Here is a 48346-nt window from a genome sequence, read left to right as displayed (position 1 = left end):
GCCACCGAGCCGACCGGTGGCGCCGCCTTCCGACGACGTACGGCGCCGCGGCCGTCGTGGCAGTCGCTTCAGGAACCCAGGTCCCGGCGCGGCAGGGGGCGTTCGCGCCTGCTGTCAGCGGACCTCGGCCACCAGGGGTCCGTACCTCGCCCTGATCTCCGCCTCCGCGGACTGCCACTGCGGGGTGTCGACCACGACGCCGGCGCCGTCGATGGCGAGTGTCAGCGCCTCGATCACCACGCCCTTGGCCCGCCACTCCTCGGTGTCCGCGCGGATCCGGTTCAGGAGCGCCATGAGCTGGCCGCGGGAGCCCGCCGCGTCGGCGAACTGCACCTTCACCGTGGGCCAGTCGGCCGCCGTGCGGGCAACGGCGGCGTCCAGGGCGCTGCCGGGGACCCGCATCACGTAGAGCGTGTTCGTGCTCCGGTCGCGGCAGGTGCCGAAGTAGTGGTCGGGGTAGTCGGTCATCCCCATGTTCTCGATGGTCTGTCCCGCCCGCGCCACACCGATCTCCACCGGATCGGCCGACGGCGAGCCGGAGGCCGTCGCCCAGTCCGTGGGGGAGCCCGAGGAGGTCGGCCAGGCCGTCTGCGAGCCGGACGGCGAGGGGGCGTCCGACGACGGCCGGCCCGACGATGACGACGTCCCGGACGAGGCGGCGTCCGACGACGGCCGGCCCGACGATGACGACGTCCCGGACGGCCGGCCCGACGACGGATCCCACGGCAACTGGCTCGGGTGCTGGTGCCAGCCCGGTGTCCGCATCGAGGTGGGCCCGTTCGTGCAGTTGAGCATCACGGCCACCTGCCCCCGGGCCGTCGCCCCCGGTGTCGGACTCGGCACGCTCACGCCGAGCCCCGCCGCCCCTGTACGACCGCTCCCGAGGCCGCCGAGCTGCGTCAGCGCCCCCGCTCCGACGGCCAGCACCGCCGCCGCCGTCACCCCCCGCACGGCCGCCTGCCGCCTGGCCCGCCGCCGTCCGGCCTCGCGCAGCTCGGCCAGCGGCGGGCTGCCCGCGACCCCCGCCGCATGCGCTCCGAGCCGGGTGACCAGCTCCTCCTCGAACCTGTCCTCAGCGTTCACGGCCCCACCAACTCCCTCTCCCTCACGTTTTCCATGTCCTGTCGAAGCGCCTTGATCCCGCGCGCCAGGTGCGTCTTCGCCGTGGGCACCGAACACCCCAGCTCCTCCGCCACCTGCGCGACCGGCAGGTCCAGGTAGTAGCGCAGCACCACGGCCGCCCGCTGCCGCCGCGGCAGCCCGGCCAGCGCCGTCGCCAACTGGTCGTCCCGCTCGCCCTCCTGGGCCGCCGGTCCGTCGGGCAGCACGGAGGTGAGCACCTCGCGTCTGGTCCGCCGCCACCGCGAGACGTGGGTGCGGACCATCGTTCTGCGGACGTACCCCTCGGTCGCCGCTGCGTCCCGGATCGCCGACCGCTTCGGGTAGACCTGCGCCAAGGCGTCGTGCAGCAGGTCCCGGGCGTCGTGGACGTCTCCCGTGATCAAGTACGCACCCCGCAGCAGGGCCTGGTACCGCGTTGCGACGAACTCGTCGAACGGGTCGGATCCGGAGCCCCCCGGGCGGATCGATTCGCGCTTCATACCCCTAGGACGCACCAGCCACCGAAAACGGATGACAACGGGCCGCTGGGCCGACGGGGCGAATCCACGCGGGCGGTTGCCGGGAGCGAAGCGGCTGGTCGCATAGCCTTTCGCCCTGCCGCCGCCTCGGTGGCGCCGGCTCGGGGACGTGGACAGGGGGCGCAGGTGAGTTCGTCGGGTGCGGCTGCGTCGACGCGGCGGACGAGGTTTCGGGCACGGCTGCTGGAGGGTGGCGCAGGAGAGCCCGCACGGCGCGGGCGCCCGCGCGTCCACGCCGGGTAGGGCGGAGCATGGAACCGGAGGCGGAGAGAGGCGGTGGGACGGCGGTGGCCGGGAAGCTGCGGGTGTTCCTGGGAGCGGCGCCGGGGGTGGGGAAGACGTACGCCATGCTCCGGGAGGGGCGGCGGTTGTACGGCGAGGGCCTGGACGTGGTGGTCGGCCTGGTCGAGACGTACGGCCGGCGCGGGACGGAGGAGCAGCTGGGGGACCTGCCGGTGTTGCCCCGGCGGACGGTGTCGTACCGGGGAACGGAACTGACGGAGCTGGACCTGGGCGCGCTGCTGGCGCGCCGTCCGGCGCTCGCGCTGGTGGACGAGCTCGCGCACACCGACGTGCCCGGCGGGCGGAACGAGAAGCGCTGGCAGGACGTGCGGGAGCTGCTGGACGCGGGGATCGACGTGGCGACGACGCTCAACATCCAGCACCTGGAGAGTCTCAACGACGTCGTCGAGCAGATCACCGGCGTCGCCCAGCGGGAGACGATCCCGGACGAGGTGGTCCGTGCCGCCGACCGGATCGAGCTGGTCGACCTGAGCCCGCAGGCGTTGCGGGCGCGGATGGCGCAGGGGGAGATCTACGCGCCGGACCGGATCGACGTGGCCCTCGGCCACTACTTCCGGGCCGGCAACCTCGGCGCCCTGCGGGAGCTGGCACTGCTCTGGCTCGCGGACCGGGTGGAGGAGGAACTGGCCGACTACCGCGCCCGGCACGGCATCCGGGCGCCCTGGGAGACCAAGGAGCGGATCCTCGTCGCGCTGAACGGCGCCCCGCAGGGCGAGCACCTGATCCGCCGGGGAGCCCGCACCGCGACCCGGATGCACGGGGACCTGCTCGGCGTGCACGTCCGGCTGGACGACGGCACGGCCGAGCGTGAGCCGCCGGGCCTGGCCGCGCAGCGGGCGCTGCTGCGGGAGTTGCACGGCGGTTACGTCGAGGTGAGCGGCGGCGACGTGGCACGTGCGCTGGTGGACTTCGCCCGGACGGAGAGCGCCACGCAGATCCTGCTGGGGCCGACCAGCCGCAGCAGGCTGCGCGAGCTGGTGTCCGGCTCGGTGATCAACCGGGTGATCCGGCTGGCCGGCCCGATCGACGTGCGGGTGCTGCCGCCGCCGGAGCCGGGGTTGCTGACCGTGCCGCCCGCGCCCCGGCGCCGCCGCCCCGCGTTGGTCCCGGTCCGGCGGCGCCGGCTGGCATGGTTGCTCGGACCGGCCGGGGCGGTCGCGCTGACCTGGGCGCTGTCGCCGACGCGCGACTCGCTCGGCCTGTCCGGCGTGCTGCTGTGCCTGCTGCTGGTGGTGGCGGGGACCGCGCGGCTGGGAGGGCTGCTGCCGGCGGCGGGCAGCACCGCGGCCGGGGCGCCGGCAGCGGACTACTTCTTCACCACGCCGTGGCGCAGCCTGACGGTGGAACGGGGCGCGGACCTCGCGGCACTGTTGGTGTTCCTCGCGGTGGCCGGGGTGATCTCCCATCTGATCGACGGTCTGACGCGCCGTTCGCAGCAGGCGGACAGGTCACGGGCGGAGGCGGCGGTCCTCACCCGGTTGGCGGGGGAGACGGTGGAGTCGGGGCCGCGGGTGCTGTCCGATCTGGTGGCGGAGCTGCGGCAGGTGTTCGGCCTGGACGGCGCCGCCGTGCTGGTGCGTGCGGGTGAGGCACTCTGGCAACCGGCGGCCTCGGCCGGGGTGGAGGTGCCGTCGAGGCCCGACGAGGCGTCGTTCTCCGTCGACCTGGGCGACGGCGCGGTGCTGGTGCTGCGCGGCGCACCGCTCACCGAGGAGGACACTCGGCTGCTCGGGCCGTACGTCACGCAACTGAAGCTGGCCCGGGAGCGGGAACGGCTGGCCGCGCAGGCCTCGGCGGCGGAGGTGCTCGCGCACACCGACGCGATGCACACCGCGCTGCTGGAGGCCGTGGGGAAGGACCTGCGGGCGCCGCTGGCGGCGGTGCGTCGGGAGGCCGAGCGCCTGCCGGACCCGGCCGAGGAGCGGATCGACGCCGAGGTGGAACGGATGGAGCGGTTGGTCGCCAACCTGCTGGACCTGAGCCGGCTGCGGGCCGGCGTGATGCCGGTGGTGCTGAGGCCGACGGCGGTGGCCGAGGTGGTACGGGCCGCCGCCGACGGGCTGGTCGGCGTCCGCATCGACCTCGGGGCGGGTCTGCCGCGGGTGCTCGCGGATGCCGGGTTGCTGGAGCGGGCACTCGCGGACGTCCTGGTCTCCGGGGGGACGGCGGCGGTGGCGGTCGACGCCGGCGTGGTGGCCGGGCGAGTGGACGTCCGGGTGACCGTCCACGGCGGCGAGGCTGTTGCCGTGGAGCCCACGGGTCTGGCGGTGGTACGGGGATTCGTGGAGGCGATGAACGGCGAACTGGCCGTCGAAGAGGCACCCGGCGGCGGCACCGCGTACGTGATCAGCCTGGCCCGTGCGGTGGCCTGAGGGCGTGGCGCCGGGTCGGCCGACGGTCCGGGGCACCAGGACCGCGTTGTCGGTCGAGGCGGGTGTTCGGCGGGACCGACTCGTCGATCTGGCAGCCGACTTCAGCCACCTCGCGGAGGGTGCGGCCGACCCGACGATCATGCGGCACGATGTCCGAGCGCGCCCGCAAGAAGAGGGCTCGGCACAAGAAGGGGGCGAACCGCGGCCGCAGGGCCGGGCAGAGCTGACCTCGTGGACCCACCCGGTGCCGCGTGCCACCGGCACCGGGTGCACCCTTCGGGCCCTGAGGCCCGTCGTCCGTCCGCCGGTACGGCGGGCGTGCTGGGCGGCCATTGCGACCGCGGTCGGGACGCCGAGCGAGGTCGGGGTGGGGCCGGCGAGATGGGCGAGTGGTTCCTCGGCCGGGCCGGACGGCGCCCGCGGCCGGTTGCCTCGGTCGAGCAGTCCTCCTGCGGATGTCGAGTCCGCCTCACCACGAACCGCCGATCAAGAGCCGCTCGCCGGACCTGGCCGACCGGCCCGAGGCCGACCTCCGTCTCCGTGCGTCATGGTGGCGCCCCGTCCAGGCGGCCGTGGTTCAGGAGCCGTGGCCCGTGCCGACGCAGCGCTCGGGCGGGGCGACCTTCAGGTACTCGTGCTTGAGGAGGTTGGCGACGTTGTAGCGCTCGGCGTCCGTGAAGTCGGACGGCTTGAACTGGGGGTCGAGCCACTGCTGGTAGCCGAACCCGGGCTGGTTGAAGCCGGCCGCGATCCGGCCCGCCTGCACGCGGAAGGAGCGGCTCACCTCGTAGCAGTGGTAGCTGTTCCCGGGGCCGTTGAGCGAGTCCGGCGGCAGGGCGCGCTTGGCGTAGGGAGTCCCGCCGGTCGCCAGGAATCCGCCGGTCTCGGCCCCGAACCGGTCCAGGGCCTGACCCACGTCCATCGCCTGCTCGTGCATGTCGAGGGTGCCGTTGGTCTCCGCGAAGCCTCGGTTGTCGGGGTACTTCCACTGGGTGCCGTCGCGGTACCAGGCGAGGAACTGGGTCGGCTGCAGGCCCCCGAAGCGCTGGTAGTGGTTCAGCAGCGCCGCCACCGGTCCGGTTGTCGGCAGTTCGGCCGGGCCCAGCTCGGACCGGCCGCAGTAGTAGACGGTCGGGTCGTCCGGAGGGAGGAGGTCCGGACAGTCGGACGGCTGAGGGGCGCGGTGGGACGCCGACCGGTCCGGCGCGGCGACGGCGGTGCCGGCCGAGGCCATCACGGTGAGCGGAAGGGCAGCGGCCAGCGGCAGGACGACGAGCCTGAGCGAACGCATGGGTGGGCTCCAGGAGTGCACGGACGGAGGGGGTGCGCGACGTACGACGCAGCGACAGCGGGCGTACGTGGCACGGTCATTGCACACTCGTACTGATGGGTAGGCGGGCAACCCGGGGAGTGGCTGCGCGCACGGCATCCGGACGGAGCAGTCGACGGGGCCGCGAGGCCTCGGGTGCCCCGCTCTCTGCAGCGGTGGCTTCGGCGCCGTCCGCCCGGGCGACGTGGACCTCATCCACGCCCCCGGCCTCGACGGCCTCGGCCTCGACTTCTACAGCCCCACCCGCGTCGCCGCCCCCACCGAACCCGGCCTCCCTTTCGACCTGGTCGACATCCCCGACGTCCCCCACGCCGCCTTCGGCTGGCTCGTCGTCCCCGGCGCCCTGCGCCAACTCCCCGTCAATCTCAAGGACTTGTACGGTACGGCCCTCCCGCCCGTCACCATCACCGAGAACGACTGCTCCGTCGAGGAGTCCACCGACCCCGCCCAGCCCCACAGCGCGTGGATCGCGCACCGGCCGTTCCGTCGAAGGTCCGGAGCGTCGACCTCGGCCGGAGGGTCTCAGCCGCGCCAGGGCGTTGCCCGGATCTCGAAGCCCGTCAGGCCCTCGGGCTGTTCCTCCCAGACGAGGACCCGGTCCACGATGGCCAGTGGCGGCCCCTGCCTGGTCCACTCGACCAGCCGCTGGACGGTGGCCGAGCTCCCCTCGAACACGGCCTCGACGGTGCCGTCCGGCAAGTTCCGCACCCAGCCCCGCACGCCCTGCGCGGTTGCTTCGTGACGGCAGGTGTCGCGGTAGAAGACCCCCTGCACCTCGCCGGAGACGATCACTCGGCTGCGGATCATCGCCCACTCCCTACGGTGTCCGGGTCACGGTACGGCCCGCTCGCGCGGCAGCGGCCGCGAACGCGCTCGCGTCAAGCACCGCCGCACCGCCCAGGTCGTTGTTGAAGTACACGTAGACCTCGGCCGAGTCCGCCCAGCTGTCGGCGATTCGGCCCACCCAGCCGGCCAGCGCCTGCCGCCCGTACCGGGGCCAGGGCCGGGCCCGCCCGGCGTGGCAGCGCAGATAGCCCCATTCACAGGTCCGCCACAGCGGGGTGACCGGGCGTGACTCCCGGTCCGCCCAGCACAGTGCGGCGTTCCGGCCGGTCAGCACCGCACGGATCTCCGGCGTCCACCACGACGGGTGCCGCGGCTCGACGGCGACCCGCACGCCCGCGGGGAAGGCGGCCAGACAGCCGTCCAGCAGCTCGGCATCCGCGTGCAGCGTGGGCGGCAGCTGGAGCAGCACCGGGCCGAACCGCTCCCCGAGCCCCTGTGCCGCCGCGAGCAACCGCTGGACCGGCTCGGCCGGCTCGTGCAGGCGCTTGATGTGGGTGAGGTAGCGGCTGGCCTTCACCGCGAACACGAAACCCTCTGGGGTACGGGCGTGCCAGTCGGCGAAGGTGTCCGGCGAGGGCAAACGGTAGAAGGCGGCATTGCTCTCCACCGTGGCGAACCGCTCGGCGTACTCCTCCAGCCAGCGTCGCTTGGGTGTCCCTTCCGGATAGAGCACCCCGCGCCAGTCGTCGTACTGCCAACCAGAGGTACCGACGATCACCGACATATCTCCAGCAAACACCCATCTGCCGGACCCGGCCCTCGATGGAGATCACAAGCGGCCGTTGTCGGGAACGCGCAGCTGCCCGGGATGGCAGTGGCGTCGGTCGGGAGCGGGTGGCAACAACGGAGCCACCCGCTCCCACAGGTCGTCCGGAACAGGATCGGCACGCACCCGGACACCCTGCCGACCAAGATCGCCGAGCGCAAGGCCCGCAGCTCAACCCGTCTGGAACGATCGGTAGGTCCTGCGTCGTCCACTCGGCCTCGGTCTCAGCCCGGACGGCGCAGGCAGTCCGCGAGCGCGTCCGCCAGGCCGAGCACCGTGTGCGAGGCCCGGCTCGCGACCACCTCGTCGGGGAGGAGGGTGTCGTACCTCTCCTCCAGCACGGTCATCACTTCGAGCCAGGTCAGCGAATCGATTCCGAGTTCCGCGGACGAGGTCTCCAGCGCGTCGCTGCGGGCACCGAGCCGGGCCCGGAGCGACTCCAGAGAGGCCTCATCCGCCCCAGCGTTCCCAGCCGCTGTCAGGACCGCGCCGATCACCACGCCTACCCAGTCCTCGGCCGCCACCGGGAGCGGCCGATCGTCCTCCTGCCCGTGGGTACCGGCCGGCCGCATCGCCATGTCATCCATCGTTCTTGATCCGTTCCGTGAGTGCCGTCCGATCGAGCTTCCCCAGGCCGGTCCGCGGCAGCTTGTCGAAGATCCGAAGACGTGGCGCGAAGCCGTCCGTGGTGGCGGAGCGCAGCGCCCGCTCGACCGAATCCCGGTCGATCCGGGACCCGGCCACCACGGCGAAGACGTCCTCGAACTCGGCACGGCCGGCCCGCGGGAGCACCACGAAGGCCACCTCGTCCACGCCCTCGACCGCGTTCAGCGCAGCCTGGACGGGGCCGGTGTCGAGGAACGTCCCATTGGCCCGCAGGGCCCCGGGCTTGCGTTCGACGAACCGGACCTGGCCGGAGGCGTCACGCTCGACGATGTCACCGGTCTCCCACCGCAGTGATGTTCGGACGGGCTCGTGGGCGTGGCCGAGCACGGGAGTCCGGGTGCGAATCACCAGCTCGCCCCGCCCACCGACCTCGGGCCGGACGATGTCGACGGAGGGGATCGGCCGGCCGAGGCCGCGCGGACCGATGAGGATCCCCCCGGTCTCGCTCGATCCGTAACCCCGGGTGACCGGGACTCCGAACCGGGTCACGCACTCCGTGTCCAGACTGTCCGGGACCAGCCCCGCGCCGGCCAGAATCGCCTGGGGACGGTTGTCGCCGCGTCGTGCGGTCCGGGTGAGCAGGCTCAGCAGGGCGGGGGTCACGGCCAGCTTGGTGGCCGGCCCGCGGTCCAGGTCCGCAGCGACGCCGGCAGGTGTGGAGAACGGACGGACATCGAGCCGGCAACCCGACAGCAGCGCGCTGAAGGCGACCCCGGAGCCGAACGAGTGCGCCACCGGTACCGGAATGCGTACCGTGTCTGCGGCGTCCAGTCGAAGCCCCTCGCGGTAGCCGGCGTGCTCCGCCAGGAGGCTGTCGACGCTGCGGCGGGCGAGCTTCGGTTCACCGGTGGAGCCGGAGGTCTCGTGCACCAGCGCGAGGGCCTCGGGCACCGGTCCGGCCGGTTCGCGCTGTCGGGTCGCCGTGGGCTCCACGGCCCGTTCCGCGGTCGCGACGAATGTCGCGCCGTCGGCCCGTACCGCCTCCCGTGCGCGGGGGGTGACCCGGACGGCTGCCCCGATGCTCCAACAGGCGACCACGACGGCCAGCATGCTGTCCTGCGCGAGGCCGGTGAGCAGAACCAGGTCGCCGTCGCCCACCCCGGCGCGCTGGTACCACCGCGCACACCGGTCGATGCGGGCCACGGTGGCCTCTGCCCCGGACCCGTCGAGCCTTCCCCCACTGGCCAGGACCGTTTCGGCCAGCTGTCGGCGAGCCTCAGACATTCTGCAGGGGAGCCGGCGTCGACGAGGTCGTCTCCTGGATCAACCGGTCCACACCGATGACGGGAAGGGCCGTCGGGAACGATCCCACCATGCCGATCCACATGCACGCCACGACCCCCGGGTGGGAGCCGAGCCGGCCGGCGACGACAGGCGCATCGGACACGGGCGCGGTCACCGGGTGTCTCCCTCGTTCATCGCCTTCTGTTCGATGAACACAGAGCCCCGTAGTTCGAGTCCGGAGGACTCCACCAGACTCCGCACATGGTCGAGTGTCACGACGAACCGGTCCTTGCCGTAGATCAAATAGCGTTTCCGGTCGCCGGCACCGGAGAAGTTGACAGTCATGACGTTCGCGCCCGCGTCGAGCCCGCGCGACTGCCCACCGCCACCCACCCGCTCCAGCGCGCTGACCGAGGGGATCAGCAGGTGCGGGTAGTTCAGACGGAGCAGGGCGATGACGTTGAGCGCCAACTCGTTGTCGCCGATGGGCTCAAGGCTCATCGGTGTGTTCGGAGCCGGAATGAACGGGCTCACGCTGCACATGTCCGCGCCGATCTCACCCGCCAGCTCGATGTCGTCGATGATGCTGTCCAGGCTCTGTCCCGGCAGACTGGAGATGAGGCCGGTGCCGATCTTGAAGCCGACGTCCTGGAGGTCCCGCAGATGCCGCAGGCGACTGTCCAGGGTTTCGTGACGGATTCTCAGGTGCAGGTCTCGATCGCTGGTCTCGTGCTTGAGGATGTAGCTGGTCGCGCCGAGCGCGTGCAGCCGTTCGTACTGGCCGCGCTTGAGATTGCCGACGTTCAGGAGCACTTCGACCCGGTCGTCGTACAGCCGGCGGATCCGAGGGATCGCGCTCTCCAGGACCGGCAGCACCGCTGGCGTTTCGCCGCCTTGCAGCAGGACGACGTCGATCCCGTTGTCCCGGATGAGCTCCGCGGTCGAGACGATCTGGTCGGCCGTCAGGAAGAACGTGTCGTTCTCACGGACGTTGTCACGGCGCATCGGGCAGTAGTCGCAGTTCACGCGGCACACATTGGTCAGCTCGATGACACCGCGTAGAACGACCGTCGCCCCGAAACGCTCGTTCCGGACACGGCGGCTCTCCGCGAACAGCTCATCCTGTTCTCGGCCGCGTGCCACCAGTAGTCCGTGCATCTCTTCACGGGTCAGCAAAACGTGCCTCCTCACTCGTCGATTTCGGGTGTTTCCATGTCGACAACCAGTGCGCCGGACGGCCGGTGTCCGCACCCGACTCGGCATGGGTAGTGACGGCGCCCGTCAGGGACGGTCAGAAGTCGACTGTCTCCTCGCTTCCACCGACCGTCGCCACCACGCGGCCGGGATCCAGCCGACCCGGGTGCCGGCCGGGTCGGCCTGCTCGATGCCGAGCAGCTCCCCGACGGCGGGTGTCCCCCCACCGGGGAGCGGCACGGTGAGGGTGCCGGGTCCCTGTGCTCACAGCTGTCGCCCGGTGGGCAGCTGGGCCAGCAGTTCGGGATTCCGTCCTACGACGACTGGGTGCCCGACCGCGCTCAGCATCGGCAGATCGGAGATGTGGTCCCCGTACCCGTAGCAGTCCGCAGGATCGAGGTGTGGATAGCCGGCTATCGTCGAGCGCACGGCCTCCGCCTTGCCGGAGCCGACCAAGGGGTCGCCCAGGAGCCCCCCGGTCAGCTCGCCGTCGAACTCCTCGGGCCGGGTGCACAGCACGTGGTCGGCCCGGACATCCCGCGCGATCGGGTCCAGCAGCGCCGGAAACGACCCGGAGACCAGCACGATGGCAGCTCCGCCCGCCTGATGCCGTACCAGGGCCTTGCGGGTGGATGCCAGATAGAAGGAGCCGTCCGCCGAGCGCTCTGCGAACCAGCGCTCACCCCATCGCGCCACGTCCTCGGCCCGCTCGCCGGCCCAGGCCCGGAAGTACGCCCGGTTGGTCTCCTCCCGAGGTATCCCCTGAGACGCCTGTACCAGCAGGGACTCGCGCAGCTGCCGGGCTCTGGAGGTGCCGGCCGCGCCGTGGCGTCCGGTCATGTAGTAGTCGAGGAAGTCGAACATGCTTCTGCAGTTGATCAGGGTCTCGTCCACGTCGGTGAAGACCAGACGGGTCGGCAGGCCGGCTGTGTCCATGGGCACTCCAGGGGTGGGCGACGCTCGGCGAACTCCGGGAGTCGGGCGGGCGGGACGGCTGGGCGGCGGCGCATGGACGTGGCGTCCGCCCGGGTCACGCTGCCGGCCTCTCCCTCCGGCGATGCCCGCGGCGCTGGTGTCGAGGGGGAGTGCCACCGGAAGGTCACGGTTGCGGAAGCGGGTGATGCTCCTCGCAGCCGCCGCGACCGTGTTCGCCGGCCGGGCCCGAGTGGTAGGGCGCAGCGATCCGCCGGCGTACTCGCAGATCGCCGGTCCGCCCGGACGTCGTGAAGCGTGGAGGCGTGTGTACCGATGCATGAGGGCAGTTCTCCTGGTTCTTCTCGATCGGGTGTGACGGGTGGCGCGACAACGCGGCAGCGGGGGTCGGCAGGAGACTCAGAGCGTCGGACGGGCCCCGGGGGGCAGCCCGCCGTCCACGTGGATCGTCTGGCCGGTGATGAACGAGGCGTCGTCGTGCGCGAGGAACGCGAGGGTCGCGGCCACGTCCTCCGGAACTCCCACGCGCCGCACGGGCGTCGCTGCGGCGACCGCCGTGTGGAGGGCGGCGAGGTCATGGCCGCTGGAGCCGGCAGCGGTCAGCGGGGTGGCGATGAAGCCGGGGGCGACGGCGTTCACGGTGATGCCGAACGGGCCCAGCTCGATGGCATGGGCACGTGTCATGCCCTCCAGGCCCGCCTTGGACGCGGCGTAGTTCCCCTGCCCGTGGTTGCCCTGCGCGGAGATGCTGGACACGTGGAGGATGCGTCCCCAGCAGGCCTTCGCCATGTACTTGTGCACGGCGCGCGAGCACAGGAAGGCACCGCGCAGGTTCACTGCCAGCACGCTGTCCCAGTCGTCGGTTGACATGGCGAAGAGCGGTCGGTCCCGAGTGATGCCGGCGGCGTTGACGAGGATGTGGACACCTCCGAACTCCCCTGCCGCGGTACGGACCGTGGCCGAGACCTGGGTCGGGTCCGTCACGTCACAGCCGGCGGCAAGCGCCTGCCCGCCTTCGTCGGCGATGATCCGGGCGAGTTGCCGGATGCCCTTCTCGTCCCGGTCGACGAGGGCGACCGCGGCCCCGTCGCGTGCCAGGCGGAGCGCGGTCACGGTCCCGATCGCACCGGCAGCCCCGGTCACCATGGCCACTCTGTTGCGCAAGGTCGTACCACCGATCTTCAGACGGAGTCATCGCATGAGCGGACCTGGTGAAAGCGGAGAGACTGGGGCGCGCCACAGCGGCCCGGTGGTTCCCGTGCAGGTGACGGCCACGTGACGCGGAGCGCTTCTCCGGGTACGGCGGCCGCGTCTCGAACCCGGTGCCCTGCCGATCCTATTACTAAACTCGTTTAGTAACCCCGATCTTTTGAATTTGGCCTGCCGATGCCCACAATTCGGGGAGGTTCTGCCCGGTATCAGCCGAGGTCAGGGGCCGAATACCGTCACGACCGGGCTCCGTCGGGGTGGCAAGGCGATGACTTCCGGGCCTTGCGTGTACGCGAATCGCATGCTAGCACTAAACCAGTTTAGTAGATCCGGGGCTCTTGACTCATTCGGACGCCGGGTCGGATGATCGCTCGGTGTCCATACGGGCGGTGGCGCAAAGTCCTTCGCGGAGGAGTGAGTTGACGTCATTTCAGGACCTGGCCGATTTCTGGCCGACGCAATGCGATTCGGTCGGTGATTACCTTCGTAGATGCGGTATCGGTGAATCCCGGGCCCGACTCTACGAGCGATACTTCGGATTCTCCGAGATCCGGGTCGCCGACGGCATTTCTCCAGCTGATCAGCTGGTCTCCGCGGCGCGCAATCTGTCGCATCTGGACGATCGAAGGCGGCATATCCGGTACATCCTGCAGGCCCGTACCCTCCCGGTCGGAGCGCCCTATCCCTCCAGTACGGTCCATCAGGTCCGAGCGGCGCTCGGACTGGAGCACGCACAGGCGTTCTGCGTGACACAGCACGCGTGTGCCTCCGGCCTGCTCGCCGTCGAACTCGCCGGGCGCCTGTTGGCAGGGGCCGGCGACCCCGAGGCCCTGGCTCTCGTCGTCACCGGTGAGAAGGCGATCGGCGTGGAGACCAGGGTGATCCCCGAGACGGGGGTCATGGGGGAATGCACTGCGGCGATCCTGGTCGGCCTCGGTGGCCGACACGATCGCGTCTTGAGCTATGCCACGGCGACACAGGGCAATTTCGAGGACGGCGCGGCCATGACCGACGAACAGAGGGCCAGGTTCCAGGACGTGTATCCACAGGTCCTCGCGGACGTCATCGCCTCGGCCGTGCAGCGGGCGGGGTCCCAGATCGACGACATCGACCTCATCCTCCCCCACAACGTCAACCGGATGTCGTGGTTACCGGTCCTGCGCAGGCTGGGGCTACGCGGCTCGGAACGGCTGTTCCTGCGGAACCTGCCGCTGATCGGTCACTGCTTCGGGGCCGACCCCTTCATCAACTACCTGACCGCGCGCAATGAGGGGCGGCTCCGACGCGGTCGGCGGTACGTGCTGACCTCCGTCGGGCTCGGCGCCACGTTCTCGGCGATGGTCGTGGAACATTGAGGACGGATCCGACGATGGCGGAAGACGGTTCCCCCACCTGGGCCGGCAGGATCCGCACCGTACTGGCCGGGTCCCCGCGCGCGCCGCTCGTGCTGCTGGGGAACTTCGAAGTGGAGAACGCGTGGGCGAAGGGCGAGCCCGGCCTCCCGCGGATCGCGGTCGGCGCCACGACGGAGATCGTCAACCGCATGGACCAGTTCGCCCTGCTGCTGGGCTGCGGCGCTGATCACGTCGTCCTCAAGTCCCAGCCGGACCCGGACCATCTGAGCCACCTGGCGGAGCTCGGGTTCGACCTGCCCAGGGTGCTGTGCCCCAGCGCCCAGGATCCCCACCACACCGTCACCGAGGACGTCCTGGCAGACCCCGGACTTCTCCGGGTGCTGAGCGGACTGGCCGGTACGGCAGCGCTGTGGCCCCACGGGATCTCCGAGCGGGAGGAGGCGGTGGCCGAACGGACCGGACTTCGGCTGGCGGGGCCGAGCGCCCGGATCTGCAAAGCCGTGAACGGGAAGGCCTACAGCCGCCGGCTCACCGAGGACCTCGGTCTGCGTCGGCCACGGGGCCGGGTCTGCTCGACCGTTGACGAACTGCTGCGAGCGACCGTCCGGGCCCAGGAGGGGGAATGGCGGCCCCTCGTGCTCAAGGACTCCTACGGGGTGTCGGGCAAGGGCCTGTTGATCGCCCACGACCCCGCGACGCTCACCCGGGCATGCCGCATGATCGCACGTAGGGCCGAGCGTTCCGGGGACGACCGGCTCGACGTGGTCCTGGAGGAATGGGTGGCCAAGAAGGCGGACCTGAACTACCAGTTCACCCTGGGGCGTGACGGCGCCGTGCGGTTCGACTTCGTCCGGGAGGCCGTCACGGAGGACGGAGTCCACCAGGGCCACCGCGTTCCAGCCCGCCTCGACGAGGCCAGGACCGGTGAACTCCGTGAGGTCTCGCAGCGGATCGGCGAACGCCTCCACGATGACGGCTACTTCGGGGTCGTCGGAGTCGACGCGATGGTGGCCCCGGACGACGGGATCTACCCGGTGGTCGAGATCAACGCCCGCAACAACATGTCCACCTACCAGCAGGGAGTCATCGAGCGCTTCGTCCCCGCAGGCGGGGTCGCGCAGGCGGGCCACTACCCGGTGACGCTCCGCGAGTTCCTTCCCTACTCCACGTGCCGGGAGCTCCTCAAGGGCCTGGTCCTGGAACCGGGTGGCAGCGAAGGGCTCATTGTCACCAACTACGCGACGGTCAACGCGGCGCAGCACCGCCTGCGGGATTCGGACAGGGGAGACCGGACAGGGCGAACGAGCTTCGACGGCCGGCTCTACGGAATCACCGTCGCGAACGGAGCCGATCGACTCAGGGAACTCACCGCGGAGCTCGCCGCCCGGATCACCGCGTTTTCGAAGGGGAATCGAGATGAACGCTGAGTTCCGCATCCAGGACGTACCTGTGACCGAGCTGGCCGAGGAGTTCGGCACTCCGCTCTACGTGTACGACTCCGAGGTGATCTCCCGCCAGTACCGCGGTCTACGGGACATCCTCGACCCGGACGTGGAGATCTTCTACTCGCTCAAGGCCAATCCGAACATCGCGGTGTGCGCACTGCTGCGTTCCCTCGGCGCACGGGCCGAGGTCTCCTCGCTGGCCGAACTGATCACCGCCCGACGCGCGGGTGTCGCCCCGCACGACATCGTCTTCCCCGGCCCCGGAAAGAGCGCCGAGGAACTGGCGGCCTGTCTGGACGAGGGCATCGAGGCGATCGTCTGTGAGTCCCTCTCCGAACTGGACCTGATCGACCGGCTCGCGACCGAGCGCAACGTGGTGGCGCGGGTCGCGCTGCGCGTCAATCCCAGCTTCGCGGTCAAGGGCTCCAAGCTGGTCATGGGCGGCACCAGCCGGCAGTTCGGAATCGACGAGGAGATCCTTCTCGCGACCCCTCGCCTCGCCGCCTCGCATCCCTCGGTACGGATCATCGGGGTCCACGTCTACATGGGGACGCGGGTGCTGGAGGAGCGGGTGGTGGCCGAGCACACCGAACGCATCCTCGACCTCGCCGAGCGGGTCTCCGCAGCGCTCGACTTCCCGCTCGAACTCGTCGACATCGGGGGCGGCTTGGGTGTCGCGTACTTCGACGGCGAGCGGGACCTCGATCCCGAGGTTCTGGCCGGGCTGCTCAACCCGCTCGTCCGGAGGTTCGCGACCGCCCACCCGGGCACCCGCATCGCGATGGAACTGGGCCGGTACCTCACCGCACCGGCGGGGGTCTACCTGACCCGGGTACTCCACACCAAGGAGTCCCGAGGCGTCAGGTTCGCGATCACTGACGGCGGTACGCACCACCACGTGGCCGCGTCGGGAAGCGGCTCCTTCGTCAAGCGGAACTTCCCCATCCGGCTGCTCTCCCGGATCGAGGCGGAGCCGGACGAGGCCTGGACCATCGCCGGGCCGCTCTGCACGCCCAACGACACACTGGGGAAGGGCGCTCCGCTGCCCGGCCTGGCCCCCGGTGACCTGATCGGCGTCCTGCGGTCGGGAGCGTACGGTCCGAGCGCGTCCCCCGTCCTCTTCCTCAGCCACGGCCATCCCGCCGAAGTGCTGGTGCACGAGGGCCGGGCCGGCCTCGTCCGCGAGCGGGACCGTCCTCAGGACCTGCTCGCACGACAGTACATGCACGAACTCATCGACGGCGGAGCGAACCCGGACCGCTGACACCGCAGACCGACCGGACCCGACGCACGACCAGGAGGAGACGAACAGGATGAGCACCGACCCCCACGACACCCTCGCCACTGCACGGGTGACAGATGCGGTGATCAAGGTCCTTGCCACCGTACTCAACCGCGAGCCGGCGTCGATCGCGCCACGGACGCGGCTCTTCGACGACCTGGCCTTCGACTCCACCAGCATCCTCGAACTGCTGATGGCCCTGGAGGACGAACTGGGAGTCGAGTTCGATCCGGATGTCCTGGAGCCCGAAGACTTCGAGACCGTGAGCGCGCTCGCCTCGCACGCGGTCGGACTGCTGGAGCAGCCCGAGTGATCTACACCTCCGTCCCGCCCGAGGCGGCCCCCGGAGCCCGTCGCAATCCAGGGCTGCGGCTGGCCCGGCTGTACCTGGACGATTCCGGCCCGACCAGGCCGTACAACGACACCGAACGGGCCTTCATCTCCGATCTCCTGCAAGCCCACGGCCTCCCCGCGGACATCGACCGCGTCGTAGGGCAGTTCACCCCGCTCCGGGACATGCTCGCCCGGATCCTGCCCCGGCTCACCACCCACGACCGGCCCTTCGACCTGGCACTGCTGGCCTGCGCCACACCGGATGCCGAACTCGGCTGGTCGATGAGCCGCCTCGCCCGGGTACTTCCGGGCTCCGGGCTCGGGTTCGCGATCTCCGACCAGGGGCCCACCGCGCCGTTCGCGGCACTGCGGCTGGCCGTCGACGGCGTCGTCGTCGACGATCCCTCGTGCTCGCTGGTGATACTCGCGGACCAGGCCGTCACCGGCCTCAGCGCGGGGCGGCTGCCCGAGGAGTACCTCCCGCACCGTGAGGCGATCGCTGCACTCGTGCTCGACGTGGAGGGCGGCATCGCCTCACTCGACGCGACCCAGCTGCCAGGGGTGCTCCCCGAAGCCGTGCCCACCCTGACGGCTGCCTGGCTGAAGGAGGCCGAAGCGGACACCGGATCCCGTCCCGTGCTGTTGGCGGGGCCCGGGCTCACCGGAACCCTCCGTGACCCGTCGGTCGACGTGGAACCGGTACCTGTGCCCCCGGGGCTGCCGTGCGTGGGCCTCTGGTCGCGGTTCGCCGAGGAACTGCCGCGGCTGCGCCGCACAGGCGGCACCGTGCTGCTGGCCGAGTACGACACGCTGCTCGGCTACCTGGGCCTGTGCCGAGTGGACGTGGACCAGGCGCCCGGCGGGGACATCGGGGCGGCTGTGAACACGGACGGGGCCGGCCCCGATCAACGGGACGCGCCCCACCCGGGGCGGCGGGGCGGCGGGGCATGACCGCCTTCGTCGCACCTGGCGACCCGTCGTCCCCGCCCCACCGGCTGGAGGATCCGCGGTTCCACCGCCACCTCGGCGACGTCGCCCGCCATGGCGGCGCCTTCCCGGCGGTCGGCGCACTTCAAAGAGCCGCCGGGGAACGCGTCCTGATCACCGGTCCGACCGGCCATGGCGTGGCACCGGCAGCTGAGCTCGAAGCCGCGCAGCGGACCTGGCCCTCGGGCCGCACCCTCGAACAGCCGCTGTCCGTCCGTCCAGTGTTCCCCGTCCCACCGGCGGACGGCGCCCTCTTCCTGGTCGAGACCGAGTCCGGTCCGGGCACCACTGCGAGCACCGCTTCCGCCTGCGACGCTCCATCCTTCGCCGTCGCGCTGCTCCGGCTGCGTCTCGGCCTGTCCCTGCGGCTCTACGACGCCTGCTTCGGCTACCTGGGCGGCCGCACGGTCGCAGGTGAGCCCCTGCTGCGCCGGCAGTTGGTCAAGGGAGCGCTGGCCGACGCGGTCGCCGACCAGGTCGCCGTGGAGACCCTGCTCGCCCCAGGGGGCCGACCCGACGCTGCCACCCACGGCGACCTGCACCGTCAGCTCACGGACACCGATCGCGGACTGCTCCGGCTGCTGGGAGCGTCCGGTTTCCTGGCCGACGGCCCCGGCGCCACCGCCCACGTCTCCGAGCTGCTCGCCGACGTCTATGCCCTCGCACCCCTCCCGCCGACCGATGCGAGGACAGCATCGTGACCGAACTCGACGACCGTCTCAGGAAGCTCCAGGGACTGGCCCGGGAATGGTGTGCCGAACTGCGGCCACACTCACTGGCAGCGGACCGGGACCCGGACCGCGCGGTAGAGCTGGCCCACCTCCCGGCGTTGGGACGGCTGGCGACACTGCAGGTTCCACCCGAATACAACCCGGATCCGCTGCGGATCTCCGGACACGTCTACTACCTGACGAGCACCCTGGAGAAGGTCGTGTTCCTGGAGGAAGGCGCGTGGGGCGATCTCGGCCTCATGCTCTCTTCCCCCGGAGCGCCGATGGCCTCCGTACTCGTCGACGAGCTCGGCGACCCCGGGCAGAAGGAATGGTTCTACGGACAGGTACTGGCCGAACCGACCTGGACGTTCTTCGCCCTGACCGAACCCGCGCACGGCTCCGACGCGGCCGCCATGTCCACCACGATCACCCGGATCTCACCGGAGGAACCCTGGCGCCTCACCGGCGCCAAACGCTACGTCGGCAACGCCGCCCGGGCCCGACTCGGCGCGGTCTTCGCCCGCACCGGCAAGGGCCCCCTGGGCGTGAGCGCCGTCCTCGTGGACACGGATGCCCCCGGCTTCACCGCGGAGCCGATCGAGACCCTCGGGCTGCGTGCGGCCCAACTCGGCGCCATCACCCTGGACTCGGTGGAGGTCGCACCCGAACGCCTCCTGGGCAGGCACCTTCCGGCCAGCCGACGCGGCATGGCGGGCTGGCTGCGGACCTTCAACCGGCTGCGCCCCGTGGTCGCGAGCATGGGAGTCGGGCTCGCGAGGGCCGCACACGAGTACACCCTGGCCAACCGTCGCCGCTTCTCCGCCGAGGAGCAGTCACGGGTCGAGGCCGTTGCACGCCGGATCGAATCGGTGCGGCGCCTGACTCGACGCGCGGCGGCGGCCGTGGACGCCGACCCGGGTGCCGGCGAGCTGGCCAACATCGCCAAACTCCGGGCGGCCAGGCTTGCGGAGGACGTGACCCTCGGGGCGCTGGATTTCTTCGGGCCCGCAGCACGTGTCCGACATCCCGTCCTGGAGAAGCTCGCCCGAGATGCGCGCGGGATCGAGTTCATGGAAGGCACGGGGAACATCCAGCGCCTCAGCATCTTCAACAGGATCGCCAAGGGAAGGCACATCAATGACTGACCCCGCCGAGGAGGCCGGCCCACAGGCCCCGGCGACCGCGGGCCACACAGACACGCTGAGCAGCTCAAGGGCGGTATCCGAACGGGTCCCCGGCGCGTCGACGCGGATCCGCCGCCTGGCCCTGCCGATGACCGCGGGGGAGATCGTCGGGTACCTCCAGATGCTCGCGCTGGTGGCCATGGTGGGCCGGATGGGCGGCGACGCCCTGTACGTGCGCTCGCTGTTCGTTCCCCTCGGCATGCTCTTCGGTGCTCTCAACTCCGCCCTCGCCGTGACCGCCCAGGTCGCCTGCTCCATCAGCAAGGGCCGCAACGCCCCGGAGAAGGCGTTCCCCATCGCGGTGAGCATGATGAAGGTCTGGGTCGCCCTGGGCACCGGCCTGACGGTGCTGGTCACCGCCTGCTCCCCGCTCCTGGCAGCGTTCTTCGACGTCAGCGCCTCCGCCAGGCCCGACTTCATCCGGTTCCTGTGCTGGATGTCCCTCGTCAGCCTGCTGGGCTTCGGGCCCGCCGTGTGCGCGTCCGCCCTGAGGGCGTTCGGGTTCGTCCGGCAGGCACTCGTGGTGTCCCTGAGCGGCGCCGCTCTGGAGCTCGGCCTGGTGGGCGCGCTCGGCCTGGGCGCCGGGATGGGCATGGACAGCCTTCCGGTGGCCGCCGCGGTCACCGCCGTGGCGGGAACGCTCGCCGGCCTGTGGATGCTGCGCCGCACCGGACTCAGCAGCGCCGGACAGCGGTCGCCGTGGCAGCCCGAGGTCATCGGGCTCATCAAGAGCGTGGGTGTCCCGGTGGCCTTGACCATCGGTGTGATCTCGCTCTACAGCCTTGCCATGATCCGGGTGCTGAGCCCGTTCGGGTCCGCAACCGTTTCGGGGTTCGCCACGGCGTCCTCCGTGCAGAGCCTGGTCATCATGCCGGGCCTCGTCCTGGGCTCCGCCGCGGCCATCGTCCTGAACCAGCAGCGGGGTGCGGGCACCTACACGTCCCTCGGCCCCACGTACGCGGGCGCAGTCAGGATCGCGTTCGGGGTGTACGCCGTGATCGCTCTGGTGGCTTGGGCGGGCCGGGACCTCATCGCCCAGGTGATGACCGACGATCCGGTGGTCGCCGAGCAGGCCGCCCGCTATCTCGCCATCGTGGCGCTGACCTACGTTCTCCAAGGCCCGGTGCTCATGGCACTGACACTGATGGAACACGTCGGGGGCGGGCAACGCGCGCTGCTGCTCAACATCGGCTACTTCGGCGTCAACATCATTGCCGGTTACTGGGCGAGCCGGGCATTCGACAGCCCGGACGGGCTGTACTGGGCCGTAGCCGCGTCGAACCTCCAAGGCGTCGTCGTCCTGCTCATCGCGGCCTCCTTCATGAGGACGCTCGCTTCGAAGGACGACGGAGCCGGCACACCGTGACGAGCAACGACCCGACGGCCTCCCGGCCGACGTACCCGCAGCCGGGTCCGTCATCGCCGGGGAAAGGTGTCGCCCACCTCTGGCGCATCGACGTGCCCGTCGTGCTCCGCACTGACGAGCCGCACCGGTACCTGAGTGGAGCGGAGCAGCGCCGCACGGCACGGATGGGAGATCCCGCGGTCCGGGCCCGGTACCAGACCGTGCGTGTCGCGCTGCGCGACGTCCTCGGCCGGTACCTGGCCGTACCGCCGCACCTCGTCGAACTGCGGACCGGTGCCGGAGGAAAGCCGGAGATCGCCCACAGCCCCCTGCGGTTCAGCCTGTCCCACTCCGGAAGGCTCGGCCTGCTCGCGGTGACGTGGGCCCGCGACGTCGGCGTGGACGTCGAACGGCCGGCTGACGGGCGCGACTTCGGAGCGCTCGCCGCCCGGTACTTCCCCGAAGCCGAGGGCAGACTCGTGAACTCCGCCGACCCCGCTGACCGGGCCGGGATCTTCCTCCGGCTGTGGACGAGGAAGGAAGCCTGCACCAAGGCGGCCGGCGGCCGGATGCTCGGCCCGGGCCTGCGCATCCCGGCAGCCGGATCGCTCGCGGCCGGGGACGGCCTGGTGACCCACGATCCGTCCTGGTGCGCGCCAGGAGGAGTCTGGACGATCCGTGACGTCCCGGCCCCGGTGGGGTACCAGGCGGCGCTCGCCCTGGCCGGACCCGAACCCGCTCGATTCATCCTCAGACGATGGGAGCAGCAGTGAACGCAGAGAACACCGTGACCGCGCCCATGTTGTGGGGCCAGGAGTACTACTGGTTCAAGTACTTCGACACACCCGCATACGGCACCACCCCGGACTCCATCAAGATCTCCCGCGTCTGGAGGGTGCCCCGAGGTGTGCCGGACGACGATGACTCGGTACTGGCGGCCCTCGACGAGCTCGTCCGCCGCCATGAGGCACTGCGGACCAACTACCTGGTCGACGACGAGGGCCGACCGGTTCAGGTCATCCGCCCGCCGACCCCGACGGGCTTCGCCTTCCGGGCGACCGGCGAGGCCGCCGACCTCCCCGCGCTGCAGGAGCGCCTGGCCGCGCCGCCCTTCGACCCCGCTCGCGACCGTCCGCTGCGCGCGGCCCTGGTCAGGTCGGCCGGCGGTGGGACCTGGGTCGTCCTCACGGTGCTCCACGCCGCAGTCGACGGGTTCAGCTGGCCGGTGCTGGGCACCGAGTTCGAGGCACTGCTCGCCTCGGGCCCAGCCGCCGGGCCGCCACCGCCCGCCGCCCGCCAGCCCCGGGAACAAGCCGTGCTGGACCAGGGGCCCGATCGGGCGGACCGCAGGGAGCGGGTCCGTCAGTACTGGCAGTGGGCGTTACGGTCGATGCCCCAGAGCATGTTCCCCGGGTTCAGGCCGGCACCGGTCGGTCACTTCGGCGGGCACACGCCGCCGAGCCCGTACCGGCGCATGGTGCTGACCTCCCGCCGACTGGCCACCGCCGCAGAACGCGTGGCGGCCCAGCGGCGGGTGACCCCGAGCACGGTCTATCTGGCGGCGTTCGGCATCGCCCTGTCCGCCATGTCGGGGAACGAGCGGTGCGCCATCTCGATGGACACCTCGAACAGGTCCGAACCGCTGCTCAAGTCCGCGGTGGGCTGCTTCTTCCAGCCCGCCCTGGTCATCCTCGACGCGGATCCCGACCAGAGCGCGCAGGACTTCCTCAGCACCGTGTTCCGCTCGGCCATGCGAGCCCAACGCCACTCACGCTATTCCCACCTCGACGTCTTGGCGGAGCAGACGCGCATCGGCTTCGAACGGGGCATGAACCTGCGCATCGGCGTCACCTACAACTACTTCTCGGAGCGTGGAGCGAAGGACACCGCGCGGACCGACCCGGCCGACCGCGACGGCAACCGGGACGACGACGGAGCAGACGGAGCACCGGACATCGAGATCCGTCCGGCTTCGATCGACTGGCAGGACAACAGCGCCGACCTCTACCTGGCAGTCCAGGCCGATGACGACGGCGTCGCACTCGCCATGCACGGCCACGTCTCGGTCACCGACACCGACCGGATCACTCGCGCCCTGCACGGCATCGCCACCGTGATCTGCACCTGGGCGGACCACAGCGAGACGCTGGAGACGCCGATCGGTCGGCTGGCTGACGACCTCGGCATCCCCCGCGGGCGCCACGGGACCGGTTGGACGTATCTCGACCACTCCTGGATCGACACGTCCGAAGTGACCCGCGGACTCTCCGCGTTGCCAGGGGTCACAGCAGCCGCCGTGTTCCCCGAACCGGTCGATGACGGCGTCGGGCTCACGGCGTACGTGAGCAGCAAGGCTTCCCCGGCCGAGCTCCGTGCCGCTCTGGCAGCCATGCTGGCCGAACGTCCCAACCTGGTACTACCGCACCGGTTCGTGGTGTGCGCGTCCGCACCGGACGACGCCACGACAGGGTCCTGGGCCGCGCTCGAGCCGACCGGGACGGGAGACGGCGCCCCGGACGGGAGGCTGCCGCGGACAGCGGCCGAGCAGGCTCTGGCCGAGGCACTCTCGGCGTGCTGCCCGGGGCTGGTCCCCGACATGGCGAGTCCGTACGTGCCACTGGGCGGCCAGGTGATCCGAACACCGCGGGTCATCGCCTGGCTGGCCGAGCGAGGATTCACCGGGATCATCCCGGCCGATCTCTTCGGACCGCTTCCGCTGGAAGCGGTGGCGGAGAAGCTACGGGAGAGGAAATGACCGGAGCCGGCCGGACCCCAGCGACACCGCCGGCGCTTCCGCTGCGGCGGGAATGCCCCTACCACCCGCCGCGCGCCTACGAGGAACTGCGCGACCGGGGCCCGTTGACCGAAGTCCGGCTCTTCGACGGCCGGACCGTGTGGGCAGTCACCGGTCATGGCCTGGTGCGCGACCTGTTGTCCGACGCCCGGCTCTCCGTCGACCGAAGCCACCCGGACTTCCCACGGCTGACCAGGGTCCTCACTTCGGTGCCACCCGAACGCCGGCGCGCCATGCAGCCCCTGCTCAGTACCGACCCCCCGCTGCACGCCGAACAACGGCGAGCCCTGCTGGCCGGATTCACCCTCAAACGGGTCCGTGCCCTCCGGCCGGCACTGGAGGGGGCGGCCGACGCCCACCTCAACGAGATGGTCGCGGAGCAGGGCCCGGCCACCGACCTCGTCGCGGCCTACGTCAGACCGCTGGTCACGACGGGCATCAGCCTCCTGCTGGGCGTCAGAGGCCGGGACGAGTCCGTCCTGAAGGACCTGCTGTCCCGACATTTCGATCCGATTCCGGCCCTCATGGACCACTTCACCGCCCTGTTGAACGACGGATCCGGGCCTGTGCGCCCCGACACGGACCTGCTCGGCCACCTGCACGCCCGGATCGCGGAGGGCACACTGGCCGCCGAGGACGCGGCGAGGTACCTGACCGTTCTGGTCGTCGCGGGCCAGGACGTGACGGTCCACACGATCGCCGTCGGCGTGCTGGCCCTCCTGGCCCACCCCGCACAACTCGCCGGACTGCGCAGCGGGCAGGTGCCATGGCCCGGTGCGATCGAGGAGCTGCTGCGCTTCGTCTCCCTGACCGGAGGGCTGGTGCGGCTGGCGACAGCCGACATCCCCACGACGGCGGGCCTCATCCGGGCCGGCGACGGAGTGCTGCTCCTCAACCCGGCGGCCAACCGTGACCCCGCCGTGTTCGACCGCCCCCACGAACTCGACCTGCTGCGGCCCGCGCGCAGCCATCTGACCTTCGGGTTCGGCGTCCACCAGTGCATCGGCCACAACCTGGCCCGCTTGGACCTGGAAGTCGCCCTCCGGCGACTGTTCACGCGTCTCCCGTCCCTGCGACTCACCGTCCCGGTCGAGCAGGTGCCGCTGCGCCAGGGGCTCGTCTCCGGCATCACCTCGCTCCCGGTGTCGTGGTGACAGCGGGCCGCACGGGGCAGCAGCACGACTACGCATTCCCGGCTGGCGGAGGCCGTCTCCCGCCCCGACACAGGTAGGAGAAGAAGAAGTGGATGACAACGTCGTGGAACCGGTCAACCTGGTCGCGCACTTCCTGGTGGCCGACGGCTACGGCAGCCTGGCGGAGTACACGGCCGTCGGCATGGCACGGGCCGGGGCCAGGGTCAACGTCCTGCCCATCAAGGTCTTCCCCGAGGGCCTGAGCGCGCCGATGACGACCCTGCTGGCCGAATCCACCGAGTTCACGGGCGGCCCGGTCCTGTTCTCGGCCGCGCTGGAACCGGAGCTGGAACAGTACGCGGGAGTGGAACACTTCGTTCACACCATGTGGGAGTCGAGCCGGCTCCCCGCCGACTGGCCGCGGAAGCTCAACCGTGCGCGGGCCGTCATCGTGCCCACCAGGTTCGTCGCCGACGTCTGCCGGGCGAGCGGAGTGACCGTTCCGGTCGAGGTCGTCCCCGAGGGGGTGGACGCCGGGCTCTACCCCCTGCTGAAGCGGCCGCCGCGATCCGGCCTGACCACCCTCATGGTCGGTACGGTCATCCCGCGCAAGCACGTCGTCGAGGGGATCGAGGCCTGGAGACTCGCCTTCGACGGCGATCCCGAGGCGCGCCTGGTCATCAAGTCGCGCTTCAACACGGCGGCGGCCTACGGCCTCCGGGTCGATGATCCGCGCATCACGGTCATCGACGAGCCCGAGATGGGACGGGGGATCCTGCACTGGTACGAGCAGGCGGACGTCCTACTCGCCCTGGGGAGCGAAGGGTTCGGGCTCCCGCTGGTCGAAGCCATGGCCACGGGACTGCCAGTGATCGCGCTGTCATCCGAAGGCCAGGGTGACGTGTGCGCGGACGCCGCCGACCTGGTCCTGGCCGTTGCTCCGGGACGGTGGGAAGCCGTCGACGAGCCGGGATACGGGCGGTGCGGGGTACGCGGCGTACCTGATGTCCGGGAGGTCGCGGCGCTGCTCTCCTGGGTGGCGGGACACCGCGACGAGGCCGCCCAGATGGGCGCGGCTGCCTCCGACTGGGTTCACCGCAACCGCGACATCTGGGCCAAGGGGCCGGCAACGCTCGACGTGATGGAGCGGTACCTGCAACCCCGACGGCCGCTCAGGGCCCGATGAAAGCCACTGTCACCACTCAAGAGGGGGATCGATCACACGTGCTCCATCACCGGCACACCGCGGACACGGTGTGCGTCATCGGCCTGGGATACGTCGGCCTGCCACTGGCGGTGGCGCTGGCCGCTCGCGGCCGCAGGGTCATCGGCGTCGAACGGAACCGCGAAGTGGGCGAAGAGCTCCGCCACAAACGAGCACACGTGCACGAGGCAGGACTCGAACTGGCCGAAGCCGTGGACAGCGGAATGCTCACCGTCACCGAATCCCTGCCCGACGGAACCGGAGTCGGCACGTACGTCGTGTGCGTCGGCACCCCGGTGGACGAGGCGGGTTCACCGGATCTGTCCCAGTTGGAGGGAGCGCTCGCCGCACTGGCCGGTCTCGTCGACGACGGAGACCTGATCGTGCTGCGCTCCACGGTTCCGGTAGGCACGTCGCGGCGGTTGCTGGCCGCCCTGCGGACGCACCGCGACGTCGACCTCGCATTCTGTCCGGAACGGACGGTTCAGGGCGCGGCCGTGCGTGAACTGCGCACGCTCCCGCAGATCGTGGCCGGCAGCAGTCCACAGGCCGTCGAACGGGCCGCTGCCCTGTTCCGACTGCTCACGCCCGAGATCGTGGAGGTCTCGTCACTGGAGGCAGCGGAGATCGCCAAGCTGGCGTGCAATTCCTTCCGGTACACGGCGTTCGCGTTCGCCAACGAACTGGCCAGGCTCTGCGAGAAGGTGGGCGTCAGCACCCGGGAGGTCCAGCAGGCTGCGTCCACCGGGTACCGGCGTGGCGCGATGCCGGCACCAGGGCCCGCCGGCGGCTCGTGCCTGCCCAAGGACATCAGGATCCTGTCCCGGGCGTTCGACGACTACGGACTCGGACCTTCCGGCCTGGTCGACGGAGTCGGCGAGGCCCATCGCGCCGTACCGGACAGACTGGCAGTCGACGTCATGGAGCACACGGCCAAGGTCGCCGACTTCGGACAGCTGGAAGTGGCACTGCTCGGTGTCGCCTTCAAGGGACATCCGGAGACGGACGACGAGCGGTGCTCCCCGTCCGTGGACCTCCTCGAACGGATCCGCCGCCGGGCCGATGCCGTGACGATCCGTTCACACGACCCTCTGGTCCCGCACAGGAGACAACGGGCCCTCGGATACCTGCCGTGTGCGGAGGTGGCCGAGGCGGTTCAAGGCGCCAACGTCGTGATCCTCGGGACCAACCACCGGATCTACCGGAACCTGTCACTTCCCTGGCTGACCAGCAGGATGGAGCACCCCGGCCTGGTGTACGACATCTGGTCCCTGCACGCGGACCAGGTGCCCGAGGTCCCCGACGAGGTGATGTACCTCGCGTTCGGTGAAGGTCAGTTGAAGTAGGAAACCGCACGAGTCGGAAGGCAGGACAAGCAGGTGAAGGTGTTGGTCACGGGCGCGGCGGGATTCATCGGCGGCTACGTCGTGGAGGAGTTGCTGGCGCGCGGGTACACGGTCGTCGGACTGGACAATCTGTCGAAGTACGGACGACCTGCCCGCGCCCCGATCGAACACGAGCGGTACACCGAGGTGGTGGGTGACGCCGGAAATGCCGAGCTGCTGCACGAACTGTCCGCCGGCTGCGATCACCTGATTGCGAATGCCGCCATGATCGGCGGCGTCCGGTACATGAGCGACCTGGCATACGACATCCTCCGTGAGAACAACCGGATCGTCCAGACGGCGGCCGACATCGGAATCGCCCGGCGCGGGCAAGGGCTTCGCAAGGTCACCTACGTCAGTTCGTCCATGGTCTACGAGAAGCACGACGGTGCGGGTTTCCTGGAGGGCGACGAGCGCAGGGTCCCGCCGCCCGCGACGGCGTACGGATTCCAGAAGCTGTCGGTCGAGTACTACGCGAGGGCCGCATGGTCACAACACGGCGTGCCCTACACCATCGTGCGGCCGTTCAACTGCGTGGGCGCCGGCGAGCGGTGGGCTCAGCACGAAAGCACGTCATCCGACCAACTGCAGCGAATGGTCCGCGGCCACGTGATACCCGACTTCGTGGAACGCGCCCTTCGATGTGAGACCCCCTTCCGCATACTCGGCGACGGGCGTCAGTTCCGCACCTTCACCTACGTACGGGACATGGCCCGAGGCATCGTCCTCGCCATGGAGTCGGAGGCCGCGCGCAACGACGACTTCAACCTGTCCGGTCGGGAAGGATGCACGGTGGCGGATCTCGCCCGCCTCGTCTGGGAGCGCGTCAATCCGGGGCTCCCGATGGTGGTGCGACACGAGCCGGCGCTTCGTGACGACGTCAGGGTTCGACACCCCGACACGAGCAAGGCGGCAAAGGTCCTGGGATTCCTGCCTGAGACCCCCCTCCACGTCATGGTGGACGAAGTCATCGAGTGGGTCCGGGAGCACGCATGACGTCAACCGTGAACCTGGCCGGTGAGTTCTACGTCCACGACGGCTACGCGGGAATCTCCGAGTACATCGCGGTAGGCCTGTCCAGACTCGGGATCAGGGTCAACCTGCTCCCGTTCAAGACGGACCGCAACGGGCTCTCGGCCGAACTGCTGCGGATCCTGGAGCAGTCCGGCCCCGAGGTGCCCGGCCCACTGATCTTCAACTCCTGGGTACGGCCGGAGCTGGACCGCTTCGCCGGGCGCGAACACCTCGTCCACACCATGTGGGAGTCGAGCCGACTCCCTGATTGCTGGCTGGAACCGCTGAACCGGGCGCGCGCACTGATGGTTCCGACACGATTCGTGGCGGACATGTTCCGGGCGAGCGGAATCCGGGTGCCGATCGAGATCACGCCCGACGGCGTGGATCCGATGGTCTACCCGTACGTGGCCCGGCCGGAGCGGGAGGGGATCACCACCCTGGTGGTGGGGACCGTGGTACCGCGCAAACACGTCCCCCAGGCGATCCGGGCCTGGCAACTGGCCTTCGAGGACGACCCGACAGCCCGACTGGTGATCAAGGCGCGCTTCGGCGAGGAGGGGCGCGCCGGACTGACCGTACGGGACGAGCGGATCACCATCGTCTCCGAGAACGAGCCGTCCCGAGGGATCCTCCACTGGTACGAGCAGGCGGATGTCCTCCTCGCCCTGGGCAGTGAGGGGTTCGGTCTGCCCCTGATCGAGGGCATGGCTACCGGGCTCCCCGTCATCGCCCTGTCGTCCGAGGGCCAGGGCGACGTCTGCGCGGACGCCGCCGATCTGGTACTGGCGGTGCCACCCGCTGCCTGGGAAGACGTGTTCGAGCCGCACCTGGGGCACTGCGGAGTCCGTGGCGTACCCGATGTCCGAGAGGTGGCCCGCCTGCTCAGGTGGGTGGCCGACCACCGCACCGAAGCCCGCGCACTCGGGCTCGCGGCCTCCGAGTGGACCCACAGGGAACGCAACATCTGGCGGAAGCCCGCCCTCTTCCTCGACGCACTGGAACAACACTGGCCTGGCCCCTGACGCAGGGGACAACGGCCGTCATCCCTCCCCGTCCGACCCGTCGACGGGTTCCTCTGGTGTTTTGGCGCAGTGTCAGTAACATGAGTGCTCCTCATGTTCTCGCCAGGAGGCTGCCATGCCGGATCGCTACGACCTGCCGGCGGGATTCCGCTGGGGTGCCGCCACCGCCGCCTACCAGATCGAGGGGGCGGTGGGGGAGGACGGCCGAGGGCCGTCCGTCTGGGACACGTTCGCCGCCCGCCCGGGCGCCGTACGCGACGGGCACACCGGCGCGGTGGCCTGCGACCACTACCACCGGTACCCCGAGGACATCGCCCTGATGAAGGGCCTCGGACTCGACGGCTACCGCTTCTCCATCGCCTGGCCCCGCGTCCTGCCCACCGGCGCGGGCACCGTCAACCCCGCCGGACTCGCCTTCTACGACCGGCTCGTCGACGCTCTGCTGGAGGCCGGCATCACCCCACTGCCCACCCTCTTCCACTGGGACCTCCCGCAGGCCCTGGAGGACGGTGGCGGCTGGCTCAACCGCGACACCGCGTACCGCTTCGCCGAGTACGCCGCCATCGTCGCCGACCGCCTCGGCGACCGGATCCCCGCCTGGATCACCCTCAACGAGCCCTTCGTCCACACCGTCTTCGGCTACGCCCTGGGCACGCACGCCCCCGGCCGCGCCCTGATGTTCGAGGCTTTGCCCGCTGCCCACCACCAACTCCTCGGCCACGGCCTGGCGGCGTCCCTGCTCCACGAGCGGGGCCTGGAGGTGATGCTCTCCAACAACCTCACCCCCGTCGAACCGGCCTCCGACTCCGCCGAGGACAAGGCCGCCGCCGAGGCCTACGACGCCTTGCACAACCGGCTGTTCACCGACCCCGTCCTCCTCGGCCGCTACCCCGACCTCTCCGCCCTCGGCGTCCCCGACGACATCCACGGCGCCGTCCACCCCGGCGACCTCGACCTCATCCACACCCCCGGCCTGGACGGCCTCGGCCTCAACTTCTACAACCCCACCCGCGTCGCCGCCCCCACCGAGCCGGGCGGCCTGCCTTTCGACCTCGTCGACATCCCCGACGTCCCCCACACCGCCTTCGGCTGGCCCGTCGTCCCCGACGCCCTGCGCCGACTCCTCCTCCACCTCCGCGACACCTACGGCAAGGCCCTTCCGCCCCTCACCATCACCGAGAACGGCTGCTCCGTCGCCGAAGACACCGACCCCGACCAGCCCCGCATCGACTTCATGGCCGCCCACCTCGACGCCCTCGCCCAGGCCGCAGCCGAAGGCGTCGACGTCCGCGGCTACTACACCTGGTCCCTCCTCGACAACTTCGAATGGGCCGAGGGGCTGTTCAGCCAGCGCTTCGGGCTGGTCCACGTTGACTTCGAGACCCAGCGCCGCACGCCGAGGGCCTCATATGCCTGGTACCGGGACCTGATCTCCGTTCACCGGGCCCGTTACTCGGTGTAGTTGACATCAGTCGATGTGGGATCGTATGGCCTCTTGGTGTCTACCGAGAGGCCATCCTGATGGCGTGGCCCGCAGCAGCTGTGATCATCGACGAGGCCTCGGAGCAGCCGATCCACCTGGACGTCCCGCCCAAGCTCCCGGACGGTTGGCGCGCTCACCGGGTGGTCATCACGCACCTGGAGCGCCCCGAGCATCGGACCAGGCTGCACTGACGAGTTCTTCGCAGGCCGGATCACGGGGCCGGGGCACGGGGTCCTCGACCACACGATCGGTCTGCGGGGACGCAGGGGAAGCGCATTCGGCACGCGAGCGCCGGTGTCCGTACGCGTACTGTGGGGCCCGACGGGGAGGAGGGGAGCTGTTGCGCAGGGTGCCGCCGGAGATGTTCCGGTTCACGACGGGGGAGAAGGCCGAACTCTACGGTGCGATCCTCCAGGCCTTCGGCGCGGCCAACGAGCGGTTGGAGACGGCGCTCGGGCTGGATGACGTCCGCGCCCGGCTGCGGGCGGTCGGCTGGCTCGACGCGGTCGACGACGACGATCTCCAGGAGGCGCTGCGGAAGCTCCGGGAGTGGCAGTTGCTGGACGTCGTCCAGAACCACGCGGAGAACTACCGGACCGCCGAGGAGTACGAGCGCCGCAACCTCCAGTACTCGCTGACCCGGCGCGGTGAGGCCGCGTTCGCCGGGGTCGAGCACGCCCTGTCCGTGCTCGCCTCGACGGGGGCGCTCCAGACGGCGGTGCTGGAGGCGATCACGGACCGGCTCGACGAGCTGTACGTCCTTGTGGGCGACTCCACTTCCTCGGACCGTCGGGTCTTCACCACCCTCCAGGAGCTGGAGGGCCATCTGGAGGCGCTACTGTCCAACACCAAAGCGTTCAACGGAGAGTTGCAGCGCCTGCTGCGCGCCGAAGGTGCGGACCTGGCGACGTTCCGTGAGGTGAAGGCCGCGACGGTGGCCTATCTCCAGGAGTTCCTCGTCAACCTGGACCAGCGGGGACAGACGGTCTCCTCCGCCGTGGAGCGGTTGGAGCAGCGTGGGGTGAGCCTGCTGCACGAGCGGGCGCTGCGGGGCGCCGAGCTGCCGCCGGTCGCCGACGGCGACCCCGCGCCGGCCTGGCTGGAGCGGCGTCGGGCACGCTGGGAGGGGCTGCGGGCCTGGTTCCGGCCGGCGGACGGGTCGCGACCGCGTGTGGAGCAGCTGCACGACGTGGCGCGGCGGGCGATCGTGACGCTCCTCCAGGTCCTCGACCGGATCACCGAGTCACGGCGCCGCTCGTCCAGTGCCGTCCAGGACTTCCGGGAACTGGCGCGCTGGTTCGCCGCGGCGCCCGGGGAGGACGACCTGCACCGCCTGTGGTCGGCCGCCTTCGGACTCGGCCCGGCTCGTCACGCCCATCTTGCGCACCCCGATCCTGAGTTGGTGCCTTCGTCGGGGACCTGGGCCGAGGCCCCGCCGGTGGAGGTGTCGGCTCTGCTGCGCACCAGTGGCCGTACCGAGAGGTTCACCCGCACCGGCAAGGTGCGTGACATCGGCGGCGTCAAGGCGGCCCGCGCCGAGCGGGCCCGGAAGGAGCGTGCCGAGCTCGAAGCCGCCTGGGACGTGCTGGGCACCGACGGCCCCGTGCGGCTCTCCGGTTTCGGCGTGCTGGACCACACCGTCTTCGAGCGGCTGCTCGACCTCCTCGGCCGGGCGCTGGCCGTACGACCGGACGCCGACGGAGCACGTCGGGCGGTCACCTCCGACGGGCGCGTCGAGATCGTGCTCCGGCCGCTTCCCGCCGGCGGGCGTGCCGTTCTGCGGACCTCCCACGGTCGGCTGGAGGGGCCCGACTACCTGGTGGAGATCCGCAGCCCGGGCGCCCCGCGGGCGGTCACCCGGGAGGACAGCGCATGAGTGGGCGGAGCGCGATCCTCATCAGGAGAGGCGTATGAGCACCCTTGCCAACCAGCTGGTCCTGGCCGAGCGGCAGGACGTGGCCCGAGGCATCAGACTTCTCCTCGGCCGACCGCTGATCACCGAGCGCGGCGACCCGCCCGCCTTCGAGCTGATCCGCCGCCGGCAGGACCCGTTGACGAAGTGGTTCGACTACCACTGCGGCTGGCAGCTGGTGGTGGAGCCGCGCCTGGGGTACGCGCGCCTGCTCAAGATCCGGGCCGTCCCCGACGCCTCGCGCCCCGCCCGCCGGCTGAGGTCCGGCAAGGCTCCGTTCGACCGTCGGCGTTACACCCTGCTGTGCGTCGTCGCGGCCGAGCTGCTCCCGGTCCCGGTGACGACGGTCGGCCTGCTCGCCGACCGGATCGTCCAGGCCTGTGCCACCGACGAGGCGCTGCCGCCTTTCGACACGGCGAGCAAGTCCGAGCGCATGGCCTTCGTGGACACCCTCAAACTGTTGGAGTCCTACGGCGCACTCCTCACCGTGGACGGCGTCACGGAGAGCTTCGTCGACTCGGCGAAGGCCAAGGTCCTCTACCGGGTGGACGCCACCGTACTGATGCGCCTGCTCGCCGCGCCCGTCGGGCCGTCCCGGCTGGCCGTGCCGGCGGAGGACGTGCCGCTGCGCTTCGAGGAACTCCTGCGGGGCACGGTGCGCGAGAGCCGCTACGGCGGTGCCGACGCCTCCGATGCTCAGCGCAACCTCCGGCTGCGGCACTCGGTGCTGCGCCGGCTCTTCGACGATCCCGTCCTCCACCACGACGACCTCGGCGCCGACGAGCTCGCCTACCTCGGCTCGCCGACCGGGCGCCAGATCGTGCGGCGCGCCGCCGAGCAGGGCGGCTTCGTGCTGGAGGAACGGGCCGACGGCCTGTTGCTCGTCGACCCGGACGGGATCGCCACGGACAGCCGCTTCCCGGACGACTCCGCGACGGCCCGTGTCGCCGCCCTGCTCCTGCTGGAACCGCTGACGGCCGCTTCGGACGGGCTGACACCGGAACAGCTCGCCGTCGAGGCGAACGAACTCCTGCGGCGCTTCCCGAAGTGGGCGAAGAGCTACCAGTCGGAGGACGGCGCCCAGCGCCTCGCGGCCGATGCCGTTCGCGTCCTCGGGGACTTCGGCCTGGCCCGTCGGATCGGCGACCGCACCGTTCCCCGGCCCGCGGCGTTCCGGTACCGGACCACCGTGACCGACGGTCCCGCAACCTGACCAGGGAAGACTTCCGATGACCGTGACACAGCTCCCGCAGCGCTCGGCGTTCCCGACGGCGGCCGCAGCAGCGCGATGGCAGCCCGCCCGGGCCGGCATCCTCAACGTCTGGCGCTACTACGACGAGACCTTCACCTTCCACGAGGGCCGACTGCTCCTGCGGGGGCAGAACGGCACCGGCAAGTCCAAGGCCCTGGAGGTGCTCCTGCCGTTCCTGTTCGACGCCAGCCTGCGCCCCAACCGGCTGTCCACCTTCGGCGGCTCCGAGCGCACCATGCACTGGAACCTGATGGGCGAGGGCACCTCGGGCAAGACCCGTGTCGGGTACGTGTGGCTGGAGTTCGTCCGCGACGACGGCGATCCCGTCCGGTTCACCTGCGGCGCGAGGCTCCAGGCGAGCGTGCACACCACCGGTGTCACCGTCGACTACTTCACCACCGGCGCGCGGATCGACCGCCCCGGCGGTCTCTCCCTGGTCAACGACGCGGGCCAGCCGCTCACCCGCGCCGCCCTGGCCGAAGCCCTGCACGGCCGGGGTGAGCTGCACGGATCACCCACCGACTACCGCAACACGGTCCGGAGCACGCTCTTCCCCGGACTGAGCGAGCAACGCTACGACGCACTGATCACCGCCCTGCTCCAGCTCCGCACCCCCAAACTCTCCGAGCGCCTGGACCCGTCACTGCTGTCCTCCCTGCTCTCCCGGGCCCTGCCCCCGCTCGGCCAGGGAGAGATCACCGAACTGGCCGAGGGCTTCGAACGCCTCGACCGGCAGCGCGAACACCTGAAGTCCCTGGACGACGAGGTGGCCGCGGCCACCGCCGTCGCGACCCAGCAACGCGGCTACGCCCAGCGCATCCTGCGTGCCGGGGCGGCGGCGCTCATCTCCGCAACGACCGAGGTGGACAACCTCACCCGCGTCGCCAGGGAGAGCGAGAAGGAGCACGCCGACGCCCTGCGCCGACGCGATGAGGACAGAGGGGCGCGGGAGGAGCTCGAACACCGGCGACAGGAGGTCGAGGGCGCCATCGAGGGGCTGCTCGACTCCGAGGCCTATCGGCAGGGGCAGGAACTCGATCAGCTCCGTCGCAGGACCGACCAGGCCGCCGGGACCGCCGCCCGTGCCCGCGCCGCCGCCGACCGGAAGGTTCAGACGGCCGACGAGGACGCCGGGCGTGCCGACGATGCACGGCTGCGCTCGGAGCAGCGGGCCGAACACACCCGCGTGGCCCGGGAGGAGACGCGCGGCGCGGCGCGGCGAGCAGCCATGGAGTCCGTCTGCACCGAGGTGCAGACCCTGCTCGGTGCCGCACCGGGTCCGTCCGGGGACGCGCAGGAGCAAGGGCGCACGGCACGCCGCCTGCTGCGCGGCGCGGTCGTCTCGCGGCACGGCCAGATCGCCGAGGTCCGCACCGCCGCCGAGCGTCACGAGCGTTCCCTCGCGGACCGGACGGCGGCGGAGCAGCACCTCGACACGGCGCGCGAACGGCTGGCCGACGCGATCGCGCGGCGCGAGGGGAACGCCCACGCCTACGAGACGGCCGTCGACGCCCACGCCGACCGGCTGCGCCGGTGGGCAACGGCCGACTGCACCGAGCTGTCGATCGACGACGTCGAGGAAATCGCCTCCCGCGCCGCCGTCGAGACCGACGTCCTCGCGCTGGTCGAAGCCGCCGCCCGGGCCGTGGAGAGCTCCATCACCGCGGACGAGACGACCGCCCGCGCCGGCCGGGACGACGCCCGCGCCCGGCGTGACCTGGTCGTCGGGGAACTGGAACGCACCGCGGCCGCGGCGGATCTCCCGCCGGTGCCGCCACGGACCCGCACGGCCGACCGGTCGGTCCTGCCGGGTGCCCCACTGTGGCGACTGCTGGTCTTCCGGCCGGACGTGCCGCCCGCCGACCAGGCAGGCATCGAAGCGGCTCTGGAAGCGGCCGGCCTGCTCGACGCCTGGATGACCCCCGACGGAGGCCTCGTCGTCGCCGGGCACGACATCCTGGCCGACCCGGCATCGGCCCTTCCCGCACCGGGTCCCTCGCTGCTCGACGTCCTCGCTCCGGAACCCGACGGCCCGGTGACGACCGACCGGGTACAGCGGCTGCTGGCCGGTATCGCCTACGGCCCCACGCTCCCGGCGGGCCACCAGGCCGCCGTGGCGGCCGACGGAAGCTGGCGGCTGGCGACGGTGGTCGGCTCCTGGACCAAGGAGGAGTCCAGCCACATCGGCGCCGCGGCCCGGGAACGCGCCAGGCAACGGCGGATCGCGGAACTCACAGCTGAGCTGGCTGAGGTGGACACCACCGTCACCGGCTTCGAGACGCGGCTGCGCGCCCTCGCCGACCGCCGGACGCGCCTCGGCGCCGACCTCCGCTCCCGGCCGCACCACCGGGAGGTGGAGCAGGCCAAGCGCGTCTGGGAACGGTCCGAGTCCGAGGTGGGTGCCCGCGAGGATGCCGTACGCGAGGCCGTCGAACGGCTCGCGCGACAGGAGGAGGCGGTCGCGGGCGCGCTGCGCGCACTCGCCGTCGCCTCGGCCGAGCACGCCCTGCCGACCGAACGCGCCGCCCTGGACGCGACCGCCACGGCGGTCGACGCGCTGCGCGAACAGGCAGACGCCTGGCTCGATGTGCACCTGGCCTGGACGGCCGCCCAGCAGGCCTGGGACACCGCCCGCAGCCACGCCGAGGCATCCCGGGGTGCGGCAGCCGAGAGCCTGGGCGAGGCCGAGGACGCCGAGGCCGCCGCCCGCGGGCTCCGATCCGCGCTCCTGGCCGTCGAGAGCACCGTCGGCGAGGACTACCGCCAAGTGGCCGCCCGGATCAGCGACTTCCGAAAGCTGCTCGACCGGACCCGCCATGAGATCGACACCAGCAACCGGTCGCTCCTCGCCCTCGAAGGCCGGATCGGCGCGCTGGGCGCCACCACGGCCCAGGACGCGGCCCGGCGCGATGACGCCGTGGCGGCCCGGAACGAGGCCGCCCACGGCTTCCGGCGCCTGTGCGTTCTCGGGTTCCCCGAGGACGCGGGCCTCGGGCTCGTCCTCACCGCCGTGGACGGCACCCGCGCCACCCTTGGGGCGGCGCGCGAGACCGCCGCCGCGTGGCCCAACCTGCCGCACGGCACCAGGAACCTCGGAGACTCGCTGAACCGACTCTCCGAGGCCGTACACCGAGCCCGCCAGAGCCTCAGCAGCCGCGCCGACCTCGAACTCGAAGCCGAGGAGGACATCCACGTCCTCACCGCCACCATCGACGGCATCCGGGTCGGCGCGACCGGCCTCCTCGCCATCCTCACCGGCGACCGTGACCGCAGCCAGGACGACATCACCACCGCCGAACGCAGCCTCTTCGACCGGACCCTCACCGGCGACACCCGCCGCCACCTCGCCGCCCGGATCCGCCAGGCCGGTGAACTCGTCGAGCGGATGAACGGCCACCTCGAACGGGTCCGCACCGCCTCGCGGGTGGCCGTCCGGCTGGTGTGGCAGATCCACCCCGACCTGCCCGCGGGTACCCGGACGGCCCGTGAACTGCTGCTCAAGGACCCGGCGCGGATCACCGAAGCCGACCGCGAGGCCCTGCACGCCTTCTTCCGGGGCCGCATCGAGGAGGCCAAGACCCGCAACACGGCGGCGACGTGGGAGGAGCAGCTCGCCGAGGTCCTCGACTACACGGCCTGGCACCAGTTCGTCGTCAAGCTGGACCGCGCCAACGGCTCCGGTTGGCAACTGCTCACCAAGAAGCTCCACGGCGCGCTCTCGGGAGGTGAGAAGGCCATCGCCCTCCACCTGCCGCTGTTCGCCGCCGTGGCCGCCCACTACGAGGCGGTGCCGGAGTCCCCGCGACTGATCCTGCTCGACGAGGTCTTCGTCGGCGTCGACACCGTGAACCGCGGGCAGGTCTTCGGCCTCCTCGCGGCACTCGACCTCGACCTGGTGCTCACCTCCGACCACGAGTGGTGCACCTACCGGGAGCTCTCCGGCATCGCCGTCCACCAGCTGATCACCGGAGGCGACGGCGACGACGCCGTCACCAGTGCCCGCTTCACCTGGACGGGCACCGAGCTGCTGCCCGACGAAGCCGACACGGAAGAACCGGCATGACGGCCCGCCACCCCCTCGACCTCCCCGAACTCCGCCCCCTCTGGTCGGCCGTCCACGACCGCCTCTCGACCGGCCGTCCCGTCAGCCGGGTGCGGTCCGGACCGCTCGACGACGCGGGCCGGGAGGCATTGGCCGACCTCCTCGGACTCGACCGACTTCCCGGCGCCGAGCCGACGATCCCCCTGGCGGGACTCGACGGTGCCGTGCTGGAGGCCTGCGGTCGGCCCGTCCGGGACGTGGTGACCGCGATCCTCGGCCCGATCCACGACCGGGCTGCCGACCGCGAACGCAAGGCCGGCCAACGCGACGCCCTGTGGGAGTGGTTGGCCGGCCACAACGTGGTCGCTGCCCAGCCCGCGCTCTTGGAGTGGGTCGGCCACCTGCAGGCCAACGGCCTCGTTGACGGCTCACCCGACCGTACCCGGGGCCTGCTGACTGCGGCGCTGACCGTCCTGGCCGCCCTCCCGGCCGACGGCGAGCCGCTACCGGTCCTCGCCGCCCGTCTCCTCGACGGCGACTCCCACGCCCTCGACGACGGGACCCGACTGTCATCCCTGGTCCTGCGCGCACTGGCGGTGCTGTACGGCACCGACATGCCCGAAGCCGCCGAGGGGCGACGCGCACTCTGGAGCCGAGCCGGCGTGGCCGACGACGAGCTGTCCGCCACCGTGCTCGCCGTCGGTCTCCGCCCCAGGGGAGAAGGCCCCGTCGCCGGGATCTCCCGGATCTGCGCCGGAGCCGGCCACCCCGTCAGCCTCACCCTCGCCCAACTGCGCTCACCCGGCGAATTCACCGGTCCCGCAGGCCCCGTGCACATCACCGAGAACCCCAGCGTGCTCGCCCTGACCCTGCGCCGCTTCGGCCCCCACTGCCCGCCGCTGGTCTGCACATCAGGGTGGCCCAACACCGCCGTGATCCACCTGCTGCGCCGACTCGCCGACGACGGCGCATCCCTGCACTACCACGGCGACTTCGACGGAGAGGGGGTCCGCATAGCAGCCCATGTCCTCGCCAGGACGGGGGCCGTACCCTGGCGGATGTCAGCCGACGACTACCGGGCCGCCGTGCCCCGGGTTCCCTCAGGCCCCGACCCGGGGCGTCTCACGCCCGCACCGTGGGACCGGGCACTCGTCGACTCCATGGCCGAGCTGCGCACCGCAGTGGTCGAGGAGGTGGTCGCGGACCTGCTCCTCGACGACTTGGCAGACCACCGACAACGATAGATTGACAGCCCGTTCGACGGGCCGAGGGGTTCAGCCGGCGCTTCGACTGGTTCGCCGTTCGCGCGAGTCCGCTCCCTGAGGGCCGCTCACCGGAGTCGGCCGGGCCCCCGCTCGGGGCGGCGCACGCGCAGGGCGAGTGCCGGGCACTGGTTCACGGCCCGGCGGGCACCGTGTTCCTGCCAGGGGGCGACGGGGATGGTGGTCGACGCGGGACAGCCGTGCGGGCCGAGCCGGACGAGGCCGGGAGGACCGCGATGTGGACAGCCAGGAACCCGAGCGCCGCGACGGCGGTCGCCCGGTGCACCGACTGGACGGCGACCCGCAACCGCGGCGTCGCACGATCCGGCTTTCTCCCCGACGCCGCCACAAGCACGCTCGATGACCGGTCACCGGCGGGGGAAGCTGAAGGTGTAGCCGTTGTCCTTGAGCCACGGCAGGAGTTGCTCCAGGGCTTCCAGGGTCTGGGCGCGGTTGCCGCCGCCGTCGTGCAACAGCACGGTCGGGCCGATCCGCAGTTGGGCCTTGGCTGTCTCGACGATCTTCTCGACGCCGGGGCGTTCGAAGTCGCGGGTGTCGGCGTTCCAGCCGAGCGGGCGCATGCCGTGGGCGGCGGCGATCTGGCGGCTCTCGGGGGTGAAGGCGCCGCCGGGGGCGCGGTAGTACGGGACGGGGGCGCCGTCGGTGGCGTCCTGGATCATCTGCAGGCCGTCGACGATCTCCTTCTCCTGGTACGCGACGTCCTTGTGGTCCATGGCGGTGTCGTGGCTGACGCTGTGGTCGCACAGCCGGTGGCCGGCAGCGACGACCTGCTTGGCAAGGTCGGGGTGGGCCCGGGCGTTGGGGCCGAGCATGCAGAAGACGGCCTTGGCGCCGTTGCGGGCGAGGACGTCCAGGACCCGGGGGGTCCACCGCGGGTCGGGGCCGTCGTCGATGGTCAGGTTGACGGTCTTGCCCGGGTCCTCGGACTGACGGGAGATGCTCATGTCCACCGTCGGCGCCGGCAGGCCCGGGTCCGGAGCCGAGACCCTGTCGGTCGCGGCGGTGGGCACGGAGGGCCCGTTCACCGCACCGGCGACGCCCAGCAGGGTCAGGGCCGCCGCCCCCAGCGCCGCCCCCAGCGCCAGCCCCAGTGTCGTGCTCCGGCGTCCGGACGGCCGGCCCAGCCGGTCCGCCCGCGGGTACCGGCTGTGCGGGGTCTCGTCGGTCGGGGCCGGCTCGTGGTGGTCGCGCACGGTGGTACTCCTCGCCAGGGGTTCGGGTGTCGGTGTCCACCACCGTCCGCCGCAGGGTTGCGGGCCCTGTGATCTGCATATGAGCGTTTCGCAACAACCCGCCCTGTCCCCACGCCGCAGGCGCGATTCCGCAGGTCGAGACCGGATACTGGCTGGCATGGCACGGCTATTGCTGATCGAGGACGACGACTCCGTACGCGAGGCGTTGGCGCTGGGGCTGCGTCGCCAGGGCCACGCGGTGCGCACCGCCGCCTCTGGTGAGGAGGGGCTGGAGCGTGCGCGGCAGGAGCCGCCGGAGCTCGTGGTGCTGGACCTGATGCTGCCCGGGATCGACGGCTTCGAGGTGTGCCGACGGCTGCGGCGGGCCGGACCGACCCCGGTGATCATGCTGACCGCGCTCGGGGACGACGTGGACACCGTGCTCGGCCTGGAGGCCGGGGCCGACGACTACGTGGTCAAGCCCGCGCAATCCCGCGTCCTGGACGCCCGGATCCGCGCCGTGCTGCGCCGCGCGGGCGGCGCCGGCCCGGAGGCGGAACGGGAGGCCCACGGCGACCTGGTGCTGGACCGGGCGGCGCTGACCGTCACCAAGCGCGGCGCCCCGCTGCCACTGGCACCCAGTGAGCTGCGGCTGCTGCTGGAGCTGGCCGCCGCCCCGGGACGGGTGTTCAGCCGCGAGCAACTCCTGGAATCCGTCTGGGGGCTGGGCCGTCAGGAGGACATCCGCCTGGTCGACGCCGGAGTGAACCGGCTGCGCGCCAAGATCGAGGACAGCCCCTCCGCGCCGCGCTACATCCAGACGGTGCGCGGCTTCGGCTACCGCTTCGGGCCCCTGTGACCACCCCACCCGTCGGCCCCGACCCCCGCACGCCCCGACGGGTCCGGCTGCGCCGCGCGGTCGCGGGGCTGCGGCAGCGGCTGCTGGTCGCGTTCGTCGCCGTCGCCGCCCTGAGCGCCCTGGCCACCGCCGCACTCACCTACCGGGCCGCGACCAACTCCACCCTGGAGCTGACCCAGGACACCACCCTGGACGAACTGCGCCGCCGCGTCGACGTCCTCGCCCCAGCCCTGCCGTTCCCGCCGACCCAGGGCGAACTCGACCGGTTGGCAGGTCAGTTGTCGGGCACCGGCGGTTTCCGCGACTGGCGCGTCCTGGCCGCCTACGGCACCGCGCACTCGGAGTGGACCCAGCCCGTCGCCGTCCCGCCCACCCTGGCGGCCACCGTCGGCGGCGGCCACGCCGCGTTCCAGCGTTTCACCGCCGACGACCACCCCTGGCTCGCCGCCGGCGTCCCCGTCACGTACGCGAAGGGCGGCCCGTCCGGCCTGACCGTCTACGCCCTCCTCCCGCTCGACCGCGAACAGAGTGCCGCCAACGCACTGCTCGCCGGGGCGGCCGGAGCTGGGGCGTTCGCCGCGATCCTGGCCGCCGGGCTCGCACTGCTGGCCGCCCGCCAGGTCCTGCAGCCGGTCCGGGCGCTCGGCGACGTCGCCCGGGCCCTCGCCCAGGGGCGGCTCGACACCCGGCTCACCGTCACCGGGCACGACGAACTCGCCCAGCTCTCCAAGACCTTCAACCACACCGCCCGCACCCTCCAGGGCACCATCGAGGAACTGCGCGCCGTCGAGTCCCAGGGCCGCCGCTTCGCCGCCGACGTCTCCCACGAACTGCGCACCCCGCTGGCCGCGATGCTTGCCGTCACCGACATCCTCGACGAGGACGCCGAGCACCTGCCCGCCGACACCGCCACCGCCCTGCGCATGATCAGCAACGAGACCACCCGCCTCACCCGGCTCGTCAACGACCTCATCGAGATCTCCCGCCTCGACGCCGGCGCCGCACCCCTGCGCACCGAGTCCGTCGACGCCGCCACCGCCGTCCGGGAGACCCTCGACCTGCGCGGCTGGAACGATCGGGTCGACCTCGACCTGCCCGCCGAACTGCCCGTCCGGCTGGACCTGCGGCGCTTCGACGTCATCGTCGCCAACCTCGTCGGCAACGCCTTGCGCCACGGCCGCCCGCCGGTGCGACTGAGCCTTCGGGGGACGGACGACGACCTCGTGCTCACCGTCGCCGACCGGGGGCCGGGCATCCCACCCGCCGAACTCCCGCACCTCTTCGACCGGTTCTACAAGGCCGACAAGGCCCGGGCCCGCTCCGAGGGCAGCGGGCTCGGCCTCGCCATCGCCCAGGAGAACGCCCGGCTGCACGGCGGCCTCATCGAGGCCGCCAACGCGCCTTCCGGCGGTGCGGTGTTCACCCTCGTCCTGCCCCGCGGTCTCGTCACGGAGGACACATGACCACCTGGCACCGCTGTTTGGCCGCCGCGGCCGTGCTGCTGCTGGCCTGCGGCTGCTCGATCTCCACGACCGGCCCGGTGAGGAGCGGGCAGCCGGCCACCGGGGTCCAGCCGGGCACCCGGCTGTACTTCCTCGACCAGCACGGCATTCACCTCACCATCCGACCGGACGCCCAACGCGAGGACCTCCAGCAGACCCTCGACGCCCTCGCCGCAGGCCCAGACCCGGCCGAGCAGCGGTCCGGCCTCTACAGCGACCTGCCCGCCTCGGGCCGCGTCCAAGCCACCGTCACCCCCGGCACCGTCACCCTGCGGCTGTCCTGGTCTGCTGCGTCTCTGAGCACCACTGCCATCCAGCAGCTCGTCTGCACCACCGAGGACGCCCCCACCACCGGGCCCGTGCCGAAGGTAACCATCGTCAGCAGCGACGCCCCCTCCGGCATCCAGCAGCAGTGCGACCTCCACCGCGCCGACTGATCACCACCACGCCGACGGGCCCGGCACGCGAAACACGCGTACCGGGCCTGTACCGGGTTCAGCCCTCGCTGCGCGGCACCGCCGCCGCAGTGACCCGGTGCACCAGGGCCTCCAGCGGACCACGGCGGAAGAACCGGCGCCACAGCACCGAACCGACCAGCGCCGCCGCGGCGAACAGCGCGTACGGGACGAGGGACTGCGGCGCATGGCCGAAGCCGCCCGGCCCCCGGCCGAGGAACCGGCTGGTGACCACGTCCTGGACGAAGTACCAGGTCATCGCCATCCCACCCATCGCGGCCAGCGGCCACAAGACCCGCTGCCACAGGCCCCGTTCGGTCAGCAGGAGCAGCCCGCCGAGCAGGGCGAGGGACACGCCGACCATCCAGACGATCTGCAGCGCGCCGTACTCCGCGATGCCCGGGCCCGGCTTGGACATCGCCCACAGCTCCGCCCACGGCACCTTCGGCATCGGAGGCAGCTCGGGCATGGCCGCCGGCAGATCCGGCAGCGTGCCGTCCCCGACGACCGGTGGCACCGGCGGCATCGGCGGGGGCGCCATCAGCTCGGCCTGGAACCGGTCGATCGCCACGCCCAGCCCCAGCGGTCCGAGCACCAGCCACGACGCCAGCCAACCGCCGACCACGATCCCCGCACCGGTGATCGCCATCCGTACCCGCACCGCGCGGTCGTACAGGTCCAACCGCCCGATCGCCAGGCCCGCCAGGAGCAGCGGCAGCGCGTAGAAGGTGTCCACGTTGAACACGTACGACTGGAACACCGCCAGCCAGTCGCCCGGGTGCACCAGCACCGCCAGTCCCTGCGGCAGCTCCGGCGCGCCCGGCCCCACGGGAGGCAGGAAGCCCCAGTTCTGACCCCAGTTCGCCCGGGTGATCTGGAACACCGGCGCCGCCATCGCGAACACCCCCGCCGCCGCGAACAGCCGGCGTGCCCGCACCCGCGTCCACGGCAGCAGGAACAGCAGCCAGCCGGTGTAGGCGGTGATGATGTTGACCTTCCCGGACACCTGCTCAAGCCCGAGGCCCAGCAGGAGCAGCGCCCCGGCCCGTACGGCGATCCGGCTGCGCGCCCGCCGCATCGCCGTCCCGTCGAACGGCCGGGCGCCACCGGTCATCAGTGCGACCGAGACGCCCGCCAGCAGGAAGAAGACGCTGCGGGCGCGAGTGTCCAGGAACCCGTTCAGCCACTCCAGCACTCCGGGCCAGGCGTGCCCCGGCGGCGTCGGCTCCAGCCAGCCGGTCGGAACGAAATGCATCCACACCATCCCGAAGATTGCCAGGGCCCGAAGCACGTCGACCGCCAGGAGGCGCCCGCGCGGCGCCCTCTCCCGTGTGCGCTCCCTGCGCCGGGCGGCCTCCGGCACGCTCTCGGCCATCGGTTCGGTGATCACGGCAACTCCTTCGAACGACATCAAGGAGCCGCCACGCTAGGAATCCGGTATCAGCCCGCCCCTACCGGAACATGACCGTTGCGTCACAGACCCGGGAGACCACGGGCCGCCCACGACGCGGCCGCTGGAGCTTCTGGCACGGCCCGACGGGCCGAGGGCTACCACCAGCGCTTCGGCTTGGTCCGCGTCGACTTCGAGACGCAGCAGCGCAAGGACACCGTCGACCTGCGCCCGGCCGAGGCCGTGGAGCTCGCCGTCCGGTCCTGGCCGTTCCGCCGTTCCGGCCGCACTCGTCGTGCGGCCGGGGCCTCGGGGCGTGGTGGTCAGCTCAGGGTGCGGACCGCGGCTGCCTCATAGGGGTGCAGGTCGGTGAAGCGGCCGGAGAGGACCTTGGCGGCCCACTGCGGGTCCTGGAGGAGGGCGCGGCCGACGGCGACCAGGTCGAACTCGTCGCGCTCCAGCCGGTCGAGCAGGTTGTCGATGCCCTGGACCGGGGCGCCCTCGCCGATGAAGGCGCGGACGAAGTCACCGTCGAGGCCGACCGAGCCGACGGTGATGGCGGGGCGGCCGGTGAGCTTCCTGGTCCAGCCGGCCAGGTTGAGGTCCGAGCCGTCGAACTCGGGGACCCAGTAGCGGCGGGTCGAGGCGTGGAAGGCGTCGACGCCGGCCTCGGCGAGCGGGGCGAGGATCGCCTCCAGTTCCTGGGGGGTCTCGGCGAGGCGGGCGTCGTAGTTCTCCGACTTCCACTGCGAGTAGCGGAAGATCACCGGGAACTCGGGGGAGACGGCCTCGCGCACCGCGGCGACGAGCTCGGCCGTGAACTTCGTCCGGGCGACCGGGTCGCCGCCGTAGGCGTCGGTGCGGCGGTTGGTGCCCGCCCACAGGAACTGGTCGAGCAGGTAGCCGTGGGCGCCGTGCAGCTCGACGCCGTCGAAGCCGATCCGCTCGGCGGCCGCGGCGGCCTCGGCGAACGCGCCGATGACGGCGTCCAGGTCGGTCCGGGTCATCGCTTGCCCGGTTCCCTCGGTGCCGTCCAGCCGGATGCCGGACGGGCCGAGGGCGGGGGCGTCGGCGAACGGCGGGTCGCCCTGCTTGCGCACCATGCCGATGTGCCAGAGCTGCGGCACGATGGTGCCGCCCGCCGCGTGGACGTCCTCGGCGACGCGGGCCCACCCGGCCAGCTGCTCTTCGCCGTGGAAGCGCGGGATGTCGTCGCTCTGGCCGGCGGACTCGTGGCCGACGTACGTTCCCTCGGTGACGATCAGGCCGACGCCTGCGGCGGCGCGGCGGGCGTAGTACGAGCGCACGTCCTCGCCGGGCACGCCGCCCGGGGAGAACCTGCGCGTCATCGGCGCCATCACGATGCGGTTGGGCACGGTCAGCCCGTTGACCGTGACGGGCCGGGACAGGATCTCGGCCGCGCGGGAGGTGGAGGGCTCGGTGACGGTCATGGGGATTCCTCGCGGGTAGCGGTGGTGTGCGCCGGGACGGAAACGGTTGCCCGCACCAACCACCTCGGCAGCCTCCGCATTTCGCCGGCCGGGGGAAACCCGGTGTGACCCGCGCCACTGTCCGACGTGAGCCGAGGCCCGTCGAGCAGGCGACGAACGCCGACGCGCCCTGGCTGCGACGAATGGGGCCGAAGGGCCCCAGACGCCGCCGGTGTGGTCAACCTACGGTGGCGTTACCTACGGAACCGTAGGTTTGTTCGTCAATCGAGAGTTGGACCCGTGAGCAACACCTCCTCCCGCACCCGGTGGACCGATGCCCGACTCCTGCAGGCCCTGGAGGAGGTGGTCGAGCGCGAGCTCAACCGCCACCTGCGGGTCTTCAAGGAGTGGATGCCCCACGAGTACGTGCCCTGGAGCCGGGGTCGGGACTTCGACGGGCCGCTCGGCGGCGAACCGTGGGCGGTCGAGCAGTCACCGCTGACCGAGGTGGGCCGGGTCTCGCTGGTGGTGAACCTGCTGACGGAGGACAACCTGCCCAGCTACCACCACGAGATCGCGACCCTGTTCGGCCGGGACGGGGCTTGGGGCACCTGGGTGCACCAGTGGACCAGCGAAGAGGCCCGGCACTCGATGGTCCTGCGCGACTACCTCATCACCTCCCGCGCCGTCGACCCGGTGGAGCTGGAGCGCGCCCGCATGACGCACATGCAGAACGGCTTCGTTTCCGACAACCGGCACTCGCCGCTCCACACGGTCGCGTACGTCGCCTTCCAGGAGCTGGCCACCCGCATCTCGCACCGCAACACCGGACACGCCTCGGGTGACCCGGTCTGCGACCGGATGCTGGCGCAGGTCGCCAACGACGAGAACCTGCACATGATCTTCTACCGGAACCTCCTCGGGGCCGCGTTCGAACTCGCCCCCGACCAGGCGATGCAGGCCGTCAATGAGGTGGTGACGAACTTCCGCATGCCGGGCCACGGCATGTCCGGCTTCGAGCGCGCCGCTGCGCGGATCGCCGTCGACGGCGTGTACAACCTCCGCGTCCACCTCGATGACGTGCTGCTGCCCGTCCTGCGCCACCTCAAGGTGATGGAGGTCGGCGGACTGGGGCCGGACGGGCTCAGGGCCCAGATGGAGCTGGGGCTGATGCTCGACGCTCTGGCCGTCCAGGCGGCCCGGTTCGACGAACGGCAGGCGGCGATCCTCGCCCGGCGGGCCGCAGCCAAGGGCTGACTTCAGAACCCCGGCCGGGCCAGCGGCCAGGCCCCGGCGAAGGAGTGGGTGCGGCTCTTCTGCTCTGTTCTGTGCCGCCGGGCCGGCTCAAGCTCGGCGACCTGCGGCTCTACCCGCCCGGATACAGGAAGCCTCCGCCCGCGGCGCCGGCGGAGGCTGAGGGCGTCGGGGCCGGCAGAGGCTCACCTGCGCGGTCTGGTCAGGGAATTTGTTTCGGGCGCAGAGTTGGAGTACTGTCTTCCAGTCGCTCGGCAGGGAGCACCGGACACGCGTTTGCGCGGACGGTCCCGGGGCGGCCAATCCTCTGAAACACCACTTCCCGGTTCGGGCCGGGTCGTTTCGCGTTGTCGTGTTGCGGCTCGGTGCTTATTCGGCGTGCTCGTTTTATCGGATTGCGGTCGGATTCGCTTTTCGGAGCAGAGGTCGGCTAGAGTCTGGAATGTCGGACAGGGCGTCAAGCCCCGGAAGACACCGGCGAGTTGGACGAACGAAGCCCCGGAAACGGAGCAGAAAACATCTGATAAGCTGGAAGCACGAAAGAACGAAGCCCGGAGGGCCCGCTGGAAGGCGGTCCGAAGGAAGCGTCCGTTCCTTGAGAACTCAACAGCGTGCCAAAAGTCAACGCCA

General features: G+C 71.4%; 40 protein-coding genes and 1 pseudogene. 26 read left to right on the top strand and 15 right to left on the bottom strand.

The window, feature by feature from the left end; all coding sequences use genetic code 11:
- Nucleotides 1–114: 114 nt before the first annotated feature.
- Both ACFU7Y_RS03995 and ACFU7Y_RS03990 read right to left on the bottom strand, forming a co-directional pair.
- Entirely contained in the window at nucleotides 115–1083 is a 969-nt protein-coding gene (locus tag ACFU7Y_RS03995) for a hypothetical protein (RefSeq protein ID WP_380766392.1), read from the bottom strand.
- Nucleotides 1080–1601, bottom strand: coding sequence for a SigE family RNA polymerase sigma factor (locus tag ACFU7Y_RS03990; RefSeq protein WP_224285310.1), 522 nt, complete (start codon nucleotides 1599–1601; stop codon nucleotides 1080–1082). Before ACFU7Y_RS03990 ends, ACFU7Y_RS03995 begins: the two co-directional genes overlap by 4 nt.
- A gap of 290 nt (nucleotides 1602–1891) precedes the next feature.
- Here ACFU7Y_RS03990 and ACFU7Y_RS03985 point away from each other — a divergent pair, with 290 nt between their 5' ends.
- Nucleotides 1892–4315: a DUF4118 domain-containing protein gene (locus tag ACFU7Y_RS03985; RefSeq protein ID WP_380766391.1), complete on the top strand. Its 2424-nt coding sequence runs from the start codon at nucleotides 1892–1894 to the stop codon at nucleotides 4313–4315.
- 577 nt (nucleotides 4316–4892) lie between these two features.
- Here the strand turns inward: ACFU7Y_RS03985 and ACFU7Y_RS03980 are convergent.
- The 10 genes and pseudogenes from ACFU7Y_RS03980 to fabG all read right to left on the bottom strand — a co-directional run bounded on the left by ACFU7Y_RS03980 (nucleotide 4893) and on the right by fabG (nucleotide 12420).
- Entirely contained in the window at nucleotides 4893–5606 is a 714-nt protein-coding gene (locus ACFU7Y_RS03980) for a TNT domain-containing protein (protein ID WP_380766389.1), read from the bottom strand.
- A 561-nt stretch (nucleotides 5607–6167) separates the two neighbouring features.
- Nucleotides 6168–6452, bottom strand: a complete 285-nt coding sequence (locus tag ACFU7Y_RS03975; RefSeq protein ID WP_224274580.1) for an acylphosphatase — start codon at nucleotides 6450–6452, stop codon at nucleotides 6168–6170.
- 10 nt (nucleotides 6453–6462) lie between these two features.
- Entirely contained in the window at nucleotides 6463–7215 is a 753-nt protein-coding gene (locus ACFU7Y_RS03970; protein ID WP_224274579.1) for a DUF72 domain-containing protein, read from the bottom strand.
- A gap of 48 nt (nucleotides 7216–7263) precedes the next feature.
- Nucleotides 7264–7383 (bottom strand): annotated as a pseudogene (locus tag ACFU7Y_RS03965) (IS5/IS1182 family transposase); the annotation flags it as partial.
- Nucleotides 7384–7481: 98 nt separating this feature from the next.
- Nucleotides 7482–7835, bottom strand: a complete 354-nt coding sequence (locus ACFU7Y_RS03960; RefSeq protein WP_224274577.1) for an acyl carrier protein — start codon at nucleotides 7833–7835, stop codon at nucleotides 7482–7484.
- A 1-nt stretch (nucleotide 7836) separates the two neighbouring features.
- On the bottom strand, nucleotides 7837–9066 hold the full coding sequence (locus ACFU7Y_RS03955; RefSeq protein WP_224274575.1) for a class I adenylate-forming enzyme family protein: 1230 nt from the start codon (nucleotides 9064–9066) through the stop codon (nucleotides 7837–7839).
- Between the two features lie 73 nt (nucleotides 9067–9139).
- A complete protein-coding gene (locus tag ACFU7Y_RS03950) occupies nucleotides 9140–9322 on the bottom strand; it encodes a hypothetical protein (RefSeq protein WP_224274573.1) in 183 nt (60 codons plus the stop codon).
- Entirely contained in the window at nucleotides 9319–10323 is a 1005-nt protein-coding gene (locus ACFU7Y_RS03945) for a radical SAM protein (protein ID WP_224274572.1), read from the bottom strand. The genes ACFU7Y_RS03950 and ACFU7Y_RS03945 overlap by 4 nt, the downstream gene beginning before the upstream one ends.
- A 282-nt stretch (nucleotides 10324–10605) precedes the next feature.
- Nucleotides 10606–11277 (bottom strand): HAD family phosphatase, encoded by a 672-nt coding sequence (locus ACFU7Y_RS03940; RefSeq protein WP_224274570.1) that lies wholly within the window; start codon nucleotides 11275–11277, stop codon nucleotides 10606–10608.
- A 396-nt stretch (nucleotides 11278–11673) separates the two neighbouring features.
- Nucleotides 11674–12420 (bottom strand): 3-oxoacyl-ACP reductase FabG, encoded by a 747-nt coding sequence (gene fabG / locus ACFU7Y_RS03935; RefSeq protein WP_224274593.1) that lies wholly within the window; start codon nucleotides 12418–12420, stop codon nucleotides 11674–11676.
- A gap of 482 nt (nucleotides 12421–12902) precedes the next feature.
- Here fabG and ACFU7Y_RS03930 point away from each other — a divergent pair, with 482 nt between their 5' ends.
- The 21 genes from ACFU7Y_RS03930 (at nucleotide 12903) to ACFU7Y_RS03830 (ending at nucleotide 39615) form a co-directional block, all read left to right on the top strand.
- Nucleotides 12903–13838 carry a 3-oxoacyl-[acyl-carrier-protein] synthase III C-terminal domain-containing protein gene (locus tag ACFU7Y_RS03930; protein WP_380766388.1) on the top strand — a complete coding sequence of 312 codons (936 nt, stop codon included), beginning with the start codon at nucleotides 12903–12905 and terminating at the stop codon, nucleotides 13836–13838.
- A gap of 14 nt (nucleotides 13839–13852) precedes the next feature.
- Nucleotides 13853–15265, top strand: coding sequence for an ATP-grasp domain-containing protein (locus ACFU7Y_RS03925; RefSeq protein ID WP_224274567.1), 1413 nt, complete (start codon nucleotides 13853–13855; stop codon nucleotides 15263–15265).
- Nucleotides 15255–16547 (top strand): diaminopimelate decarboxylase, encoded by a 1293-nt coding sequence (gene lysA, locus ACFU7Y_RS03920; RefSeq protein WP_224274565.1) that lies wholly within the window; start codon nucleotides 15255–15257, stop codon nucleotides 16545–16547. The genes ACFU7Y_RS03925 and lysA overlap by 11 nt, the downstream gene beginning before the upstream one ends.
- A gap of 49 nt (nucleotides 16548–16596) precedes the next feature.
- Nucleotides 16597–16878 carry an acyl carrier protein gene (locus ACFU7Y_RS03915; protein WP_224274564.1) on the top strand — a complete coding sequence of 94 codons (282 nt, stop codon included), beginning with the start codon at nucleotides 16597–16599 and terminating at the stop codon, nucleotides 16876–16878.
- On the top strand, nucleotides 16875–17849 hold the full coding sequence (locus ACFU7Y_RS03910; RefSeq protein WP_224274562.1) for a hypothetical protein: 975 nt from the start codon (nucleotides 16875–16877) through the stop codon (nucleotides 17847–17849). Before ACFU7Y_RS03915 ends, ACFU7Y_RS03910 begins: the two co-directional genes overlap by 4 nt.
- Nucleotides 17846–18586 (top strand): hypothetical protein, encoded by a 741-nt coding sequence (locus tag ACFU7Y_RS03905; protein WP_224274561.1) that lies wholly within the window; start codon nucleotides 17846–17848, stop codon nucleotides 18584–18586. Before ACFU7Y_RS03910 ends, ACFU7Y_RS03905 begins: the two co-directional genes overlap by 4 nt.
- Nucleotides 18583–19743: an acyl-CoA dehydrogenase family protein gene (locus ACFU7Y_RS03900; protein WP_224274559.1), complete on the top strand. Its 1161-nt coding sequence runs from the start codon at nucleotides 18583–18585 to the stop codon at nucleotides 19741–19743. The genes ACFU7Y_RS03905 and ACFU7Y_RS03900 overlap by 4 nt, the downstream gene beginning before the upstream one ends.
- Nucleotides 19736–21148, top strand: coding sequence for an MATE family efflux transporter (locus tag ACFU7Y_RS03895; protein WP_224274557.1), 1413 nt, complete (start codon nucleotides 19736–19738; stop codon nucleotides 21146–21148). Before ACFU7Y_RS03900 ends, ACFU7Y_RS03895 begins: the two co-directional genes overlap by 8 nt.
- Nucleotides 21145–21900, top strand: coding sequence for a 4'-phosphopantetheinyl transferase family protein (locus ACFU7Y_RS03890; protein WP_380766386.1), 756 nt, complete (start codon nucleotides 21145–21147; stop codon nucleotides 21898–21900). The genes ACFU7Y_RS03895 and ACFU7Y_RS03890 overlap by 4 nt, the downstream gene beginning before the upstream one ends.
- Nucleotides 21885–23882 carry a condensation domain-containing protein gene (locus ACFU7Y_RS03885; protein ID WP_380766385.1) on the top strand — a complete coding sequence of 666 codons (1998 nt, stop codon included), beginning with the start codon at nucleotides 21885–21887 and terminating at the stop codon, nucleotides 23880–23882. The genes ACFU7Y_RS03890 and ACFU7Y_RS03885 overlap by 16 nt, the downstream gene beginning before the upstream one ends.
- Nucleotides 23879–25075, top strand: coding sequence for a cytochrome P450 (locus ACFU7Y_RS03880; RefSeq protein ID WP_224274553.1), 1197 nt, complete (start codon nucleotides 23879–23881; stop codon nucleotides 25073–25075). Before ACFU7Y_RS03885 ends, ACFU7Y_RS03880 begins: the two co-directional genes overlap by 4 nt.
- A gap of 88 nt (nucleotides 25076–25163) precedes the next feature.
- Nucleotides 25164–26240 carry a glycosyltransferase gene (locus ACFU7Y_RS03875; RefSeq protein ID WP_224274552.1) on the top strand — a complete coding sequence of 359 codons (1077 nt, stop codon included), beginning with the start codon at nucleotides 25164–25166 and terminating at the stop codon, nucleotides 26238–26240.
- Nucleotides 26241–26278: 38 nt separating this feature from the next.
- Nucleotides 26279–27604: a nucleotide sugar dehydrogenase gene (locus ACFU7Y_RS03870; protein ID WP_224274550.1), complete on the top strand. Its 1326-nt coding sequence runs from the start codon at nucleotides 26279–26281 to the stop codon at nucleotides 27602–27604.
- A gap of 33 nt (nucleotides 27605–27637) precedes the next feature.
- Nucleotides 27638–28639 (top strand): NAD(P)-dependent oxidoreductase, encoded by a 1002-nt coding sequence (locus ACFU7Y_RS03865; protein ID WP_224274548.1) that lies wholly within the window; start codon nucleotides 27638–27640, stop codon nucleotides 28637–28639.
- Nucleotides 28636–29682, top strand: coding sequence for a glycosyltransferase (locus ACFU7Y_RS03860; protein WP_224274546.1), 1047 nt, complete (start codon nucleotides 28636–28638; stop codon nucleotides 29680–29682). Before ACFU7Y_RS03865 ends, ACFU7Y_RS03860 begins: the two co-directional genes overlap by 4 nt.
- Before the next feature lie 115 nt (nucleotides 29683–29797).
- Nucleotides 29798–31144, top strand: coding sequence for a GH1 family beta-glucosidase (locus ACFU7Y_RS03855; protein ID WP_224274544.1), 1347 nt, complete (start codon nucleotides 29798–29800; stop codon nucleotides 31142–31144).
- Nucleotides 31145–31203: 59 nt separating this feature from the next.
- The gene (locus ACFU7Y_RS03850; protein ID WP_224274543.1) at nucleotides 31204–31356 is read left to right on the top strand and encodes a hypothetical protein; all 153 of its coding nucleotides are present in this window, start codon (nucleotides 31204–31206) and stop codon (nucleotides 31354–31356) included.
- A 170-nt stretch (nucleotides 31357–31526) separates the two neighbouring features.
- Entirely contained in the window at nucleotides 31527–33041 is a 1515-nt protein-coding gene (locus tag ACFU7Y_RS03845) for a TIGR02677 family protein (protein WP_224274589.1), read from the top strand.
- Nucleotides 33042–33075: 34 nt separating this feature from the next.
- Complete coding sequence (locus tag ACFU7Y_RS03840) at nucleotides 33076–34290, top strand: TIGR02678 family protein (RefSeq protein ID WP_224274541.1); 1215 nt, start codon at nucleotides 33076–33078, stop codon at nucleotides 34288–34290.
- 16 nt (nucleotides 34291–34306) lie between these two features.
- Nucleotides 34307–38392: a TIGR02680 family protein gene (locus tag ACFU7Y_RS03835; protein WP_224274539.1), complete on the top strand. Its 4086-nt coding sequence runs from the start codon at nucleotides 34307–34309 to the stop codon at nucleotides 38390–38392.
- On the top strand, nucleotides 38389–39615 hold the full coding sequence (locus tag ACFU7Y_RS03830) for a TIGR02679 family protein (protein ID WP_224274537.1): 1227 nt from the start codon (nucleotides 38389–38391) through the stop codon (nucleotides 39613–39615). Before ACFU7Y_RS03835 ends, ACFU7Y_RS03830 begins: the two co-directional genes overlap by 4 nt.
- 386 nt (nucleotides 39616–40001) lie before the next feature.
- Here ACFU7Y_RS03830 and ACFU7Y_RS03825 read toward each other — a convergent pair whose 3' ends face one another.
- Nucleotides 40002–40778, bottom strand: coding sequence for a polysaccharide deacetylase family protein (locus tag ACFU7Y_RS03825; RefSeq protein WP_374119894.1), 777 nt, complete (start codon nucleotides 40776–40778; stop codon nucleotides 40002–40004).
- A 226-nt stretch (nucleotides 40779–41004) separates the two neighbouring features.
- Between ACFU7Y_RS03825 and ACFU7Y_RS03820 the strand changes: the two genes are divergently transcribed.
- Genes ACFU7Y_RS03820 through ACFU7Y_RS03810 form a run of 3 tightly spaced genes read left to right on the top strand, consistent with a single transcriptional unit; the run spans nucleotide 41005 to nucleotide 43624 of the window.
- Nucleotides 41005–41685 (top strand): response regulator transcription factor, encoded by a 681-nt coding sequence (locus ACFU7Y_RS03820; protein WP_224274535.1) that lies wholly within the window; start codon nucleotides 41005–41007, stop codon nucleotides 41683–41685.
- On the top strand, nucleotides 41682–43148 hold the full coding sequence (locus ACFU7Y_RS03815) for a HAMP domain-containing sensor histidine kinase (RefSeq protein WP_308020127.1): 1467 nt from the start codon (nucleotides 41682–41684) through the stop codon (nucleotides 43146–43148). The genes ACFU7Y_RS03820 and ACFU7Y_RS03815 overlap by 4 nt, the downstream gene beginning before the upstream one ends.
- Nucleotides 43145–43624, top strand: coding sequence for a GerMN domain-containing protein (locus ACFU7Y_RS03810; protein ID WP_224274533.1), 480 nt, complete (start codon nucleotides 43145–43147; stop codon nucleotides 43622–43624). The genes ACFU7Y_RS03815 and ACFU7Y_RS03810 overlap by 4 nt, the downstream gene beginning before the upstream one ends.
- 58 nt (nucleotides 43625–43682) lie before the next feature.
- Here the strand turns inward: ACFU7Y_RS03810 and ACFU7Y_RS03805 are convergent, their stop codons facing one another.
- Both ACFU7Y_RS03805 and ACFU7Y_RS03800 read right to left on the bottom strand, forming a co-directional pair.
- Complete coding sequence (locus ACFU7Y_RS03805) at nucleotides 43683–45032, bottom strand: DUF418 domain-containing protein (RefSeq protein WP_224274532.1); 1350 nt, start codon at nucleotides 45030–45032, stop codon at nucleotides 43683–43685.
- A 323-nt stretch (nucleotides 45033–45355) separates the two neighbouring features.
- A complete protein-coding gene (locus tag ACFU7Y_RS03800; RefSeq protein ID WP_224274530.1) occupies nucleotides 45356–46483 on the bottom strand; it encodes an NADH:flavin oxidoreductase in 1128 nt (375 codons plus the stop codon).
- A 279-nt stretch (nucleotides 46484–46762) separates the two neighbouring features.
- On the opposite strand from ACFU7Y_RS03800, the gene ACFU7Y_RS03795 reads away from it, so the two are divergent.
- Nucleotides 46763–47719, top strand: a complete 957-nt coding sequence (locus ACFU7Y_RS03795) for an acyl-ACP desaturase (RefSeq protein ID WP_224274523.1) — start codon at nucleotides 46763–46765, stop codon at nucleotides 47717–47719.
- The last annotated feature ends 627 nt before the right edge of the window (nucleotides 47720–48346 follow it).

The sequence above is a fragment of the Kitasatospora sp. NPDC057542 genome (genome assembly GCF_042801945.1).
Lineage (GTDB): Bacteria > Actinomycetota > Actinomycetes > Streptomycetales > Streptomycetaceae > Kitasatospora.
Note: the sequence above shows the minus strand (reverse complement) of the source record. Positions and strands in the feature narration are given on the sequence as shown.

What these genes read in the sequence shown, in the direction of transcription:
- ACFU7Y_RS03800 (WP_224274530.1), bottom strand. Translation starts at nt 46,483, where the DNA reads ATGACCGTCACCGAGCCCTCCACCTCCCGCGCGGCCGAGATCCTGTCC.
- ACFU7Y_RS03810 (WP_224274533.1), top strand. Translation starts at nt 43,145, where the DNA reads ATGACCACCTGGCACCGCTGTTTGGCCGCCGCGGCCGTGCTGCTGCTG.
- ACFU7Y_RS03915 (WP_224274564.1), top strand. Translation starts at nt 16,597, where the DNA reads ATGAGCACCGACCCCCACGACACCCTCGCCACTGCACGGGTGACAGAT.
- ACFU7Y_RS03940 (WP_224274570.1), bottom strand. Translation starts at nt 11,277, where the DNA reads ATGGACACAGCCGGCCTGCCGACCCGTCTGGTCTTCACCGACGTGGAC.
- ACFU7Y_RS03840 (WP_224274541.1), top strand. Translation starts at nt 33,076, where the DNA reads ATGAGCACCCTTGCCAACCAGCTGGTCCTGGCCGAGCGGCAGGACGTG.
- ACFU7Y_RS03960 (WP_224274577.1), bottom strand. Translation starts at nt 7,835, where the DNA reads ATGGCGATGCGGCCGGCCGGTACCCACGGGCAGGAGGACGATCGGCCG.
- ACFU7Y_RS03970 (WP_224274579.1), bottom strand. Translation starts at nt 7,215, where the DNA reads ATGTCGGTGATCGTCGGTACCTCTGGTTGGCAGTACGACGACTGGCGC.
- ACFU7Y_RS03895 (WP_224274557.1), top strand. Translation starts at nt 19,736, where the DNA reads ATGACTGACCCCGCCGAGGAGGCCGGCCCACAGGCCCCGGCGACCGCG.
- lysA (WP_224274565.1), top strand. Translation starts at nt 15,255, where the DNA reads ATGAACGCTGAGTTCCGCATCCAGGACGTACCTGTGACCGAGCTGGCC.
- ACFU7Y_RS03860 (WP_224274546.1), top strand. Translation starts at nt 28,636, where the DNA reads ATGACGTCAACCGTGAACCTGGCCGGTGAGTTCTACGTCCACGACGGC.
- fabG (WP_224274593.1), bottom strand. Translation starts at nt 12,420, where the DNA reads ATGGTGACCGGGGCTGCCGGTGCGATCGGGACCGTGACCGCGCTCCGC.
- ACFU7Y_RS03925 (WP_224274567.1), top strand. Translation starts at nt 13,853, where the DNA reads ATGGCGGAAGACGGTTCCCCCACCTGGGCCGGCAGGATCCGCACCGTA.
- ACFU7Y_RS03885 (WP_380766385.1), top strand. Translation starts at nt 21,885, where the DNA reads ATGGGAGCAGCAGTGAACGCAGAGAACACCGTGACCGCGCCCATGTTG.
- ACFU7Y_RS03975 (WP_224274580.1), bottom strand. Translation starts at nt 6,452, where the DNA reads ATGATCCGCAGCCGAGTGATCGTCTCCGGCGAGGTGCAGGGGGTCTTC.
- ACFU7Y_RS03820 (WP_224274535.1), top strand. Translation starts at nt 41,005, where the DNA reads ATGGCACGGCTATTGCTGATCGAGGACGACGACTCCGTACGCGAGGCG.
- ACFU7Y_RS03980 (WP_380766389.1), bottom strand. Translation starts at nt 5,606, where the DNA reads ATGCGTTCGCTCAGGCTCGTCGTCCTGCCGCTGGCCGCTGCCCTTCCG.
- ACFU7Y_RS03835 (WP_224274539.1), top strand. Translation starts at nt 34,307, where the DNA reads ATGACCGTGACACAGCTCCCGCAGCGCTCGGCGTTCCCGACGGCGGCC.
- ACFU7Y_RS03990 (WP_224285310.1), bottom strand. Translation starts at nt 1,601, where the DNA reads ATGAAGCGCGAATCGATCCGCCCGGGGGGCTCCGGATCCGACCCGTTC.
- ACFU7Y_RS03855 (WP_224274544.1), top strand. Translation starts at nt 29,798, where the DNA reads ATGCCGGATCGCTACGACCTGCCGGCGGGATTCCGCTGGGGTGCCGCC.
- ACFU7Y_RS03845 (WP_224274589.1), top strand. Translation starts at nt 31,527, where the DNA reads ATGTTCCGGTTCACGACGGGGGAGAAGGCCGAACTCTACGGTGCGATC.
- ACFU7Y_RS03880 (WP_224274553.1), top strand. Translation starts at nt 23,879, where the DNA reads ATGACCGGAGCCGGCCGGACCCCAGCGACACCGCCGGCGCTTCCGCTG.
- ACFU7Y_RS03985 (WP_380766391.1), top strand. Translation starts at nt 1,892, where the DNA reads ATGGAACCGGAGGCGGAGAGAGGCGGTGGGACGGCGGTGGCCGGGAAG.
- ACFU7Y_RS03830 (WP_224274537.1), top strand. Translation starts at nt 38,389, where the DNA reads ATGACGGCCCGCCACCCCCTCGACCTCCCCGAACTCCGCCCCCTCTGG.
- ACFU7Y_RS03850 (WP_224274543.1), top strand. Translation starts at nt 31,204, where the DNA reads ATGGCGTGGCCCGCAGCAGCTGTGATCATCGACGAGGCCTCGGAGCAG.
- ACFU7Y_RS03905 (WP_224274561.1), top strand. Translation starts at nt 17,846, where the DNA reads ATGACCGCCTTCGTCGCACCTGGCGACCCGTCGTCCCCGCCCCACCGG.